Genomic DNA, 55,945 nt, shown 5'->3' with positions numbered 1-55,945 from the left:
GAAGATCGAGTCGTTCATCGACACGGCACGGGATCACCTCGCCGCCGAGAACCCCGCGTTCTTCGATCAGACCTTCCCCAGCAGCGAGCGGTGGCGACTTTACGAGAATTTCCGGGATGACGCCTGTTTCTTCGATATCGAGACGACCGGGCTGGACGAACAGCGCGACATCGTCACGACCGTTAGTTACCATCAGGCCGGCGAGACGACGACGCTCGTTCGTGGCGACGACCTCACGGCCGACAGAATACAGGCGATGGTCGACGACGCCAGCCTGCTGGTCAGCTTCAACGGGATTCGGTTCGACCAGCCGTTTCTGGAGACCTCCTTCGGCGTCGATGTCGACGTCCCGCACCTCGATCTGATGTACCCCTGCAAAACCGTCGGGCTCGACGGTGGACTCAAACAGGTCGAACGCGATATCGGGGTTGAGCGCGACCGCCCCGACATCTCGGGACGGGACGCCGTCCGGCTGTGGCGCGAACACGAATCCGGTGTCGATGGCGCGCTGGACACTCTCATTTCCTACAACCGCGAGGACGCGGTCAACCTCAAAACGCTGGCTGACGAGGTGACGACAACGCTTCACGAGCAAGTTTTCGAACAAGCCCGCCAGCAGTCACTCGAGTAGGTGCGAGTTAGGAATCCGCAGTCGAATCGGGGTCGTCACCGTCGTTTTCGAGTTCGATATCGTCGCTCTCGGCGTCGGTGATGATGACCCCGCCGTCGTCAGTGTCGCTGGGGTCGCCGGCCGCGTTGTCGTCGTCATGGTCAGCATCATCAGGAGCAGCGTCGCCAGCGAGGTAATGGCTGCCGACCGTTTTCGCCGTCTCGCTATCGGGCTTGGATTCCTCATCATCAGTTTCAGCGTCCGGCTCAGTGTCCGATTCGCTGTCAGGGTCATTACTACCACCGACGGTGTAGGCGGCACCGACCGGATCAGTGGCGGTGTCAGTGGGCTGCTCGTCGGTATCCGCTGGTTCGGTAGCGTCGTCCTCGACTGCAGCCGCTTCGCCTGCGTCGCTGCCGGTCGTGTACGACATCTTCAGTCCGGAATCCGTCTCGGCTGCGTCGGCTGCGTCCGGTTCTTCGGTGTCGGCGGCCGCTGAGTCACCGTTGTCAGCAGCGTCGCTATCCTCAGCTGCCTCCTCGTCGGCGTCGTCGCTCGCGTCGTCCTCCCTCGTATCATCCTCAGTTCGACGGATCAGCTTCATCTCGCCGCGGGCCCGGAGCGTCCCATCGACTTCCGCGCCCTCGTTGACGACAAGATCCTCGCAGGCGACATCGCCGCGGATGTGGGAGCCAGCAGCGAGGGTGATCGTTCCGCCACGGGTTGTGACGTCGCCGATGACAACCGTGTTCTCGCCGACCTCGATGTCGTCGCGGGCGCGCAGGCTGCCGAAAACCGTCGTATTCTCGCCGATGGCGATGGATTCGGCGCGGATGTTGCCGTGGAGCCGGCAGTCGTCGCCGATCTGGGCCGGCGTCGAGACGCGCCAGGCGTCGTCGGAGATCTCGGCCCCGCGGGGGACGACAAGCGGTGATCGCTCCTCGATGCCTTCGCCGGCGAGCGCGGAGGCGAACTCGTCGGCCTTGTCTGTATCGCCCACCCGGAGGAACTGCGAGAGGACGATGAAGTAGAAGACGAGGACAGGCACTGGGTTCCGGGTGACGATCCAGCCGTTGGCCTCGAAGCCTTCCTCGATGGTCACATCATCGCCGATATCGAGATCGCCGGAGACGAGGAGTTGGCCGTTGATCTCGACGCGCTCGCCGATGTAGGCATCCTCGCCGGCGAGCACACTCCCGTCGACCGCACACCACATGTCGAGGCGGCAGTCGCCGTCGGCCTCGATCTGCCGGCCGAAGTCGACACGTTCGCCAGCTGCGATCGTTCGACCCCGCAGCCCGAAATCCACGGTGCTGTTGCTCCCGATAAGGATGTCGCCGTCGGTGACGACATCGTGTTCCTCGACGGTCGTCCCGTCGGGGATCTGAAGCTCATCGAGCGGGTTCTGCGGGGGTTCACAGGCCGATCCAACACGCCGCGGCTATTAAACCGTCCGCAAGACGGGTGGCTGACACGTCGGTGTCGGGCTGACAACCCATCGCCGACAGCCTCGTGTCGTTTTTACTGCTTGGGGGCAACCGTTCAGGTATGACCGCGCTTTCGTTCGATGAAACCGGCGTCGACGTTGTCTACAACGGCACCGAGTTCCGCCTTGAGAAGGAACTCATCGAGGACGCGATCCAGAAATCCTATCCCGATATCACCGACCATGAGGTGCTCCAGATCGTCGAGGAGGCCCCAGATTTGTCGGGTGAGCCCCAGCAGATCAGCGATATTCTCTACGAGTAATCGCCGTTCAGCAACAACGCAGACCGAAAGACAGTTTCCAGCCGTCCGTGAACGGGAGGTATGCTCTCTCTGGCGCTCGCGGGGAAACCCAACGCGGGCAAATCGACGTTCTACACGGCGGCGACACGCGCCGATGTCGATGTCGCCAACTACCCCTTCACCACCATCGACGCCAACCGCGGCGTCGCCACGGTGCGCACCGACTGCCCCTGTCTCGAACTTGATGAGCGGTGCGACAACGACCGCTGCCACGACGGAATCCGCTACGTCCCCATCGAACTCTACGACGTGGCCGGCCTCGTTCCCGGTGCCCACGAGGGCCGCGGCCTCGGCAATCAGTTCCTCGATGAGTTGACGAATGCGGATGCGATCCTCAACGTGCTGGACGCCTCCGGCAGCACCGACGAGGAAGGCGAACCCGTTGAAGCCGGGAGCCACGACCCCGTTGAGGATGTCGAGTTCATCGAACAGGAGATGAATCAGTGGCTGACCGGGATCATCGACCGCAACTGGGAGTCGGTCGAACGCAAATCCCGCTCGCCTGATTTCGATATCAACGACGCCCTCACGGACCTCCTGACCGGCTTCGGTGCGACGACCGCTGACGTGGCGGCCTGTCTGCGAGACCTCGACTATCCCGACGATCCGATCCAGTGGGACGACGACGACACCGAAGCCCTCGCTGCGGCAGTCCGTTCGCGGACGAAACCGATCATCCTCGTCGCCAACAAAGCCGATATCGCCGACGAGGAGACCCTCGAACGATTGCAAGACGTCGCTGAGATCGTTATCCCCGCGACGGCCGACGGCGAACTCGCGCTCCGCCGGGCGTCCGAGGCCGGCGTCGTCGACTACAACCCTGGCGACGACGACTTCGAGATCGTCGGCGACATCAGCGACGAGCAGGCCGCGGGGCTTGAACAGATCCGCGACGTGATGACCGAACACGGCGGGACCGGCGTCCAGACCGCGCTCAACGCGGCTGTCTACGATCTCCTGGATCACATCACAGCCTACCCTGTTGAAAACGAGACAAAGTGGGTTGACGGACAGGGTAACGTCCTCCCTGATGCCTTCCTCCTGCCGGAGGGGTCGACGCCGACTGATCTCGCAGCTAAGATCCACTCGGATATCGCTGAAGGGTATCTCCACGCGGTCAACGGGAAAACAAACCGCCGGATCTCAGATAGCTACGAGCTCGAAGACGGCGATGTGATCAAGATCGTTAGCACGGCGAGTTGAGATCGATCGGCGTGGGCGGCTGCCGCGTTACAATTCGTGGTCGGCGTATATCTCGTCCATCTTTGCGGCCATCACGAAGTCGGCTTTGCGGAGGCCATCGATCTCGTGAGTGAATAGTTCGACACCAACTTCACCCCACGTCAGGCTGAGATCCGGGTGGTGCCACTCATCCTCGGCGAGTTCGCCAACAGCGTAGGTGAACTCCAAAGCATCCCGGAAATTATCGAACTCGTAGGTCGCCTCCAGATGATGACCACCGATGACATCCCAGACGCCGGTGTCGAGTTCCGCGAGATACCGTTGGGTCTCGTCTTCATCAAACGGTTCTTGATCGTCGCTGCAGTCCTCAACCGACTCGGACGCTAGGTCTGATACCATACCCCGTGCAACGCGCCCCACGGGTTTGTATCTTGACGCTACAGCAACAGGCACCCCGAGAGCTGCTTCGGCTATCGAACCGCAGCCGCCGCCTCACCCATACTCTCGATCGCCTCTCTGAGAGCGTCCTCGTCGGTCGCATACGAGATCCGCGCCAGTCCCGCGCCCTGTTCGCCGAAGGCATCACCCGGGACGACGATCACACCCCGGTCGAGACATTCTTCGACGAAGCCGTCGGGCACGCGTGGCATAGCGTAAAACGCGCCCTGCGGGGTCGGACACTCGATGCCATGATCGGACAACCCATCAAGCAGGATATCACGGCGACGCCGGAATGAGTCGGTCATCTCGCTGACCACGTCTTGGGGGCCAGTGAGGGCGGCCTCGGCGGCGAACTGTGCGGGCGCGCTCGCACAGGCTTGGGTGTATTGGTGGACGCGCAACATCCGTTCGATCCGGTCGCTGCTGGCGGTCACCCAGCCGAGTCGCCACCCGGTCATCGAGTACAGCTTCGAGGCGGAGTTGACGACGACGACGTTGTCGCTATCGGCGTACTCCAGCGGTGAGTGGTGTTCGCCCTCGAAGACGGTGTACTCGTAGACCTCATCCGACACGCAAACCACGTCATGTTCGTCGGCGATCCGGGCGAACTCGCGGATGTCGGCCTCGTCGGCGACCGCGCCGGTCGGATTGGCCGGCGAGTTGATGACGAACGCCGCAGTATCGTCGGTGATCGCGTCCTCGACGGCCGCGGGATCAAGGGTCAGATCCTCTCGCAGCCCGACCGGCATCGGATCGCCGCCGACCAGTTTTGTGAGGGCGTCGTAGGAGACAAAGCCCGGATCCGGGATGATGACCTCCTCGCCGGCGTCGACGTGGGCAGCCAGTGCGAGGTGGAGGGCTTCGCTGCCGCCGGAGGTAGCGATCACATCGTCAGGGTCGATATCGAGGCCCTGATCGCGCTCGTATTTCGCGGTGATAGCGTCCCGGAGTGCTGGCCGACCCTTGTTTTCGGTGTAGTCGTCGGCCTTGCCGGCTTCGATGGCGTCGACGGCGGCTTGCCGGGCATGTTCCGGGGTTGGGAAATCCGGCTGGCCCAATCCGAGGTTGATCGCGTCGTCGCCGGCGGCCTCAAACACATCTCGAATCCCACTGATCGAAATCCGTTCCACACGGTCAGCAAATCGGCTCATACCCACACACGGGGCGACCGCGCCCATAGCCTTTCGCACTCGGCGGCGGTGATCGAAACGCTCAGGCATTGCTCGGCCGTACCGTCGGTATGGAACGTTCCGGACTGCGGTATGTCGCCGGCATCCTTGCGCTTGCGGTCGCGGCGATCCACGTCTACTGGGGGTTCCCGCGGCTGGTGTTGTATCTCCAAGCCGGTCGGGCTCCCGACCCGCGACCGTTTCTCTTCGTTGGCTCGGCGGTGTTGATCTTTCTTGGCATCGCTCGCGTCCTTGACGGACGCAACGAGCGGGCGATCTATCTGGCCGGGATCGCGCTCATGGGCACCTACATCATCGGCTACGGGCTGTGGCACACCGGCCTCGAACACGGCGGCTTTTGGCCGTGGGGCCCCGAGCCAATCAGCCACAGCGAGCCCGCCTGGCAGGTACTTCTCGATCACATGCGGGCAGACGAACTCGGCGTTGTCTCAAAGATACTGGAGGCGACGCTTGCAGCCGTCTTAGCCCTGTTGTACCGAGTTGCCAGTGACGAAACGACCGCTGGTGACGATATTCCAGCGATCATTCGGGAGTAACGTTTTCCGTCCGGTTTCCGTTCGCTCGGACGTGAGCCGACTTCGCGCGATTATCGATCGCCTCTATGCTCTGGAGACGAACCTGCTTGAAGACTTAGCCGTCTCAGCCATCCTGTTTATCGGCATCTCGCTGCTGTGGGCGCAAGCGCCCGCAGCGTGGCCACAATTCATCTACTATATCGCGCTGGCTGTCGGGCTGTTTGGCTATTTCCGGTTCGTGAGCCCACCAGAGAACATCGATCGCAAAACGTAGTCGCTCCCGATCAGCAGACCGGCTTAGGGTTGACGCCCATCGCTTCCAGCGATTCGGTGTACTCGTCGTACGCTGCCTGAATCGCCTCGCTTGCGGCCTCGTGGGCACGCTCGCGATCGTCGTCCGTTGTACAGATTGCGTCGACAAGGTCGGCTGCCGCCTCGATCTGTGCGTCAACGTCGTCGCCGAGCCCCCGGAAGAGACTGGCTGTCTGCGGGTCGGCTTGGCCGGTAAAGTAGCCGGTGTACTGCTCTTTTGATTTCTTTGCGACCAGACAGCGCCCGACGAGCCCGCCGACGCGTTCGACTGTGTCATCGAAGGCCCGCAGCACTGACTGAACCGCCGGCGTCTCGCTGTCGGCTGCCTGCGGCGGATCGTCGAGTTCGCCGACGACTGTCTCGTAGTGGTCGGCCTCCTCGTCGGCAACAGTCGCAAAGAGCTCGGCCGCCTCGGCGTGTTCCTCGTCGTCAGCCCACGCGGCAAAGGTCTCGCTGGCGGCATCCTCCGCGATGGCGGCTGCGTGGAGTACCTGTTCGGTCTCAAGCTCGCCATTCGTCTCGGCATAGAGGGATTTTGAGGAGCCAAGCCGTGAGAGTGCCGTTTGGTTAGCCTCACTCACACTGTCGACGAAGTCGCTGGCTGTCATACGCGCTGTTAGACAACGAGGGGTCTTGAGTCCTATCGGTTGGGCTGCGTCGCTGAGGGCTGTCGTTCTATCGTCGCGAAAAAATCAATCGAGTCGGAAATACAGTGCGCGGTCGTCACTGCCGGTTCGTCAGCTACGGTGTTTAGTCGTCAGCTTCGCCCGTCTTCGCGGGTCGGCGATGCCTCCCCGCTCCGATTCGAGGCTTCCACCTTCGCTTCGCTTGCTCGCGGGCGATGCCCGCTCGCTCAAACCGAGACTCTTCCGTTGGTCGAGTCTCGCGTCAGTCGTCAGCCTCGCCCGTCTCGATCGGCGCGCCAACGAGGTTGCCCCACTCGGTCCAGGAGCCATCGTAGTTGATGGCGTCCTCGTAGCCGAGCAGTTCGTGCAGCGCGAACCACGCAACCGACGAGCGCTCGCCGATCCGGCAGTAGGCGACGGTCGTCTCGTCGCCGCTGATGCCTTTCTCAGCGTAAAGCTCCTCGATCTCGTCGGCGTCTTTGAACGTCCCGTCGTCGTTGGTGACGGCTGCCCACGAGATGTTCTGAGCACCGGGGATGTGGCCGCCGCGTTGGGCGGTCTCCTGTAGGCCGGTCGGGGCGAGAATCTCACCCGTGAACTCCTCGGGGGAGCGAACGTCGACGAGCGGTAGGCCACGGTCGATGGCGTTCTCGACATCGTCGCGGTAGGCCCGGATCGACTCCCGCGGGCCGGAGGCGTTGTACTCCTGCGCAGCAAACGACGGCACCTCGTCGGTCGTGGTATAGCCGTTCTCGATCCAATATTCGCGGCCGCCGTCGAGGAGCTTAACGTCGTCGTGACCGTAGTATTTGAACTGCCAGTAGGTGTAGGCCGCAAACCAGTTGGCGTTGTCACCGTAGAGGACGACCGTTGAGTCCTCGGTGATGCCGTGGGCACCCAGCAGGTTCTCGAAGTCCTCCTTCGTGAGGATGTCGCGGGTGGTCTGATCCTGCAGATCCTCTTCCCAGTTGAAACCGATGGCACCGGGGGCGTGGCTCTCCTCGTAGGCCTCGGTGTCGACATCGACTTCGACAAGTCGGTGGTCGGGGTCGTCGCTCTGGAAGGCGTCGAGATTGTCCTCGACCCAGTCGGCCGTGACAAGCACGTCTTTCGCGTAGTCTGATGACATACACAGCCTCCTATACCCCCTATCCGTATAGACCTACACCCAACGGTGGTTTCGACCGGTCCTAAACGATCCCGGATATTTTTGCAGGCATCGACCCCAGCTGTCGACAGCAGCCGTCGCTGGGGTCGCCGCAGTCCACGCCGCCCGGCTGGTGGCCCACGGTGACTCCACAAAAACAAGCAAGTATATCCGCTATCCGCGAACACCGGCGGCCATCGACCGCGGCGAACGCTTGAATGACCCGGGTGACAAACAGCGTGTATGCCCGAGACACCGCTGGTCGATCCTGCGTGGCTTGCCGACCACCGGGACGACCCGTCAGTCCATATCGTCGACGTTCGTGACTCGTGGGAGTACGACTCGATCGGCCACCTTCCCGGGGCAGTAAACATCCCCTTCGACAGCTACCGCGACGCTGACAGCAGCGACCCGGGCACACTCCCCGGTGCCGACGCCTTCGCCCGACTACTCGGCGAGGCCGGCATCGGCCCGGATGATACCATCGTCGCCTACGATGACACTCACGGCGTGTTTGCCGCCCGACTTCTCGTGACCGCGCTCGCCTATGGCCACGAGAATGTCGCCTTGCTTGACGGCGATTTCAGTTCCTGGCAGCGAGCCTTTGAGACCACAACCGAGTCGCCGACGGTCGAGTCCGTCACCTACGCGATCGATGGCCTCGCAGCAACGGCACCGATTGTTGATCGAACGGCTGTTGCGGCGGCGATCGATGATGAGACGGTGACGGTGCTTGACACCCGCGACGAAGCCGAGTACGAGGAACAACATATCCCGGGGGCGATCCGCATCGACTGGCGGGAGTTCGTCGACGACGAGAGCCGCGGCGTCAGGTCGGCCGCCGAGATTGAGAGCCTGCTGACCGATCGCGGGATCAGCACCGACCGCAACCAGCGGATTATCCTCTACTGCAATACATCCCGTCGCCTCAGCCACACCTTTGTCGTACTTCGCTCACTCGGCTTTACCGATGTCGTCATCTACGAGGGGAGTATGACCGACTGGACGGCTGCCGGCGGCGCGACTGAATCGCTCGTCTGACCGCGGCGATCATCGCCACGACTCGCCGACACCGTTTACGCGGTTGACGCCGAACCCATCGATATGTCTGATCAACCCGCTGACGACCCACCCAAGACAGCCGATCCAGCTGTCATCGAGTATCTCGTTGTCACTATTGAGGATGTAGTGACGGCGCTGGAAGCGACACTGGGCACCGGCCGTGAAACAGTGCTGCGGGTCACCCCACCGTTCAGTGGCCGCATGCGCGCTCGGCTCCACGTCGCCGGCACCGCAGGCTCCTACGACGGCCCCGATCCGATCCTTGTCGATCCCCGCGTCTTTGTCGACCCGCTACCGGAGTATCCGACCGCTGCGGATACCGCTGCTGAGTTGGACTCCCCAGCGGCAGTCAACACGGAGCACCATCAGGAAACCCACGCGGAGCGATTGGCTGACTGGCGTGACTCCGTTCGTGGCTCGATCGCTGACGAGGCGACGATCGAAACCGCGGACGGCGCGATCACCGTCGCGGTACGCGCACTTGGGTCGGCGGCTGACACTGACGACGGGGCGGCCGACTGAGTGGCACGAGCTATCGACACACGCCTCACAACATAGCCGCGCCGCTCTGGGCGTGAAAAATACGAAACCCCATTCGTCGACCGCTACAACCGCTGTAGGTTCGTCGCGCGGGGGCCTTTGTCTGCCTGTTCGATGTCGAATTCAACCTCTTGGCCCTCTTCGAGATCAGGGCCACCGACATCTTCCATGTGGAAGAACACGTCGTCGTCCGACTCCTCTGTTTCGATGAATCCGTAACCGCCTGTGTCGTTGAAGAACGCAACCGTACCTTGTGCCATTCGCAACTACTCCATGTGAATGAATGTCGTTCAGATACAAATATGTAAGGGTCACTCCGAATCGTAGGGTTCGCCCGCGGCGGTACCGCTGTCGCGGCAATCTCGTGGACGACCGGCGGTCGCTGTCACACGGATTTAAATAGCTGAGCGGTGAATCCGAGGGTATGTCGGAGGACGACCCACTCAGCAGGCCGAGCGGACGGGAGTTCGGGTTCGGGCCGATCATGGTGGCACTCCTGTTGCTCATCGCTGTCGGTATCGCTGGCGTCGTCGGCCTCATTTTTCTCGCCCCTGATCTCGTCGAGGTTTCGCCGGGTGGAACCGTTATTGCGCACCAGTTCTGATCGCTTCCTCGGCGGCCGCCAAGGCGTCGCTGCCAACAAACTGATCGACAATGGTTTGCAGTGTTTCCGACTCTGAGCCTTGCAGTTCCTCGGCGTGTGCAGTCATGTTCGGAACGGCGCGAATGATGTTGTCGACGATCGGGATCGCTGCCGTCTGGGCTGACCGGGAGAGGGGATTCAGGTCGATGACGATCTCAGTTTTACCGAGATCGGCGAGTGCCTCGGCGCGGTCGCCGTCCTCCAGTGGCACGACAACCACGTCGGCCGCGCCGATCCCGTCGGCATCGACCTTCGCGCGCTCGTGGCTCAGGTTCGGGATACGGCCGTCGGCTGTGAGTCCTTTCACCTCGTCAGCACCGTGCTCGCGGAGGTGAGCGGCGATGGCCTCCATTCGTTTCTCGGTGCGATTGAACAGGTTGACCTCGATGTCGGCGTCGACGGCGGCGGCAAGCGCGACGATTTCCGGGGCGACCAACGCAGCGACGTTGCCGTTGACCGAGAGCACCGGGTGGTCGGCCAGCAACAACTGGGCAGCTGCGGCACGTTCGGCCCTATCCGCACTCGGAATCGTTTGCTCACCCAACAGATAGTCGAAGGCCTCGCCGCGGCCTTGGGCGATCAGCCCCTGTTTGCTTGTGATCCCCTTCTCGACGCCTGCCTCGATTCGGTGCCGCGTCAGCAACGACGCATACCGCGGGTGATCCTCCGGTAGATCGATCTCGCTCATTGTCGGGTCTTCGACTCCGGCGGCAAAACGTTCGCTCTTCGGGGTCGACAGCCGACCGTGAGCCGGCATCGCTCACCGCTGCTCAGAGTTTGTCGGCTGCCTGGGCCTGCTCGGATCGCCGCTGTGACTGCGCCAGCCGTCGTTTACTCGCCCGCTCAATCTCGTTGGGCAGCGAGTCGCTGGCTTCCGCCAGCCGGGTGGTGGCTCGCTCAAGCCGGTCTTCGACGTTGGCGAGGCTTTGGTCGGCCTGCCCGCGGTCGCCGGCCGTGGCCCGCTCGGCGGCCCGGCGGGCGGCGTCGGCGATGGCATCGAGGGCCCGTCGCAGGCCACGGATCGCGTTTTCCGATCCCTCCAGCGTCTCGTTGCGGCCACCCGCGCCGCCGGAACCATTCGTTTCGTCATCACCATCGTCAGCGGTCTCCTCGACGGCTGCGATGGCGGCACTCGTTTCTTCGGCCACGTCGGCGAGATACGTTGCCAGCGAAGCCTTGCCGGTCTGGGGATTGTTGAGTCGAACTCGCTCGTCGGCGTCCGTGGCGGCTTGATTGATGCGGATCGCGCCGATCTCGTCGGCGCTATCCCTGACTTCGGTCGTGTAGGCGCCGCCGCGGTGGACGTAGACGGCGTCCGGCCCCGACAGCGGCGCGTCGTAGAGCCGCCCGGCGAAGTCATCCTCGACGGCGAGATCGGTGAGCTCGCTGTCGGTGTCGGCGGGATCGACTTCGAGTTTCGTTGCGTTCTCGCGAGCAACAAGCGGAATCGAGCCCTCGACGCCCGCCGGTGTCGTTTCCGCCTCCTCCTCGACGCCGACTGTCTCGCTGTGGGGCTCCACACCGGCTCCGTTGACGGTCAGCCGGTGGTCGCCCGCGGGTACGTCGTCGACGACGGCGACGCCGTTGAACGTCGGGACAGCTGCTGGATCGCTCTCCAGCAGCGCGACCCCTTCGATCCCGAGGTCGGCGGTTGTGAGCCCCTCATCCTCGGGAGCGTCGTCGTTGCTGACAGCCTGTGAAAGGCTGGCGACGACGGTTGACGCCGAAGCCGGCGCGCCGATGGCGTCGTATCGCTCGGCCAGCGTCGCGCGGTGGTTTCGATCCGAGATATCCGCGGCCGGATCGTTGTACCGGGGTTGCCCCCACGGCACGCCCGTCGTCGTGATGTGGCCGGCAAAGGCGTCTTCGGCGAACTGCGGCACCGCAAACTCGAAGCTCAACTGCGGGCCGGTGAACGCCGTGATGTGCTCGATCTGCCGGGTCGAGACGAGATCGTACTCGGCGTCGATGCTGGCCTCGTTGTCAATTTGGTTGGGTTCGTCTCGGCCCGCGTATTGGAAGACTGAGCCCGTGGCTCTGGCGGGGAGTTCACTCGGTGGCGAGGCAAGCTCCTGAAACGAGCTCACGGTCAACGAATCAGGGAGCAGGTCGCCGCGCTCGACAGCGGGCAGTCGGTCGTGCTCGTAGAGCGGCGCGCCCTCATACTCCGGGACGAGATACGGGAGTCGCGACCCCTCATCGCGGGGCAACCCGTAGGCGATTGGGAGATTGATGACGTCCTCGATGGTATCGATCGCACTGTTGGTGATGTCCGCGAGCGCGCCGTCGATCGACAGCCGTTGGAACCGATCGGCGAGGTCGTTGACTGACAGCGCGCTGGAATGTGATCCCAACTCCGAGAGGATCCGGGGCTGGGCGTCTGGATCGGGATCGAGGAACTCGTTGTTCGGAACCTTCCGGGAGTGTGAGCTGGCGACGTAGAGTTGTGGTTCGTCGGTGTCGGTGTCGACGAACACGTGGAGAACTTCCCAATCATGCCAGTGGAAGTTGGTCGTGAACTGGTCGAACGCCGAATAGTACCAAAATTGGACAACCGACAGCGGCGAATCTTCATACGAGACCCCGTGGTAGAACAGTGTCGGCTCCGGTGGCGATGCTAACTCGTTCGACGCCGCCGTATAGTCGTTGAGCGCGTCGAATCCGTCGACAACCGTTTCGCCGTCCTGTTCGGATTCGAACGCCCTGGGATCGGTCGGAAACCATCTTTCGGCATCATCGAAGTACAGCGTCGGGGCATACTCTTCGGCGAGTTCCTGGGTTCGCTCCTCGCTTAGCGTCGTGGTGCTGCGATCCGGCGCGGGCTCAGTGGCCGAACAGCCGGCGAGCGACGCCGTCCCGGCAATGCCAAGCGATGTGAGGAGACTGCGACGGTCAAGGGTCAGCGGTGGTGAGGGCATCGCTCACCAAACACATCCCGGAGCTCCGATTGGGGAAAAAGTCATGTGTTTGTTTCAGCGAGCGGACGAATAGGTCTTCTGGCGGACGAACGCCACAAAATAGTATCAACTCATTCGCTTCGCGGTCGCGTTGTCGTCACCGCTCATCGATGAGTCGAGCCCCGGCGGCGTCGACCCGGCACTGGTGGGCGTCGTAGCCGGCCGCCGAGAGTCCCTCGCCGGTCGCAAAGACGGTGTTGCCGAGCATCGCCATTGCGGCACCGGTGTGGATGTCGTTGCCGGTGTCGCCGCCGACCTCATCGACGGCGTCGAGAGCCGCAGCCACCTCGTCGGTCACGAGTCCCGCCTCAGCAGCGAATTCCCGGGAGGCGGTCATAAATCGGTCGAGCGTCGGCCACTCCAACAGGTGGCTGAGTGCAGACTCACCGGCGCGGGTCAGTTCGTCGGTATCACCGGACAGCACCGTTTCAGTCGATATCTCGCCAAACGTGACGTACTCGATTTGGGGGCGAGCGGGCAGTCCGTCAAGTCGGCCGTGGCTCGGCGAGCCCGGATCAATCCGGATCGGCAGCCCGCCGCGGGCTTGGGCGACGACATCGCCGAGACCGGTGCCGGCGTCGACCTCCGCACAGTGAGCGAGTGTGATGAGTTCGTTTTCCGTCTTCCCGCAGTCGAAGACGGCGTTGGCGGCCAGCGCGGTGCCGAGGGCGAGCGCGCCGGAAACGCCGAACCCCGCGCCGAGCGGCAGCGACGTGGTGGCATCGACGGCGGCATCGACGCCAAGGCGGGTGCACACGTCGGCGACCGGTAGCATCTCGATGACCTCGCCGTTGAGTCGGAGTCCCGAGCCGGGACTGACGGTTACCTCGACGCCGTCGGTGAGCGTAATGCCGGCTCCGCGGCTCCCTGCCTGTGCGCACGTGGTGGCTGTGTGCGCGCTGAAGAAGCCGGTGATATGCCCAGGAACGAACGCCGTCGCCGAGGAGTCGTTTTCCTGTGCCATGCGTTTATGTGTGGCAGATGGGTTGCAGTGCCTCGCAGTGACCGGCGGCTGCCGCTATGGGCTCAGCCGCTGTCGATCTCGCGGGAACAACACGCCCTCACGAATATTGTCGAGGCCGAGCAGCGTCATCACGAGTCGCTCGCCGCCGAGGCCGAAGCCGGCGTGCGGCGGCATCCCGTATTTGAACATCTTCGTGTAGTAGTCGAATGCCTCGGGGTCGAGACCCTGCTGTTCGAAGCCCTCGATAAGATGGTCGTAGCGGTGTTCACGCTGGCCGCCGGAGACGAGTTCCATCCGCGGGTGCATCAGGTCGAAGCCCGTGGACAGCTGGTCGTCGTCGTCCTGATCCATGATGTAGAACGGCTTGATCTCGCTGGGCCAGTCGGTGATGAAGTAGTGTTCGCCCACGTCCTCGCCGAGGGCGACCTCGCCCTCGGTCGGCAGGTCGTCGCCCCACAGCAGCTGTTCGTCGAGTTCGCCGGTCGCGTTGATGCGCTCGATGGCCTCCTCGTAGCTGAGTCGCGGGAAGTCGCCCGTCGGGACTTCGAACTCTTCGGCGAGGCCGAGGGCGTCGAGTTCGTCTTCGCAGTTTTCCGCAACCGCTTCGTAGGCGGCGGTGACAACAGCCTCGGCGACGTCCATCGCCTCGTGGTGATCGCAAAGGCCCCCTCGAAGTCGATCGAGGTTGCCTCGTTGAGGTGTCGCGGCGTGTTGTGTTCCTCGGCGCGGAAGATCGGCCCGATCTCGAAGACGCGCTCGACGTTGGAGCCGGCGATCAGCTGTTTGAACAGCTGTGGGCTCTGGTTCATGAACGCCTCCTCGCCGAAGTAGGTGATCGGGAAGAGTTCGGTGCCGCCCTCGGTACCGGTGGCGACGATCTTCGGCGTGTTGATCTCGGTACACTCGAGCTCGCGGAAGGTCTCGCGGGCGGCGTGCTGGATTTCCGCGCGGATCGTGAAGATCGCCTGCACCTCCTCTTTGCGGAGGTCGAGCGTCCGGTTGTCGAGCCGCGTCGAGAGTTCGGCGTCAACTTTCCCGGAGGGATCAAGCGGGAGTTCGGTGTCGGCCTCGGCGACAACCTCGACCGAGTCGGGCGTGATCTCGACGCCCGTCGGCGCGCGTGGCTCCTCGTCAACGTCGCCGGTGACCGAGATGACGCTCTCGCGGGCGACGTTGAGTCCGGTCTCGACGAGGTCGTCGTCCATCTCGTCTTTTTCAAACTTGATCTGGATCTTGCCGGTTGTATCGCGCAAGATCAGAAAGGCGATGCCACCGAGGTCGCGGAGCTCGTGCACCCAGCCGGCAACTGTGGCCGTCTCGCCGGGTTCAGTATCCGCAGTGTAGGTTCGGTTTTCCATACCCGAAACTGTCGGCGGCTGCCCTTAAACTCGGCTGATTCCGACTGCGCCACCCACGGGCGCGTGTCGACCCGCGCCTCGGGGCGTTTTTACCACCGCGCGACGAACGCGAGGGCGTGTTGACGAAGGATCTCCTCCGGGTCTCCCGCCGCGGCGGTCGCTACCGCCCCGAGTTCATCGGCCGGGCCCATCGCCCGTTGGCCGCGAAACTCATCGGCACCTATCAGAGCCACGTCGCCGAAACACGAGAGACGCTCGACGAGGCTGTCGAAGCCATTGAGCGCGAGGAAGACGATTTTAAGCTCGTCCGCGGATTTGCTGCCCTCCTTGATCGGGAGGCGACCTTCGAAACTGACGCGCCGCTGCCGCCCGAACGCGCCCGCCGCGTCGCCTTCGAGGCCGCCGAAGCCGTTGGTGTTGCCAACGAGTCCGAACGCGAGCAGGCGATCACACAGGCAGCTGACGACCTCGCGGTCGACGCTGACGCCATCGAGGACTCGCTGTATGCCGACCGCGACTGCAAGCAACGGCTGGCGGGGTTCGATCCGCGGTGGGATCCCGATAGCCTCATCGAGCAGTACAATCTTTCACTGGCCCAGACCGCGCTGTTCGATGCGACCGAGGTACGACTCAAAAGCGACGATCCGCGGGCAGTGATTACGGCCGTCAAGCGGCTGGGGTTGATGTATGAGATCGAACAGCCCGACAGCGACGGCGATGACGTGACCGACGACGACAGCCCGCTGGCGGGCCAGCGAACGGTGGTCGTCACCGGCCCTGACCGCCTCTTTCGGCGCACGCGGCGGTACGGTACTGCCTTCGCTCGCTTGCTGCGGTCGGTCGCGGGCACAAACGAGTGGGTACTCACAGCGACTGTCGACGACCACGGCACCGACCGCGAGATGACGCTCCGCAGTGGCGACGTGTCGGTGCCGGGTGTCGATCCCGTTGCCGAACCGAGCTACGACAGCGGCGTCGAGCGCGATTTCGCCGCGCGATTCGAGGCACTCGACCTCGACTGGGAACTACAGCGAGAGCCGGATCTGCTCGAAACCGGATCGAGTGTGATGATCCCGGATTTCGCCTTCGACTACCGCTATGCTGACTTTCGGGTCTACTTCGAGGTCATGGGGTTTTGGACGCCGGAGTACGTCGAAAAGAAGCTCGGCCAACTGGCTGACGTCGAGGCTGTCGAACTCATCGTCGCCGTCGACGAATCGCTGGGCGTCGGCGAAGAAATCGCTGCTGAGGATCACCGTGCGATCCCCTACTCCGGCACGGTTCGTGTCAAAGACGTTGTTGACGTGCTCAGAGAGTACGAGGCTGACCTCGTTGCCGACGCGGCTGCTGACCTGCCAGCCACGATTCAGCCCGATGACGACGTGACAACGCTGGCAGCCGTCGCCGAGGCGTACGGCGTCTCGGTCGATGCAATCGACGGTCGAACGTTCCCGGATCACGATCGACTCGGGCAGTTGCTCGTCCGACCGGCCGTGTTGGCGACGGTGGCCGAGGAGCTGTCGGCCGGAATGTCGCTGTCGGAGGCCGAAGCCGTGTTGGACGACTACGAGCTGACCGACACCAGCGCGGTGCTGTCGGCGGTCGGCTACCGCGTCAAGTGGGACGGGCTCTCAGGTGGGACGCTTGCGGAGCGAGAGCCGCAGACTAGCGAGTGACACGGTTGCTTTTCCCGACGTGTCCCAAAGGAAGGCTATGGCCCTCGCACACCTGTTCGGCTCAAAGTGGACACGGCTATTCAGTATGCTTTCGGTCGTTGTCACCGGCCTGCGAGCGTTGCTCGGGGGAATCGTCGCCTCGGCGCGCTGCTGCTTGGGGTTGCATTCCTCGCGTACCGCTGGTCGCCGGTCGGCATCGCACTCACGCTGCTGTACCACCGCTACGGCGATCAGATCACACGGCGGGCACTCGATGGCGACGCCTAATCCGTCGACAGCGGCGACAACGATTCCTGATTCCCTTTCGGTACGGTCGAGCGCAACTCGCCGTAGACGTACAGCCCAACACCGATGGGTTCGCGTTCGCCGCCGACTCCGTGGGCCGCGATGAGATAGCCCCAGTCGCCGTCCCAATCGAGTTCCTGATCCTCGCCGCGGGCGAACGTCGCCGCGGCTTCGCCGTCGATCTCGATGACGTTTTTCGTCGCGTGGCCGCCGAACCGCTGGATCGCGCTTTGGGTCGGCTTCCAGTGTTCCTGCCGTGTGCGCAACACGGTCATGCCGAGCCCCTCGACGCGGATCGGACTCGGCGCGTCGGCGGCGAAGATCCAGATCTTGCCTTTGCCCTTCTCCCAGAAAGAGAAGTCCTCGAAGACAGCGGGGTCGATGTCGAACCGTTCGGCGAAGAAGTCGATGACTTCCTCGCGTGAGGCGCGCCCCTCGACCTCGCGGTCGGCCGCCGTCGCCGGCAAGCGGCCGAACTGCTGGCCGACATTTTCTTGGGCGTCGCTCATGCCGTCACCTCCAGTTTCGCACAGTAGAAGCCGCCGGTGTCGTTGAGATGCGGGTAGATCCGGTGGGTTTGTTCGACACTCGAATCGTAGCTGTCGCCCTCCCACTCGGTGACACCGGAGACTGAATCAAGCGGGCAGTCAAAGTCGACGACCTCGCAGTCCTCGGTCTCCAGCACGTGATCGACAACGGCCTCGTTTTCTTCGGGTGCGAACGTACACGTCGAGTAGACGACCGTCCCGCCTGGCTTGGTCGCCTGTACGGCCCGCGAGAGGATACCTTTCTGGACGGCGGCGACGCTGTGAACGTGCTCCAGCGTCCACTCCTCCAGTGTCGTCGGGTTCTTGCGAATCGTTCCTTCACACGAGCAGGGCGCATCGACGATAGCGCGGTCGAACTCGTCGAAATCGAAGGGCTTGAGCGAGAAGTTTCGGCCGTCCTGTTTGGTGACGACGAGGTTCGTGACCCCCAGCCGTTCGGCGTTGTGCCGCAGCGAGGAGAGCCGCCCGAGGTTGTTGTCGTTGCCGACGACGACCCCGCGGTCGTCCATCATCGCCGATAGCTGGGTCGTTTTGCTACCTGGCGCGGCACAGCTATCCCAGATTTTTTCGCCGGGTTGTGGATCGAGTGCGAGTGCGGGCACCGCCGAAACCTCCTCTTGGCCGTGGAGCCAGCCGTGGAAATACGGCCAGTTTGTCCCCGGGCTGGCCTCGGGCAGCCGGAGAAGCTGGTCGTGCCACCCAACAGACTCGTATTCGATGCCTTCGTCGTCAAGGACGCGACGAGCGCGCTCTGGAGCAGTTTTGATCGTGTTGACGCGGACGACAGCGGGCAGCGGTCGCTCGCAGGCCGCAAAAAACGCCGCTTCGTCGTCGACGAGCGGGGCGTACCGCTCTAAGGGATTCATGGCGTCCGTTTCGCGGCCGCTGGTTTGTCGGTTTCGCTCCGTGTGACCCGTCTGGTGGCCCGCCCACCAGCGACACCAACGATTAGGTGGATCGCTGCTGTCGACCCTATATGGCTCGTATCGAGCACCAGCTGGATGAGGTTGCACTCGACAACCCGACGCTCATCGAAGGCTTTCCTGGCGTCGGGTTAGTCGGCAAGATCATCGTCGACCACCTGATCGAGCAGTTGGGGATGGAGCACTATGCAAACGTCCACTGCGAGGGGATTCCGCGGGTGGCGACCTACCAACCCGACAGCAGCGAGTTGGTGACGCCGGTCAGACTCTACGTCGACAGCGACCGCGAACTGATCGCCCTCCAGAGTGACGTGCCGATCAACCCGAATGCCGCCACCGCCTTCGCCGACTGCGTGACCGGCTGGTTCGAAACCGAGGACGTGTTGCCCATCTACGTCTCCGGGCTGCCGCGACAGCCTGACGAGCAGGCCGAACCACCAGCCCTCTACGGCGTTGGAACCGGCGGCGGCTCAGAACAATTGGCGGCAGCAGGCATCGATACGCCCGCAGAGATGGGTATGGTTTCGGGGCCGACCGGCGCGCTGCTGTCGCATGCCCTCGACAACGACACGACTGCAGTAGGGTACATCGTCGAATCCGACCCGCAGTTTCCTGATCCAGACGCCGCAAAAGCCGTGCTCGAACGCGGCATCGAGCCGATCGTCGATCGCGATATCGATACGAGTGAGCTCACAGACAAAGCTGCGGAGATCGAACAGGCTCGCAAACAACTGCTGAAGCGGATGCAGCAGGCCACAGAGGAAAGTAGCCGCGCCGAGCCGATCCGGATGTACCAGTAGGCTTCTGAACCCTTAAGCCGCCGAAGGGCCTCTTCCCGTGTATGAGTGAAGACGCAGCAGCGGTCGAGGAATCAGATCCCGAGACGGACGCTGCAGCCGACGAGCCGACCGACGACGACAGCGAGACCATCGAAGCTCTGCCCGCAGACGAACTCGTCGACCGCATCATCGACAGCGACGAGACACTCACCGAGCCGGCAACGGAACTTCGATCCCGGATCGAGGCGTTGGAAAATGAGGTCGCCGAAAAGAACAACGAGATCGACGAACTCACCGAGAAGCTCTCTCGTGCACGAGCCGACTTCAAGAACTACAAGAAACGAACCAAGCAACAACAGGAGGAGATGAAGGCGCGGGCGACCGAAGAGTTGGTCGAACGGCTGACTGATGTCCGGGACAACCTCGTTCGCGCACTCGATCAAGACGACGACGCCGACATCCGCCCCGGCGTTGAGTCGACGCTGGAATCCTTCGATCGGGCACTTGAAGACGAAAATGTCGCGTTCATCTCGCCGGCGGCCGGCGACGAGGTCGACCCTGAACGCCACGAGGTCATGCAGCGCGTCGACAGCGACCAGCCCGCAGGCACCATCGTCGACATCTACCAAGAGGGCTACGAGATGGCCGACAAGGTGCTCCAGCCGGCGCGAGTGACGGTCAGCACCGACGAGTAAGACCCCCACCGACGCTGCTGTGAGACCGAGACTGGTGCGTTTGCGGTTTATTTAAACACACCGACTGTCTCACCTCCTCTATCGGCCTAATCGCAAGACAGCGGCGATATTGTTGGTTCGCTTGTGTCGGCGTGTCAGTAACCTTTAACCGATCCAAGGCGGTAATTCAGGGCAAGATGGCCAGTGAGAAAATTCTCGGTATTGACCTTGGCACCACGAACAGCGCGTTTGCAGTGATGGAGGGTGGCGACCCGGAGATCATCGTCAACGGCGAGGGCGACCGGACGACCCCATCGGTCGTCGCCTTCGACGACGACGGCGAGCGACTGATCGGCAAGCCAGCGAAAAATCAGGCCGTTCAGAACCCCGACAAGACGATCCAGTCGATCAAACGCCACATGGGCGAAGAGGACTACGAGGTTGAGATCGACGACGAGAGCTATACGCCCGAACAGATCTCGGCGATGATCCTCCAGAAGATCAAACGCGACGCCGAGGAGTATCTCGGCCACGACGTCGAGAAAGCCGTTATCACCGTGCCGGCGTACTTCAACGACCGGCAGCGACAGGCGACGAAAAACGCCGGCGAGATCGCCGGCTTCGAGGTCGAACGCATCGTCAACGAGCCGACCGCGGCGTCGATGGCCTACGGGCTTGACGATGAATCCGACCAGACTGTTCTTGTCTACGACCTTGGTGGCGGCACGTTCGATGTCTCTGTGCTGGAACTCGGCGGCGGCGTCTACGACGTGGTTGCCACGAACGGTGACAACGACCTCGGTGGCGACGACTGGGATGAGGCGATCATCGACCACCTCGCCGACGAGTTCGAAGACGACCATGGGATCGACCTCCGCGACGATCGGCAGGCTCTCCAGCGACTCAAGGAAGCCGCCGAGGAGGCGAAGATCGAACTCTCCTCGCGGAAGGAAGCCAACATCAACCTCCCGTTCATCACGGCGACCGACTCCGGTCCTGTCCACCTCGAAACGTCGATCACGCGGGCAACGTTCGAGAACATCACCAAAGAGCTGATCGAGCGAACGGTTGAGCCGACCGAGCAGGCTCTGGACGACGCCGACAAATCGAAAGGCGACATCGACGAGGTCATTCTCGTCGGCGGATCGACCCGGATGCCGCAGGTGGCTGACCAGGTCGAAGAACTCGTCGGTCAGGAGCCCAAGAAAAACGTCAACCCCGACGAAGCCGTCGCGCTCGGCGCGGCGATTCAGGGCGGCGTCCTCGCCGGCGATGTCGACGACATCGTCCTGCTCGATGTGACGCCGCTGAGCCTCGGGATCGAGGTCAAGGGTGGCATCTTCGAGCGACTGATCGAAAAGAACACGACGATCCCGACCGACGCCTCGAAGGTCTTCACCACGGCGGCGGACAACCAGACCTCAGTCCAGGTTCGCGTCTTCCAAGGCGAACGCGAGATCGCCGAGGAGAACGAACTGCTCGGGGAGTTCATGCTGTCTGGGATCCCACCAGCGCCCGCAGGAACGCCGCAGATCGAAGTTGAGTTCTCGATCGACGCCGACGGCATCGTCAACGTCTCCGCCGAGGATCAGGGCTCGGGCAACGCCGAGTCGATCACCATCGAAGGCGGCGCCGGCCTCTCCGACGAGGAAGTCGAACGGATGCAGGAAGAAGCCGAGCAACACGCCGAGGAGGATCAGCAACGTCGCGAGCGGATCGAAGCCCGCAACGAGGCCGAGGGCGCGGTTCAGCGCGCCGAATCCCTGCTTGAGGAGAACGAAGAGCAGGTCGACGACGATCTTGAGGCCGATATTCAGGATGCGATCGAGGATGTCGAAGCAGTCCTCGAAGACGACGACGCCGAAACCGAGGAGCTGCAAGAGGTCACGGAAAACCTCTCGGAGGAACTCCAGGAGATCGGCAAACAGATGTACCAACAGCAGGCCCAGCAGGCTCAGGCCGGCCCCGGCGGCGCGGGCGGCCCTGAAGGCGGCTTCGGGCCCGATGGTGCCGGCGCAGGCGGTGCTGCTGGTGCTGACGGCGAGGGCGACGAGTACGTTGACGCTGACTTCGAAGACGCCGACGAAGACGACGAGAAAGACGAGTAAGCCCTCGCGCGCTGTCTGACTGTTACTGAGCTATTTCTTTCTGATTGTTGCTGCTGATTCAATCCTAAACACTGGGATAGTCGGCGTCGGCGATGACGCTGTCAGTTGTGATGATCGCATCCGTCCCTCGGGCACGATGACTGGCGACGATCAAGCCGTCGTGAATGCTAAACTCGCTTTCCACCTGCGCGTACTCGATGAGTGCCGCGTTGTCGACTGGGGCAACCGACACAGGGCCGTCCTCGACCAGTGCCCGTCTGGCGTCGTCCGGTGTGCCCGCGAGTGAAACACCCCGGATCGATTTGTCGTGGTCGACCGAATACAGCACTTCGGCGAGTGCTGTGCTCGGGGGCTGTATCACGGCTTCCCCGGCTTCAGCCTCGGCGAACACCCGGTCGGCAGCGTGAGGCAGCGCATCAACAAGATACACCAGCATCGAAACGGCGTCGGCTGTATACGACTCCATCTACTCCTCCTCGTAGTTTCGATCCCGGCGGGTTCGCAATCGGGTCGCCAGCTCCGATGCGATCTCGTCTCGCGTCTCCTGGGGGTATCGTCAGGAACGAGCATGCCGCGACCACTCCCCTGCGTTCGTTTTTTCACGACGATTCCGTCGTCTGTATCCACCCACACCACCTCGTCGCCGGGTTCCAGATCGTATTTCTCACGGAGGGGCTTGGGATCGTCGCTTGGCCCTTGTCCGTGACACGCGTTGACTTGCTCATGTAGGTAATACCATCTGTAATATCTCAAATCGTATGGAGAATTCTGTCCGTACTGTGGCCCAACATAGCACAGATTTCAGTCGCCAGTCGCATCGAATCAGTTCAAGCGTTCACTGTGTCGGAAAGCGTTAATGACATCCAGTGACAACAAGGGACGCAAATGCCCTATCACGTCGATGAACTCCGACGAGATGAGCCGTTCCCGGTCAGTCCGGAGACGAACGAACACGCCGCACTGCGATTCCTCGTCGCCAACCACGACTATGGTTTTTCACCATCAGAAATCGCCACCGAGACCGAGATCAGCAAGAGCAGTGCCTCGAAAACAATGAGCCGGCTTCATGAAAAGGGACTCGTCAATCGCTCTCAGGGAGCATACTATATCGATCCGGAACGGGTCGAATCGCTCAAACGCCGACTGGAGTCGCTGGATGCTGCTGTCGACCTCTTCGATGACGCGCCGGACGATGCCTACGCCGACGCGGGCTGGGAGGACGAACTCCCGGAACTCGATCCAAGCGAGGGATCCGCCAGCGGCGACACTGGTGGTATCGACGCCGAAACACTCGTTGCGAACTGTGAGGTCAACACCGAGGAGTAATTCGTGTCCTACAGTCATGGGGCGGTCGTATCAATCCCCGATCCGTACGACCGCCGACCATCGCGTCCCGCGGTCGTTATCTCCGACGAACAGTGCCCGGATTACGGGCGTCGCTACACCGTCGCCGCCCTCACCAGCAGCGACCGCTACGGCGACCACCCGTACGCCGTCGCCATCGACGCCGACGATCCAGAAACGGGTGAACTCCTGACTCGATCATATCTCGAACCGTGGGCAACCCATCGGATTGCTCACGAGGACATTCGAGCGATGCACGCCCGCTTGCCGCGGCGACGATGAAGCGGATCGCTACGGCCTACGCCGAAATGATCCTGCGCGGGTGAGCCGATTCCGTATCGGGCCAGCGAGTGTTATCGCTCCGCAGTCGGTTCCATTGTCGTCAGTGCTTCGAGGAGCGTCACAGCCGGTTCCTTCGCCAGCGGTTCGTTGCCGTTGCCACACTGCGGTGACTGCACGCAGGCCGGACAGCCATCGGCACAGTCACAGTCGTCAATTAGCCGAGCGGTACGGGTCATTAATTCCTCGACGATCTCGAAGCCGGCTTCGGTGAGGCCGACGCCACCGGGGTAGCCGTCGTAGATGAAGACGGTCGCCCGCTCGGTGTGGGGGTGGTGTGGGATCGACAGCCCGCCGATGTCGCCGCGGTCGCAGAGCAGCATGAACGGGAACAGCGAGATCATGCCGTGTTCGGCGGCGTGAATGCCGCCATTAAATTCCCAGTCTGAGTGGGTCTCCCGGAGGTCGCGTTCGACGGCCGGCGGGACGGTGAAATAGAGGGCTTTCGTTCGCAACGTCGTTTCCGGCAACTCCAGCGTTTCCTCGCCGATGACCTCGCCGGTGCGGCGATCCTTGCGTTGAAATCCGGTGATGCGCTCGGTGACGGTGGCATCGGCGAAGTGGACGGTCGCCTCGGGGACAGCCTCTGTATCCGCCTCAGCGTCACCCGTCGCGTACGGCAGTGACTTTTCGGTGAGATCGTCGTTGACAACGACCGATTTCTCCGCAAGGACTTGCGTGTAGTAGTCGGCCCACGAGGGTTGGAGTTCGGCGACATCGCGGTCGAGATCCAATTTACTTACCTCGTAGGTCTGGCCCTGCTGGTGGTAGATCGCACCGCGGTGGGCGTCCCGGAGGGCATCATCGAAGCCCAGCGTGGCGATCACGTCGTTGCTGCGAGCGTCAAGGAGGTCGATCTCGCGGTCGCCGATCGTTCGGAGGTTCATGGTGTGCTGTGGGCTGCCGTTGCCGTCGTGCAGCCAGCGAATGCCATCCTTCGTCTCACGGCGATCCAACCGACCCTCGTCGACTAACTCGCTGACAGCGTCAGGAAAGTCCGCGCCAAAGTGTGTCTCGTCGGCGGTCGACAGCCAGTTTTCAGCCGCGGCGCAGGCAACGTGATCCGCCAGCAACTCACGGTTGTCGGGATCGACGATGGCCTGCTCGGGGTCGGCCTCGAAAAACTCCTCGGGGTGTGTCATCAGATACTGGTCGAGTTGATCCTCCCCGCCGACGAACGCGACGAGGGCGGGATCGGTGCCACGACCGGCGCGGCCGGCCTGTTGGGAGGCCGACATTCGGGTACCCGGATAGCCGTCGAGGATGACAGCGTCGAGGCCGCCGATGTCGACGCCGAGTTCGAGGGCGTTCGTACTCCAGATGCCTCGCAAATCGCCGGACTGGAGGTCGCCTTCGATCGCCCGGCGGGTGTCATGGTTGAGTGCGGCCTGATAGGCGCGGATCTTGCCGGCGAGGTCGCGCTCGCCGCGATTGTGGAGTTCGTCGCTGCTCTCGGTGGCGTACTGCTCGGCGGCCTGCCGAGCGCGAGTGAACGCCAACGTCTGGTAGCCGCGGGCGACGAGGTCGACGAACAGCGATTTCGATTCGGTGTGACTCGACCGCCGACGGCCGCTGCCGTGACCGCGCTGGGCATCTTCGTACTCGGGCGGGTTCCACAGCAGCCAGTGTCGCGGGCCGCGCGCGCTGGTATCGTCGTCAACGAGGGCGAACGACGACTCGTCGCGGCCGGTGATCCGGGCGGCGTGTTCGACTGGGTTGCCGATCGTCGCCGAACAGCAGACGAACTGTGGATCGCTGTCGTATCGCTCACAGATGCGGTTCAGTCGGCGGAGCACGAGAGCGACCTGCGTGCCAAAAACGCCGCGATAGCCGTGAATTTCGTCGATGACAACGGTTTCCAGCGACGAGAAAAACCACTCCCACAGGCGGTTGGCATAGGGCAGCAGCGCGAAATGAAGCATATCCGGGTTTGATAGCAGGACTGTTGGCCGGCGGTCGCGGACATCTCGCTTTTCGCTATCGGAGAGGCGGCCGGTGTACTGATCGACCGACACCCGGCTGCCGAAGCCGAGGTCGTGAGCGAGTTCTGAGAGTGTTTCGTCCTGATCAGCGATCAGCGCGTTCTGGGGGCCGAGATACAGCGTTCGCCCGCCGTGATCCATCGCGCGCTCGAATGCCGGCACGGTGTAGGCGAGACTCTTGCCGCTGGCGGTTTCGGTGGCGATGACGGCGTTGTCGCCGTCGCGGACGGCGTTGATAGCGGCGGCTTGATGCTCATAGAGCTGGTCGATCCCGCGGTCGGCAAGGGCTGATTCGAGCCGGGATTCGAGGTCGATATCGGCGAACTCGGCGTCGCGGGCTGGGAGGGTTCGGTGGGCGACGATCTGGCCATCGTAGTGGGGGCGTGTTCGCAGCCAGTCGACGAGCTCGTTCACACCCGTCGTTCGGTTCCAGCGATGCTAACGGTTGTGGTGGGTGGTCGCTGTGTAGGCGGATCGACAGCCAGTGAAGTCGCCAAACCGATTAATTCACAACGGCGCACGGAAACGTTGAGATATGTACGAGACGGTGCTGTTCCCGACCGACGGTAGTGAGGCGGCCAGCGAAGCCGCATCTCACGCGATCGATCTGGCGGACAAACATGACGCTGCCATGCATATTCTCTACGTCGTCGACCACGAGCGCGTGAGCCAGATGGCTCCCAAACTTGGCAGTGACCACATCAAAGGAACACTCCAGGAAGAGGGCGAACGCATCACCGATGAGGTTGCTGACGCTGCGAGTTCGGCAGGCCTCAATACGGTTGTGAGCATCCGTGAGGGCGCGCCCGGCGAGACTATCACGAACTACGCCGACGATATCGACGCCGATACGATCGTGATGGGTACCAACGGCCGAACGGGGATGGATCGGCTGCTGATGGGCAGTGTCGCCGAACGCGTGATCCAAAACACGGAGCTGCCGGTCATGACAGTCAAGCGAGCCGAGGACTGAGGCGGCTGGTCGGCGTGTGCGCACACAACGATAAGGGATTTATGAGGCTGTCTCCTTCCGACTGATATGACCGGCTCCCCCGTCGCGTGGCTCCGCGACGAACTGTTCACGATGGGGCCACTCTCGGATGCGTTGATCTGGGTCGTCGTGCTCCTCTTTGCGGCCGCCGGCATCACCGAGTGGTACGGCCGCCGCTCGGGAACGGATCTCATGCAGCAGGCACGGGTGACCGCGACAACCGCATGGGTGGGCTTTGGGCTCTTTTGGCTCAACTCGGTGCCATTCTGGTGGTTTGAACACCAGAGTTTCGTCGAGGCATTCCTGGCGTTGATTGGTGGCCCAGCCTGCTTCTATGCGGCTTACGAGCTCTACACCGGGCGGACGACGCTGTTCGTCCTCTCGCGAGCGATCGCCGTCATGGGCTTCATCTACCTCCCATTTGAGACGATTCCGGCAATTACGGTCGGTGGCCTCGCGCTACCGGCCCCCGGCAGTATCTCATCGAGATCACGACTGTCATCACCGGCTGGATCATCTCGGCGGCCGGCTACTCGCCGGCCCTCGTCGAGAGCCCGGAAGGATTCATGGCAACCTACCAGTGGACGCTGAGCGACGGCCACATCTACAACGTCTATATCGTCTTGGCCTGTACCGGCCTCGGCAGTATCGCCGTGTTCAGCGGCCTCATCGCGGCTGTGAGAGCCCCGCTCCGCCGAAAGCTCCGCGCGCTGGCGGTCGCCGTGCCGATCATCTTCGTGCTCAACGTGTTCCGCACCGCCTTCATCTCGATCGCCGCCGGCAACCAGTTGATGCACTGGTTTCCTGATGCGGTGTTGTTCCTGTTCGGGGAGACAAACCCCTATCGCGTGTCGTTCCTTGTCTCCGATCGCATCATCAGCCAACTCGGCGCGGTCGTCGCGCTCATGGCGATCACCTATCTCGTGGCTCGACAGCTTCCGGAGTTGTTGACCGTTCTGGAGGATGTCCTCTACCTCCTCACCGGTGAAGATCACGACCTGCAGGCTGCCTTGGAGCTACCGCGCGAGCCGGTTGCTGAACAGCCCGGTGCCCAACAGAGCGACTGACCTATCGATCTGACTCGGTTGGAAGAAGCGATTCTGGTGCGCCGGCAAGCGATTCCAGCGCGTCGGCCTCAACGTGGTGCAGCTCACCCGGAATGACGAGTAGGTGCAGCGGGTCGCCAAAAGACCGCTCGGCCAGCGCCGACAGCCGGTCGGCGGCAACGACAGGCTCCGGACTCCCAGCACGAGCGACGACAACAGCGAGTTCGTCTTCCCAGTCGTTTGCCAACAATCCGGCGGCGTGGTCGGCGGTCATGTAGGGATCGTCGGTGTCGAGGGCTGAGAGCTCGCGGTGGCTGTCAACCTTGATGTCGAGATAGACCAGCGTATGCAGCCCACGCTCGCGGTTGGCATCGATTGCGTCGATAACGCTTGGAGGCACGTCGCCCGATTCGTGCAGCCCAGGAAACGGGAGCGTGACGGCCTTGCCGAAGCGGTAGTTTTGCAGCCCAGTCAACCCGCTGGCGGCGGTTTCGGCGGTGACACCATGGATCACGCGGGTGTCGATCCCGCGGTCGGCCGCTCGCACCCGGAGGTCGGCGTGGGTCGTCGAGATCATCGTATCACCGGCGGTGAGAAAGACGGCGTCGCCGTTCTCGGCAGCCTGCAAGATCGGTTCCGGATCCTGTTCGACGCCAGCGCGATCCCGAACCTCGATCTCGATCCCGTGGTGGGCTTCGAGATCGTCGACATCGGCTCCAAGCAGGCGGCTGGTGTAGAACTCCGCAAACACGCGGTCGGCCGCCTGAAGTGCGGCTTCGCCCTCGCGGGTGATCGACCCCTCGTCGTAGAGCCCTAACCCAATGAACGTCAGCATACCCCGACAGAGCGTGGCGAGGTGAATAAACGCCCTGTTCGGTCGCGCAGTGTGGGGTTCACTGCTCAAAACACAACAACGATCACAACGAATGCGAGGAGAATCGTCCCGGTCAACAGCAGTTGCGCAAGTGCCGAGCCCAACACGCCGGCGGCAGTGTAGATCGATCGCCGGGCGGCCGTCTCCATATCGGCTCCCTCGGTGAGCTCTAACAAAAAGACAGTGCCGATGACGCCGACGATGATGCCCAGCGGGCCGAGCACGAACAGCAAAACGAAGCCAACAACGGCCGCGATAAGCGCGGTTCGGTTCGAAGAGCCGCTCAGCTTTGCCGCCACCGGGCCGCCGACGTGGTCGACGACGACCGTGCCAATCGCCGCCAGTGTCAGCCCACCGATGGCCAGCGGGCCGAGCGGATCGCTGCCGAACAGCGCGTACGCCCAGATTCCGGCCAGCGAAAAGAGCCCAGAGGGAACCGCTGGGAGGACGCTTCCGACTATCCCAGCGACCAACAGCCCGACGGCGACAACGAGAACCACCTCAACCATATCACCACTGGGCTGTCGAATGCGAAAAGGGATGCGGCCGGGTGGCTATCGGTGCTCCCGTTCGCTGTACCTTGCGCTTAGTCCTCGTACGTCGCGCGCTCCTCGGCGATGATGTCGCCGCCGGCTTCATCATCGACAGCCTCACAGAACTGCCTCGCAATTGTCCCGAAAGCACGTTTGCATTGCCGCTCAGAGACAAATCCGAGTTCGTCGGCGACGGTCGCCCACGGCGCGCACTGTAATACTTTCCGCACGAGCAGCCGCTCGGCTCGCGGCGACAACTCGGCGATCGGGCTGATGAGATGGGCCATCGCAAGCTGCTGAAACACATGCGGAGCCGCCTCATAGGTTCCTGGCCCGTAAGCGACGCCCGCGAGAACACGCCAGCCGCGGTCGTCAAGATCGAGTGTGCCCAGTTGGGTGTCATCAGCCGACACCGATACCGCACGCAACACACCACGGATCACGTCCGGCGAAACACCCGAAAGCGTGTCGGCTAACTGTCCCGCGATCCGCTCGCGGAACCATCGGCTATGGCGGGCAGTGAGGTCGGTGCCCGCCGTCGAACACGGCCGCAGCATGAGCGCGGAGTGTTCCCCACTTGTTTGGTTTCGCGTCACTGAGAAATGGACGGGTCGATACCCGTTTACGCGCCAAAACGACAGCAGACGCGGCGTTGCACCGAAGCCAACGCCGACCCAGTCGACGGCGTCACCGAACTCGTTGTGACACCGCGAGAGGAGTTCCGAACCCAATCCACGCGACCGGGCGGCGTGGTGGGTGGCGATCCGCATCACGCGATAGCCGACTGGCCCCGCCGCCGTCGGATCCCGCAGTTGGCTTGTCAGGACGTCCGGCAGCATATTCCCCTGGACGCGCTGGCCGCGGTAGATCTCCGCTTGCTGCTCGCTGCTGAGTCCCCCTTCGCGGGCGAGCAGCGCGACCGACACCGGATGGCCGTCGGCCAGCAACGCGCGCAGTTTGAGGTTCGGCGCGTCGAGCAGGCGAACGATGTCGTCGGGCTCAGTCTTGTAGTGGGCGGCGACCAACAACCCGACAACTGACCGGAACAGACTCTCGTCGTCGACGAGGTCGTCAGCTGTAAGTGTGCGATAGGACACCGTCTCGGGTGTTGCGTCGGCGACGAGCTGGTCGGCCGGCGGCTCCGCATCAAGCAGGAGCGTCCACGCAGCCACGCCTCGATTGGGTCGCCCTGCCCGTAGCGGATCGGTTCACGGAGTTCGATATCGGTCACATCGTGGGAGGACACAGCCAGTCGATCGCGGAACCGAACCGCAAACCCACGGCCCGATCCCTCGTAGCCGTGGACTGTCGTACAGAAGCCGACAGCCGGTGCGTCAAGCAAGCGTTCCAGCAATCGAACCGGGAGCGCGGCCGCCTCGTCGACGATCACCACGTCGGGCTCACTTGGGAGGTCGGCGGCGTCTGGCGGCGATGCAAACCGGATGCGACCGCCGGCTGTCGTCGCCAACGGCGGCTCGATTTCGTCAGTGTCGCTGTCAGCCGACTCGGCGGCAGCCGGATGATCGAGTGTCGCCAGCAACTTTGTGGCTCGCTCGAAGAGTTCGGCCGCGTTGTCGAAGTCGGGTGCCGTCACGAGGACATCCCGGCCATCAGCCGCCAACGCGGCGGCGGCCAGCCCGGCCGCACTCGACTTGCCACGGCCGCGGTCGGCTTCGACGACGACAGCGTTGCCCGGGCTCGACAATGCTGACAGGCCAGCAACCGCGCGAGCCTGATCGCCGGTTCGACAGGCTTCGTATGCGGCGTCGGGAAACGGGGTGTCGGTATATTTGCGTGGGTCAGATGGGGGTGTCGACTGTGACCGACTGATCAGGCCGTCGCGCTTGATCGTGATTTCGTCCGGGGTGTCGTCGTTCGTTGCCGCCGTCGATGGCGGCAGTCGCACGATCGCCACACCCGGATGTTGGCGTAGTGTTGTGACTAGCCGTCGCCGAAAGTGGTTGCCAACATCGTCGCGCGAAAATGGCGGAACGGCCACCTGATCGACCAGCGCGGTGAGTTGATTTGGAATCGCCTCCAGTGGCGGGAGCACCAACACGAGGAGTCCGCCGCCGTCGACCGCGCCGGTGACCTGACCGAGGGTGTTGGCCGAAAAGCCCTCGTGGCAATCAAGCACAACGATCTTGCGGGTTGTTCCGAGCAGCTCGTCGGCGTGATCAGGGTGTAGTCGGTGGTATCTGAACCCCTGCTGGGTCGTCACGAGACTCACCGCCTCGTCGTCGACGCCGGCCGCCGCAATCGCGGTGTAGGCGGCGTCGATGCCGGCCTCACGGTCGCCGGTGAGCGCGAGCAGCCGTCGCTCATTGGCGGCGTGGGCGTTCTCTCGGAGGCTGGCGACGAGACCCCGCAGATCCATACTCTGGCTTGCAGCAGCGTCGGCAAGGCTCTTTCCGTCTATGCGTCGTCGCCCGTTCGATCCGCGTCGCCATCGCTGGCTGTGTCGCCGCCAAATCGGTCTGGTTCGTCGTACCGGTCTAACAGTGCTTGGCGGTGTTCCAGTTGCTCCGTCGCCTGGCGGAGGACACCCAGCAGCGTGTGAATCTCTCTCCTGTCGGATGGGCACGCCCGATCAGCCGGCGCATGAGTCGCTGGGTTTTCTCGCGTTTTCGGTCGTTGTAGCGTTGGGCGTCGAGAAACTCGGCAAAATAGTCGTACAAGCGCTCGATGTCGGCTTCCGCGGCGCGCTCGTGTTCGCGGTCAGGCAGTTGGGTCTCGTCGACAGTGAGATCACGGAGTTCATAGAGGACGATCGTGGCGGCCTGTCCAAGATTGAGGACAGGGTAGTCGTCGCTGGCAGGGATCGAGCAGATCTGATCCAACTGCTCGATCTCCTCGTTGTAGAGTCCCCGCCCCTCGCGGCCGAAGACGATGGCTGTCCGGCTATCAACCGTCTGCAGCGTCTCGGCCAACTCGGCGGGTGTGGTGTAGGGGAATCGGCGGTGACGACGACTATCCTCGCCGGTGATCGCGGTACAGCCGACGGTGTGATAGGTGGTAACTACTTCCTCGAAAGAAATCTCCTCGGCATTCGGTAACACGTCCTCGCGGGCGTGACCGGCGAAGCCGTAGGCCTCGCCGTCAGGATCCAACGGCGGTGGATCGACCAGTTTGAGATCCGAGAGCCCGAAGTTCTTCATCGCTCGGGCGATGGTGCCGACGTTGCCCGGCGTTTCCGCGCCGACAACGACGACAATCGGTTCGTGGCCGCTCATTCGTCGGCGGTCGGGTAGTCCATGTCGGTCTCGTCGATAACCCCGTCAGCGAGCGCGTCGTTGGCGGCTTCGGCTGTCTCGTCGTCGACGTACTCCCGCAGGTCGATCCGTTCCGGCTCATACCCCTCCGACAGCATTGCGTTGAGCTCTTGGGCGTCCGGTGGATCAGGCAGCCCCTCGGGATCAGTCTCGACGTGTTCGACCGCCTCGAACTCCTCGGGGCGCGGCCGCCATTGTCGAACCACTCCTCGAAGGCATCATCGAAATCGGCGGTGCCGCGGTACTCGCTGCCACCCTCACTCTGGTACCAGTACAGAAAGTCTGCCTCGTGGTCGGTACAGAGGACAACCTCGTCGTTCGGTTCGCCGTAGACGACCGCCGCCTGTCTGGCGCGGTGAATCTCCTCTTCGCCGTGGATCAGCCGGCAGGCGTCACACGGCTTCTCGACCAGCGAGACGAGACGAAGCAGTCGCTGGCGGTCGTCTTTGGGGATCTCTTCAAGCTGTTTGAACATCCCATCGTCGTTGAAGATGTCAGCCTCCGCAAATCGCCAGCCGCGAAGCCCGACGTTGACCTTGCCCATAGCAGCCCTACCGGCGGGGCGAATAAAAACCGACTGGCTCCGCCGCCGCGGTAAATCTCCATCGGTAGCGGCACGACCGGACGGTCTATACTTCCCGCAACCGTGTCTGTGGTATGCGAACTGTCGATGCCGCCGGCCTGCGGATCGGTGACGACCACCCGCCCCGGATCATGGGCGTGTTGAACGTCAGCAGCGAATCACCCTATAAACCGAGCGTGTTCAACAGCCCGAGCGAGGCGGCCGAGTACGTCGACCGCGAGTTGATCGACGAAGGGGCGGATATCGTCGATATCGGCCTCGAATCGGCCAACAAGAAATTTGAGGTGCTCTCCGCGGAGGGCGAACTTGATCGCCTTGAGACCGCGCTGGAAACCATCGAGAGCGTCTCCGGGGATGCCGTCTTCTCGATCGAAACACGCTACCACGAGGTTGCCGAGGCAGCCCTCGACGGCGGCTTTGATATGGTCAACGACATTTGCGGCTTCGCCGACCCGAAGCTGCCCGAGATCTGCGAAGAGTACGACGTTGCAGTCGCGAAAATGGCCTCGCCGCCGGATCTCGAAGCTCCCGGTGCGATCGAGGATGTCGACGACATCTACGACGCACTGGAACTGAACGGCCTGACCGACAAAACGATCATCGACCCCGCCTTCGGCGGCTGGAGCGAAGACAAAACCATCGAGGACGACCGTGAGACGTTCCGCCGGCTGCGAGAGTTCCGCGGCTACGGCCACCCGATTTTGGTGTCGATTAACCGGAAGAACTTCCTTCGATCCGTGGCCGGCCGTGAGACCGAAGGAGCCCTCCCGGTCTCGCTGGCGGCGACGGCGATGGCGGTCGAACGCGGGGCGCACGTCATCCGAACCCACGACGTGGCCGAAACGCGGGATGCCGCGCTGATCGGCAACGAATTCAGTCGAGATCGGCTTCGGGAAACAATCGACGGAGTCGCCGTCGAGGAAGCTGGATATCACAACACAGCGAGAGGCTGAGCGACATCTCGACCGGTACGATACAACAGACACGGCTGCCGACGACAGTGTGACCAGAACGTTCGAACTCACTGGGCTGCACCCCGACAGTCGGGAGCAGTTGCTCAATACTGTTGGTGAGACGCCGGTGACCGCTGTCAGCGGTGCGTCTGACAACGGACTGGTATTGATTGGCACACCAGCCGGGTTCAAATCGCTTACACGCCGGATTACGGGCGACTCATCCCGGCTAGCCGCGACCATGGAATGTATCAGCGAACGGTGCTGTTAAGAGAAAACTTATGCCGGATGATGCTAAACGACAAGATGGACGCCGGAACGGCATTTGGGTAGGGGTACTTGATGCCACTCCGGCCCATACAATATCTCAGCTGACGAGCATCCCGCTTGTCAGCGGATTTTTATTACACCGATGAGCGACAGCCTCGCGTTTACCGAGTGGGAGCCGATCTACGAGGCGATCCTCGCGGATTTCGGCTTCAACCGGGTGGCAGACGAGCGTGCCCGTGACGTTGCCGCCGGAGTTGCCACGCCGTTTGACACCGATCGCCTCGCCGCGTTCGATGGTGCGACCGTCGCCATCGTCGGTGCCGCGCCGTCGCTGACGGCCGAACTCGCTGCGTTCGATCCCGACAGCGTCGACGCCATCGTTGCCGCCTCGACCGCGGTCGACGTACTGGCCGACGCCGACATCGCGGTCGATCTGATGGTTACCGATCTCGACAAAAACACGGCGACAGCGCGCGAGCTTACCCACCAGGGGACGCCGGTGGCGGCCCACGCCCACGGCGACAATATTCCGGCTGTTCGAGAGTGGCTACCGCAGTTCGACAGCCAGCACACACTGGTGACGACGCAGGCGGCTCCAACCGACGCTGTCGCAAACGTCGGCGGGTTTACCGACGGCGACCGCGCGGCGTTTTTCGCCGACGCCTTCGGTGCTGACGAACTTCGGTTTCTCGGCTGGGAGTTCGACGATCCGGCCGTCGGGCCAATGAAGACTCGCAAACTGCAGTGGGCTGAACATCTGCTGTACTGGCTGGAACGTCGCCGCGACGACCGCTTCGACGTGCTTGAGGGCCGCCGTGACGCGCTGACAACTGATCTGACGACGCTGTCGACGAGCCCCTGATCTGGCGACTCCGCAACTTTCCTTACCCGACCGCCCGTGGTGTGGGTATGCAACTCCACTGGCACCGTCGGGATCTCCGCGGGGCCGACAACCGCGCGCTGGCGGCGGCAGCCGAGGCGGTCGACAACGATGCGACCGACGGCGTCGTCTCGCTGTTCGTCTTCGACGATGACGTTCTCGACTGTGCTGGCCCGCCGCGTGTCGCCTACCTGCTGGACGCCCTCGCCAAACTCCGTGAGTGGTACCGCGACCGCGGCGGCGACCTGCTGATTCGCCACGGTGACCCCGAATCTGTCGTTGTCGATGTCGCTAACGCTGTTGCCGCCGACCGCGTGGTCTGGAACAAGGATTATTCAGGATTAACGCGCGAACGCGACGCCGCTGTTCGGCAAGCTCTCGCCGACGCCGATATCGCCCGCGAGTCTTTCCACGACGCGATCTGCCACGAACCAGGGTCGATCACCACCAACGACGGCGATCCGTACTCGGTGTTTACCTACTTCGGACGGAAGTGGCACGACCGCGAGAAAGACGATCCGTATCCGGCTCCTGACGCCGATAGCCTCCTCGACAGCGACGCAGTCGGCGTCGATGCCGGCTCACTGCCGACGCTGGCCGATCTCGGCTTCGATGAACCGGAGGCAGATCTGCTGCCGGCTGGCACCACGGCCGCCCGCAAGCGACTCGAACGGTTCTGCGAGGACGGAATTTACCGTTACGAGAGCGACCGCGATTACCCGACACGGAACTCGACCTCGCGGCTCTCGGCTGATCTGAAATACGGAACCATCGGGATTCGAGAGGTCTACTGGGCCAGCGAGGAGGCAAAAGCTGACGCCACCGACGACGAGCGCGAAGAGATCGAGGAGTTCCAATCACAACTCGCGTGGCGGGCGTTCTATACGCACGTCCTGTGGTTCAACCCCGAGGTCGTTTCGCAGAACTACAAGACGTACGAAAACGAAATCGAGTGGGAAAACGACCCTGATCTTCTGTCCGCGTGGCAGGATGGCGAAACCGGCTACCCCATCGTTGACGCCGGGATGCGGCAGCTCCGTGCGGAGGGGTTCATGCACAACCGCGTGCGGATGATCGTCGCCTCCTTTCTCACCAAGGATCTCCTGATCGACTGGCGCGAGGGCTACGACTGGTTCCGCACAAAACTGGTCGATCACGACACCGCCAATGACAACGGCGGCTGGCAGTGGGCGGCCTCGACCGGCACCGACGCCCAGCCGTACTTTCGTATCTTTAACCCGATGACACAGGGCGAACGCTACGATCCTGACGGCGAGTACATCACCGAATACGTCCCCGAGTTGGAGGGTGTCGATCCCGAGATCATCCACTCGTGGCACGAAGTATCACCGCTACAGCGACGAAACGCCGCCCCAGAGTATCCCGCACCGATTGTCGATCACAGCGAGCGACGCGAGCAGGCGTTGGCGATGTTTGAAGCCGCTCGCGGCGAGGACTGAGTTAGCGCTCCACGTGTCTGTCACGAGACTTCATATGTGATGCCGAAGTGACGGGAGATATGCCGACCGATAACAAACCGACAGACACTGAAAACAAGGCTCCGTGGCTGCGGTTCGGTGAGCAGCGCGAAGCCACCTTTCTCGACTCGGTTGCCCCGGCACTTGGACTGGCTGCCCGCGAAAATCCGGCCAAAGCGGACGATCCAACCGCGCTCGATCTGCTTGTCGAAGGAGAGCCGGCCGACCTCAAAACGCAGGAAACGCCGTTTTTCACCGCCGAAAGGAAGTATGGGCTCCCGCCGCAACATGTCGTGACGTTCAACGCAAACGATTACCAGCGGTACAAACAGACGGGAAATCCCGAGATCCTCTTTTGGGTGCGGTGGCGGGAGGAACTGTCTGGGTGGGGCGCTGAGGTCGAGGAGATGGAGGGTGTCTGGCGAACCTCAGTTGCACAGATCGAAGCCATCGTCGAGGCGGAGCAGGCACCGCTGCATCAGTACAAGCGTCGACAGGGTGATCAGGAAAACGCGAACGCGTCGTATCTGCTAGATCTTCGTGCGATGGACTGCCTCGACTGTTTCACCGGGCCGTGTGGGTAACGGAGCCGACGCACCCTGGCAATCACCGGAGTCGGCCCAGCAGTTTGTAGTCCGTCTCCGGCGAGTAGCGACGGAACAGCAGGCTGTTGGTCAGCACCGAGACGCTGGAGATCGCCATCGCACCCGCGGCTAAGACGGGCTGAAGCAGACCCAGCGACGCCAGCGGGATCATCGCCGTGTTGTAGCCGAGTGCCCACACGAGATTTTGCTTGATCTTCTGGAGCGTCGCCGCCGAGATGCGGATCGCCTTCACCACATCCTGCGGGTCGTCACGCATGAGCGTCACGTCGGCGGCTTCGATGGCAACATCAGTACCGGAGCCGATAGCGGTGCCGACGTAGGCGACCGCCAGCGCGGGCGCGTCGTTGACGCCGTCGCCGACCATCATCGCTTTGCGACCCTCCGATTGGATCGCCTCGACTGCGTCGGATTTGTCCTCGGGAAGGACGCCAGCGCGGACGTTGTCGGGGTCGATGCCGACCTGCTCGGCGACCGCGCGGGCGGTGCGCTCGTTGTCGCCGGTGATCATCATCACGTCGATCCCGCGGGCCTGGAGCGCGCTCACAGCCTCTTTCGCGCTCGGTTTGACCGTGTCGGCGTCGGCGACGATGCCGGCGAGGTCGCCGTCGATAGCGACGAGCATCGCGGTTTTGCCCTCGCTTTCGAGGCGTTCCATCGTCTCAGCTGCGGGTTCGGTGTCGACCCCGTTGCCCGACAGGAGTTTGCGGTTGCCGACCAGCACTTCTCGATCCTCCACAGTCGCACGGATCCCCTGTCCGGGGACGTTCTCAAAGTCTTCGGGATCACTGAGTTCGATCCCGCGCTCTTCGGCACCCTCGACGATAGCACGCGCGAGTGGGTGTTCGCTGCCGCGCTCGGCACTCGCAGCGAGTCGGAGCACGTCGTCCTCTTCGCGCGTCTCGCGTTCAGTGAGTTGCCCGCCGTCTGGCGTGGGATCTTCGCCTGCTGGCGTGCCCCCATCGGTGACCGCGTTGCCGTCGCTGTCGAAGGCGACCACGTCGGTCAACTCCATTTCGCCCTCGGTGAGCGTGCCGGTTTTATCGAAGACGACCGTGTCGACGTCTTTCGCGCGTTCGAGGATGTCGCCACCCTTGAACAGGACGCCGTTTTGGGCGCCGATTGTCGTGCCGACCATCGTCGCTGCGGGCGTCGCCAGTCCGAGCGCGCAGGGACAGGCGATGAGGACGGCGGAGGCGAAGACGATGACCGCGAACTCGAAGACCGAGACTGTCCCGCCGACGACTGTCGAGCCGCCGGCGACCGGATCCCACAGCGGGAGCCATGCAACGAAATTAGCCAGTGTTTCGGGCAGGAAGAACCACAACAGGCCCCACAGCACGGCGTTGGCGATGACGATGGGCACGAAGTACGCCGAGATGCGATCGGCGACATTTTGGATATCAGGTTGGCGGGACTGCGCTTCTTTGACCGTCTGGACGATCTGCTGGAGCGCGGTGTCCGACCCAACTTTTGTCGCCTCGACGGTGAGCACGCCGTTTTCGTTGATCGTCGAGCCGACGACCTCGTCGCCTTCGGTCTTTTCGACCGGCACCGACTCGCCGGTCACCATCGACTCATCGACCGCGCTCTGACCGTCGACGACGACGCCGTCGGTCGGGATCTGCTCGCCCGGTCGCACCTTCATCCGGTCGCCGACTTCGACATCCTCCAGTGGGATCTCCTCCTCGCCGTCGTCGGTGATGACTGTCGCGGTGTCGGCTTCCATTTCGAGTAACTCCCGAAGTGCGTCGCCGGCTTGCCCTTTCGAGCGAGCTTCGAGATAGTTGCCGAGGGTGATGAACACGAGGATCAACGCGGCCGTATCAAAGTAGAGGCTGCCGGCGATCAGCCCGGCGAGGACGGCAATCGAGTATGTGTAGGCCGTTGTTGAGCCCAGCGCGATCAGGACATCCATGTTCGCCCGCCGGTTTTTCACGAGCGCGTCGTAGGAGTTGCTGTAGAACGGCCGGCCGAGCACAAGCTGGACGGGTGTTGCCAGCAGGAACTCGATCCAGCCGAGTTCGACCCCGAACACCGAGTCGGGAACGACCGCGCCGCCCAGCAGGAATTTGTCGGCGAGGAAGACGAGCAGCGGAGCCGACAACACAGCCCCGAAGAGGGTGAGCCGAAGCTGTTTGCGGATCTCGCCTTCGCGGGCCGCATCGCGGGCGTCGGTGTCGCCGTCGCTGTCGTCGCCGTGCTCTCGCACCGGCTCGTAGCCGGCGTTTTCGATGGCCTCGTAGAAGGCGTCGATGTCGGCGGCGGCTGGATTGTATCGAACTTGCGCTTCGTCGGTCGCGTAGTTCACATCCGCCTCGATGACGCCGGGGAGGGCTTCGAGGGCCTCCGCGTTGGTGTCGGCGCAGTTTGCACACGACATGTCGGTGATGGCGATGGTCACCGTCTCGCTAACCGCGCCGTAGCCGGCGTCGTCAATCGCGTCGTAGATTTCCGCGAGCGATACTGCTGTGGCGTCGTACTCGACGGTCGCCTCGTCGGTGGCGTAGTTGGCACTCGCGTCGTCGACGCCGTCGAGCGCGCTGAGGGTGTCCTCGATGGTTGCCGAACAGTTGGCGCAGGACATCCCCGTGATATCGAGGGTGATTGTCTGTGTGGTCATGGTATCTGGTATACGGGTTCCATACTTACTGCGTTTTCTACTTCGAGACCACGGCTTAGCCAGGCCGTAAACTTTGGAATCAAAAGCAGCTACGCGTCTGATTCGAACTGCTGGTAGCGATCCTCAAAACGACTCAGACACGAGGAACAACAGAAGTGATAGACCTCACCGCCGATCCGTGTTGTTTCACCCTCGCTGTCAACGGTGTTGCCGCACTCCGCGCAGGTCAGGGCGAACTCGACGCCGTCGATTGTGGGCGTCCATTCAACGTCGTCGACGAGGGTGACTGTGTAGTCGTCGACGGCGATTTCCTCGAAGAGTCCGGCGACCCACTCCCGGACGTTCTGGGCTTCGACGCGGGCATAAAACCGGAGGTCGCCCTCGGCGGTGACGAAGATGTGTTCGACGGCATCGGCGTCTTGGAGCTGTTCTCGCGCTGCCGACAGCGACTCGGCTGGTAGGTCGAGATCGATCAACACCGGGACGCCGGCCCGAAGCGCACCGCGGTTGACATCGATCGTGAAGGTGTTGATAATGCCGGCCTCTTGCAGTCGCGTCACGCGGTCGGAGACGGCAGGCCCCGAAAGGCCGATTTCGTCACCGATCTCGCTGAAGGGGCGGCGGGAGTCGGCGGCCAGCATCGAGAGGATTTCCATGTCGGTTTCGTCGAGATCGCGCATGGTGGCTGTACGCATGCCGGATACAATACTATTGGCCACCATCCGCTTTGGAATCCATACTGTGACCAGCGCGCAGCCTTCGAGTTGAAGCAACAATTTACAAGCCACCGCAGACCCGATATGCAGCCGGCTATGGGACAGACGATTACGGTCGACGGGATGAGCTGTGAGCACTGCGAGGAAACTGTCAAAGACGCCCTCACATCGGTGGACGGTGTGACGGCAGCGAGCGCGGATCGAGAGGCGAGCACCGCCGAGATTGAGGGCTCGGCCGCGACCGACGACCTCCTGCGGCTGTGGAGGATGCCGGCTACGAGGCGTCGCCATAACTGCTCGCATCCGCGTGGTTTTCGGCCACTCCATCGGATCGAATAGTTGCTAACCTAACACCAACGCGGAATTACTTTTGATTACACACGCTTTCCTGAGGTGCCGAAACCGTTTGTTTCAGTGGCCAAATCGTGGGAATTGCTACCATACAACTCCTCAAGCTTTAACAGCGTGCCACCAGTACCGATGAGTGGAGGAATTACCTATGAGCTACGAACTCGACCCCCTTCCGTATGAGTATGACGCCCTTGAGCCGCACATTAGCGAACAAGTCCTGACGTGGCATCACGACACCCACCACCAGGGCTATGTCAACGGCTGGAACTCGGCCGAAGAAACCCTCGAAGAAAATCGTGAGAACCACGACTTCGGTTCCAGCGCGGGCGCAATCCGCGATGTGACCCACAACTCTTCGGGGCATATTCTGCACGATCTCTTCTGGCAGAACATGTCGCCGGAGGGTGGCGACGAGCCAAGCGGCGACCTCGCCGACCGGATCGCCGAGGACTTCGGCTCATATGAGGCGTGGAAAGGCGAGTTCGAAGCCGCAGCCGGCAACGCCTCCGGCTGGGCACTGCTCGTCTACGACTCGTTCTCAAACCAGCTTCGCAACGTCGTGGTCGACAAACACGACCAGGGCGCGATCTGGGGCGGTCACCCGATTCTCGCACTCGACGTCTGGGAGCACTCCTACTACTACGATTACGGTCCGGCCCGCGGCGACTTCGTTGATGCGTTCTTTAACGTCGTCGACTGGGAGGAACCGAGTGCACGGTACGAACAGGCCGTCGAGCTCTTCGAGTAATTCGGGCGTTCACGTTATTTTTTGCGACGCTGACTGCACAGCGGCAGGACTCGCCCATCAGCGACAGCTAATCCGTGCTGTTTTCGGGGTCGGCACTGCTATAAGTTGGTATGCCACGCCCGAAGGACGCCTTCGACGACCTGTATCCCTGTGACTTCTACACGCCCGAGGAACTGCTCGACGACGGGATGATGTACTCCGTCTACGAGATCGCCCGCCTCCTGCAGGGGCTTGAAACCGACGCTGAGATCGACGAAGGCGTCGAGGATGTCCTCCTCGATTGGGCCATCCCATGGATCATGCGCAACTCCGAGGAACTGGTCATCGCCGAGCCACCAAACGAGGAGGAACCAGGCTACTACGGCTTGAAAAACGACGGTGCCGACAGTGCCGACGACGCCGACAACGACGACACCGCCGCCAGCGACGACTAACCGATGAAACTACTCGTCGCTGGCGACGCCCGCGTTGACGCCGGCAAAACAACGTTCGCCGCCGGCCTGCTCGCGGCTCTTGACGGCGCGGTCGGCTTCAAACCCCGCGCCGGCAACGACTACTGGTACGACCACGACGACGCTGCGGCTGCCCTCAGTGACGGCCGCCTCTACGGCAAGGATGTTGCCACGCTGGCGGCCGCTGGCGACACCGACCTCCCGGAAGAACAGCTGAATCCCGTCCACCGCCTCTGGCGACCGACACCTGGTCGAACCGGGATGCTCGGCGAAGCCGGCCGGACGTTTCTCGTCGACCGCGTGACGACGCCGGATGGGCCGTCATTCGTCGTCAACGGTGTTGCCGAACGCGAGGGACTGCTCCCCGACCACGTTGCTGCGTCGCTGCCGCTGGACGACGCGCTCCGCGTCGAAAGCGTCGATCGGTTCAACGACGTGATGTCCGAGCGGTATCTCCCGGCCTTCGAGCGTGTGGCCGACCGGATCGCTGAGACGACACCCGGGGTCGTCGAATCCTACGCCGACATCGCCCTGCCGGTCGACGGAATTGACTTCGATGCGGTCGCTGTCGTCGCCCCGACACGCGTGCGGCTCTATGATGGGTCGCGGTATCTGAAAGCCGACGAGGTCGCCAGTGGAAGCAGTCGAGAGGGCCAACTGGAGGAGCGTGTCAACCGCGTCGTCGAGATGATCGAGCCGGTGTCGACACACACGCTACAGCCACTCGGCAGCGATGAGCGCGGCGATCCCACCCGTGTCGCCGATGCCTACGCGGACGTCTACGAAGCACTCCTGGACGTGGCTCTCAGCGAGGAGCCGGCTGACAGCGACCGGTAGCGCAATACACTTGTAGCCGGCTCCGGTGGATCTACCAAGCCGCAATGCAGCAGTATCTCGATCTCGTCGCCGACACGCTCGCCGGCGGCGGGCACAAGCCAAACCGCACCGGCGTTGACACCATCGCCTCCTTCAGTCAACAGTACACCATCGATCTGCAGGAGGGGTTCCCACTGTTGACGACAAAAGATCTCTCCGGCTTTCGCTGGAACTCGCTGATCCACGAGTTCAAGTGGTATCTCTCCGGCGAGGAACACATCCGCAACCTCCGGGAAGAGACCGGCATCTGGGACGCGTGGGCCGACGAGCAGGGTCGGCTTGACACCGCCTACGGCCGCTTCTGGCGGCGGTTTCCGGTTCCCGACGAAGGTCTCGACGGCGAGGCGTGGCCCGACGACGACCACCGCTGGCGGAACGACGACGGCACCTTTGACCAGATTCAGTACGTCGTCGACACCCTGAAGGAGTCGCCAAACTCCCGCCGACTCGTTGTCTCAGCGTGGCACCCCGCTAACGCCGCGGTGAGCACGCTGCCGCCCTGCCATTACACCTTCGTGTTCAACGTCCAAGGCGACAAACTCAACTGCCATCTCACCCAGCGATCCGGCGATATCGCGCTGGGCGTCCCGTTTAACATCGCCGCCTACTCGCTGCTCACCCACGCCGTCGCCCAAGAAACTGGCTTCGAGGTCGGCGAGTTCGGCCACACCGTCGTCGATGCCCACATCTACTGCGGTACCGACGACCGCGGCGACTGGTACGCCGACAACCTCGACCGCATGCAGGATCGACTGGCCGCTGTCGACGACCCTGAGGAGTACCGCACCGTCCGCGACTGGCTCGAAACCGAAGCCCCCGACGAAACAGAAGACACCGATGGCTACGATCACGTCCCCGGACTCCTTACGCAACTGTCGCGTGAGCCACGCGAGCGGCCGCGCATCGAAATCGCCGACAAACCGCTCGACGAACTTGCGTTCGACGATATCGAACTAACTGACTACGATCCGGCCGACGGGATCAGCTTCGCGGTCGCGGAGTAACGATGGCCGAGGAGACACCTGCTGCCGACAACGACGACCCACCCATCGCTTTGATCGCCGCCGTCGCTGCCAACGGCGTCATCGGCGATGACGGCGAGATGCCGTGGCAGCTCCCTGCCGACCTCCAGCACTTCAAGGAGACAACGATGGGCAACCCGGTGATCATGGGTCGACGAACCTACGAGTCCATCGCCGCCCGGATCGACGGCCCACTCCCGGGGCGGCACAATATCGTGTTGAGTCGAAGCGAGCCCGACCTCGATGAGGGCGTCGTTGTCGCCGATTCGATCGATGCTGCTGTCGCCGAAGCCGAAGCTGTCTGTGCACTTGCCGACGGTGCCGAACGGATCTTCGTGATCGGTGGGGCGACCGTCTACGAACAGTTCCTTGCTCGGGCCGACGAACTGGTGTTGACTGAACTCGCCGACGCCTACGAGGGCGACACCGAGTTTCCCGAGTGGGACGACAGTGAATGGGTTGCGGTCGACCGCGATGACCGCGAAGACTTCGCGTTTGTCACGTATCGCCGACAGTAGGCGACCCAGTCAGTCTTCAGTTCTGGTCGTTGTTCCGATCGGTTCGCTATCGCCGATCGAGCCGTTAGCAAACGGAATGCCGTTGGCGACGCCGGCCGGTCGCTGATCCTCAATCTCATCCCACTCGTCGGCGTCAGCAGCCGGGAATGAAAGCGTCACGACCGTTCCGCGCGGGGAGTTTGAGCTGATCGACAGCGAACCGTCCATCCCGTCGACGATCCATTTGACCAACCAGAGGCCGAGGCCACTAATGTGTTCTAAGGGGGTCTCAGCCTCGTTGGTGATCGCCCGGCGCTCGCCTTCGGGGATGCCGGGCCCGTTGTCGCGGATCTCGACTTGCACGCGGTTGGTCTCGTGGCGGCGGTCGACCTCGACTTCGATCTCCGGACAGCTGTTGTCGTTGTGGACGATGGAGTTATCTAGCACGTTCCGAATCGCGGTTCGGATGAGCGTGTTACCGATAATCGATGTTTCGTCGATCCGCGAGCGGATGATAACGCTGGGATACTCGTCGTGGACGGCACTGATCTCCTCGCGGACGATCTGGGCGATGTTGATCTGGCGGAGCTGTCGGTCGACACCGTGGAGCTGTTGGTCGATCGTCCGCACCTTATCGCCGAGATTGACCAACGACAGTGCCTTCTGGCGGATCGTCTTGGCGTGGCCTGTCACCTGGTCATCGTCGGCCTGCAGCAACATATCGGCGTGGCCGACCACGACGTTCATGTCGTTGCGGAGGTCGTGGCGGAGGATGCGGTTCATCACCTGTCGGCGTTGTTCAAACTGGTGGCGGTCGGTCACATCGCGGGCGGTAACGATCAGCCCGTCGATGGCCGGCAGCGAGCCGTTTTCCCGCACCGCAACCTCAAACATCCGCCAGCCGTCGCCAGCCGTTTCCAACCGGCAGTGGTGGATGCTCGCATCACCAGTTTCGTCGGCGACTTCCAGCGCCGTCTCAAGGGTCGAGCGATCGTCCGGATGGACGACATCGAGAAGGTTCTTTGAGACGGAGATCTCACTCGGCGATTTGGTTGTGGTCTCCGGTGGGCCACTGACGTACCGGACGGTGCCATCCGATCGAGCAACGACGACCGTATCCGAGGTGTACCCCATCGCGGTCTTAAACTGCGATTCGATCCGGCGTTGGGCGCTGATCTCCTCGAATAACAGCAACCGGTCGGCTGCGGCCGTCGCCATCGATTTGGCCTTGACAACAAAACAGCGGTCGAGATCACCCTGCGGGATGACCAGTTCCACACCGCCGGTATGTGGCTGTAACGCTGGCTCGGTGTCGACCTCCCCTGGGTTGGGCGCTGGGGCTACCGTTGTCTCTGAAAGCGACTCGCCGGGCGATAGCTGCGCTAAATACTCACCGAGCGGCAAGGCCTCGCTGGCGCGAACGCCGATGTCGTTGTCTCCAAGGCCAAGCTCGTTGCGAACCGTTTCGTTCGCCCGCTGAATCCGATCGTCGTCGTCGAGAACGACCACGCCGGCGTCGATCGCCGAGAGGATCGCCGTCGTCAACTCATCGTCGGTGTGTTCCTCCGTCTGGCTCATCCGCTATCACATCCGCTGGGATGCCAGGCGAACACCGATGAGAGAGCGGCCGGCGTGAGGAACATGGATCGGGTTGCTCTGTTGAGAACAGATACCACATGAACATATATAATACACTCGGTCGCAGGTATGAGCTGATGGACTGTTGACAGCCGTTCAAATCGCCGACCGATCACCGGCTGTCGGCGTCGTCAGTGCGGTCCGAATCGCCGACCACACCCACGAGCCGGGTGTTTATATCCGCTCGCGTCATCACCTCCGATAGTGTCCCTCCGCCGATTCGTTCGCGGCCAACCCAGTTGGTCGGCGATCGAAACCGTCGTTCGCTCGGTCGTCGAGCGATACGACCGCGCGCCGGCCCACGTGCGGTTTCTGGAAGCCGACAACTGGCTGTCGACGCCGGTCGTCATCGACGACGCGCTGTTTGTCAAGGTGATCAGCCAGCAGAACACCCTCGTCCACGCGCTGTTTACGACCGGGCGAAATCTTGGCGCGGTCGCCAGCGGCACCGCCGGCTTCTTTGAATCCTTCCAGTCGCCCGCCGAGATGGCACAACACGAACTGGAGGCCACCCAAGAGATGCGTGAGTTGGGGCTCAACACCCCGGAACCGATCGAGGCCTTCGAAGCTGAAGGCTACGGGGTCGTTGTCTTTGAGTATCTCCCCGAGTTCCGGCCGCTGGATTCACTCGACCCCGAGACCGAGTCCTGGGTCGCCGAAGAGTTATTTGCCGCGCTCCGAACGCTACACGACGCCGGGTTAGCCCACGGCGATCTCCGGGCCGAAAACGTGCTGTTGCTTGATGAGGAACTCTACTTTATTGATGCGACAAGCGTCGACGGCGACGCCCAGGATGGGATTCGGTCATATGATCTCGCCTGCGCGCTGGCCGCGCTTGAACCGATTCTTGGCGCACGTGCGGCGGTCGCGGCCGCCGAACCCTCGTACGCAATGAGTGACCTGCTTTCGGCTGCGGACTTTCTACATTTTGTCCAACTCCGCCCGGATCACGACTTTGCGGCCGCCGGGCTCAGAAGCGAGATCGAACATCGGGCCACAGCAGAATAGCTCACCCTCGGAGTAAGTTCATCACTTCGTCGGCCACAGCGGGCTCAACGGCCACAAGATACCGATCGCCGGCCGTTAGCATCGTCTCCGGACGAGCAACCTGATCACCCTCGCCATCGGAGATAATGAGCGTTCCATCGGGGAACCGCACCTCGGATAACTGCTTGCCGGCCGCGGGGGCGTCGTCGCCAACGCGAATCAGCATGATATCGAGTGTTGCAGTGACATCCGCGAGCGTCTGGACATCGCTGCCGATGATCTCGTTGGCAGCAGTTCGTGCGCCGGCTCGCTCCGGGAAGACGAGGGCGTCGACAAAGCGCGTGTAGGATTCGCCGGCCGCTCGATCGATGCGAGCGATCGTGCGGATCGACGGCGACAGCTCCGCAGCGGCCAAACAAACCGCGAGATTCAGCCCGGTCTCACCGGTGAGGGCAGCGATCACATCGGCGTCTTCGATCCCTGCCTGTTCGATGATGTTCGGGTTTGTCGCATCGCCGGCGATGACGGTTGCCACCCATTCGTCGGCGATGGAGTTGATAACGGCTTCCTCGCGTTCGATAATCGTCACGTCGTGCCCGCGATCAGCCAGTATCTCGGCTGTCTGAAAGCCGACACGACCGCCGCCGGCGATGATGACATCACGCGTCGTGGTCATAGGTCAGCCTCACTGTCCGACGGCATTGTCTTGTCGGTCTCTGCGTCGGGCTCAGACTCGCTTCCAACCCGCTTCAATCCGAGATAGGCAACACCGCCGAGTGCGATCCAGCCGACGCTGAGAACGATCGCCAGCGGATCGGTTCGGAACAGATACTCGACAAGGACGACGGTCAACAGTAGATTCAACGCAATTCCGATCAGCGGCGGGGCCGGATAAAACGGCATCTTGTAGGGCCGATTCATCGCCGGACGCTCACGTCGGAGCCGAATCACGGCGACATTGACGATCACGAACGACAACAGGAAGAACAGACTCGACATGTTGCCCGCACTCTGGGTCGGCAACGCGACCGACCCAAGCATGACGACCGCGCTGGCGAGGATGGCAACGAACGGCGTCCCGTAGCGATGGTGTAGCCGACCGAACGAGGGCAGCAGTTGGCCCTCCCGCCCCATCGAGAAGGCGACCCGCGAAGAGGCGATGACGACCGCGTTGAGCGCGGTCAACGTCGAGAAAACCGCCCCAAAGACGATCAGCGCGCCGCCGTTTTGGATGATCGGAAGGCCGGTCGGCATGAACGAGGTGGCTGCCGTTGCGATCCCGGCCTCGCCGGCATTGGCCAAGCCGTCGGCCCCGAGGGTGCCGACAGCAACGGTTACCACCGCGAGATAGACGATCACGGTCGCGATCAGACTCAGGAAGATCGCCTTCGGGATGTTCTCGCGTGGATTTTTGACTTCCTCCGTAACCGTGGTGATGAGATCATACCCCTCGAAGGCGATGAATGTCAGCCCCATGGCCGGTAAGATTGCGGCCGCACCAGCGTTCGACGGGAAGAGGGGCTGAAACTCCGCGCCCGAAAACATCGGCGAGCTCAGCCCGAACAGGACGAACACCACGAGAATGCTCACCTTGATAATCGTGAAGATCGTTTCGGCACTCCCGCTTGCAGCCGTCGAGACGGCGTTGAGCGCGACCAACGCGAGGACGGCGACAAACGCCAGCAAAAACGCGAGTGGAACCGACAGATCGATCAGTGGGATGGCGATCGCACCGACCTCTCCTGGTGGGGCGACGAGCCCATAGACGTGCAGCAACTCCAGAAAGTTCGGCGCAAAGCCCAGCGCGTAGAGCGCGCCGGCGATCATATAGGCGAACCATAACATCCAGCCCATGATGAACGACGCGAAGTCGTCGAAGATCTCTCGGACGAAGGCGTAGCCGCCACCGCTTTTCGGGATCGATGCGGCGAGTTCGGCATACGACAGCCCGGTAAACGCTGTGACCGCGCCGTTGAGCGCGAAGACGATGATCGCGGCGGGGCCGGCAATCTCGGCAGCCAACCCCGTCAGCACAAAGATCCCGGCTCCGATCATCGCCCCCATGCCGATCATCGTCGCATCAAGCAGGCCGAGTTCGGCATTCGGCGAGCGGTTTTGGTTGCTCACTGCGCCCAACTCCTGTCGGATGAGACTGTAACGAGGGGCACCGTACGGGCTACTGGCGGCGAGTTCCAAAAGAAGCTATCGGTGCTCGCCCGAAAGTTGGACGATTTGACACGCTCGGTTACTCGGCTGTCGATGGCACCGCATCCAGCTCAGCGAGAGCGGCGTCGATCACCGCCGCTTCAACGAGGGCCCGCGTTTCGGTCATCGGATTGTCGGCGTCGGCCAACACTTCGCGGCTGCGCTCCAACAGGCGGGTTTCCATCTCCGCGTGGTCGACGGCTTCCTTCGTCTCGGTGAGCATGGCCTCAAAATCCTCTCGGAGGTCGAAGGAGGCGTAGGCAACATTGCACCGCGACAGTGGGTGATGATCCATCTCCAAGGCGAGATCACGAACCAACTCCCAGTCGTCGGCACAAAACTGGAGGGTCACCGGGGTGACGATATCCTGCCAGGCGATCGGCCCGCTGTTTTCCATCAGCGTCACCGCCCGCGGGGGACTTCGATCCGCCGGTCGGTTTTTGCGCTCCCACAGAGACAACACGGGGTGTCGGTGCGCCCGGTAAACATACCCGTTGTAGGGGGGCGAGAGATATGGAAGTTCCGGCGCGACCGCTACTGCTCAGCAACCGAGAGATGCTGGTGCCACGATGGATCGACATCAGGGACAACGATCTCCATCGGCAACCCAGCCTCATCGGTCGGTGGCTCGGGCGGCAGCGACGTGAGTGCATGCTGGCCGGCGGCAACCAACACCAGCGCGTCGATGATGTCGTCGCGGGCGAGATGTTTGCGGTAGTGCTCGTCAAGGGCGGTCTCATAACAGTCGCGCCAGCCATCGAGTTCGGAATCAAGGACGCCGAACCGCGCGGCTCGTCCGCTCGCTGTCGATTTTGGCTGAGCGATCGGGTACCAATCGTTGAGTGCGGCGAAACAGCATTCGGGGTGGCTTTCGCGAATGTCGGGGGTGGGGTGCGCCTCGCGGAGCACCGTATCCACCGCGGCAATCTTTGGGGTAATGTTCCACGCCTGCTTGGAGAGCCCAGAGCCAAGCCGCTCGCGCTGCAGCGTGTTCGCGTGGTCGTACTCAGCCGCGTCGCCCTCGCGTTGCACGTAGTCGACGACTGCCCGACATGGAACCGGAAACACGGAACTACTGCGTGCCCCAAGTCGCTGTCGAGCCACGCTATCGCAGGCTCGTGGCTCGCTGTCGGGAAGCCCGATCGGCATGTCGATAAGGAACGTGTCAGCAGCAGCGTGGTCGTCGACAACGGCTTCAATCGACCAATATCGTCCGCTGTGGAGGGTTTCGCCGCCATCGGTTGTCCACACCGCAATCCAACCGCCGGCACAGCCATCGACACCGACCACAGATCCAGTCACACAGCGTGTTACCGGCCCCGAACGCAAGGCAATACCGGTTGGGAACGATCGTCTGCCACCCGCCGAAGAGTACTTTCCCGTCAGCGACGAAGATCGGGGCGATGTCCTACACCAAAGTCGACTATGCGGATGTCGAGCCGGTCGGTGGTGGCCTCCACTTCCTGCGTGAGCCGCTGGACTGCGACCAGCTTGGGATCTCCGTGCTCGATTGTGAGCCGAACTGGAGCGGCAAGCCGCACAATCATGCCGACGAGCAACAGGAGGAAGTGTACATCCTTGTCGAGGGTACAGCGACGATCACCGTCGACGGCGACGATATTCCACTAGCGGCTGGCGAGGCGATCCGTGTCGACGCCGACAGCGACCGGCAGATCCACACCGGCGACGCGCCCAGCCAGTTTGTTATCGCTGGCGCGCCGTAGCGATGGCGACGCGTGATGGCGCGCCCGACGCCTTCGGATCGCCCTACAGACTGTTGTCGACGGCGATCACGCCGCGGCCGATCGGCTGGATCTCGACGACCAGTCCCGACGGCGTCGACAATCTCGCACCCTACAGCTTCTGTAACGTCGTCGCCGTCGACCCGCCGGTCGTCATGTTCGCGCCGGTCGGCCGCGACGACCTGAAGAACACCCCACAGAACGTCGCCGACACCGAGGAATTCGTTATCAACACTGTCACGCACGACATCGTCGAGGAAATGAACGCCACGAGTGCGACACTCCCGGCCGACGAAAGCGAATTCGACCACGTCGATATCGAGCGCGCAGAATCGGTCGTCGTCGACCCGCCACGCGTCGCGGCCGCGAGCGTCGCCCTGGAGTGTGAACTCTACGATTGGATCGAGGTCGGCGACAGCGTGCTGATCCTCGGTGAGGTTGTTCACGCCCATGTCGACGAGGCGGTTCTTACCGACGAGAAAATCGATATCGACGATCTCGATACAGTCGGGCGGCTCGCTGGCAACTACTACGCCTCGACACGAGATCGGTTCGAATTAGAGCGCCCGCCGTAGTTGCAGGAGTTCGGTGGGCCTCGACAACTCGTGCCTGCTGGCTATTATCACTGATAGCCAAGGCCGTGTGTTTTTGTACGCTGCGGTGGCACAAGAGGTATGATCGAGGTGTCGGGGCTGCGGAAGACCTACGGCGATTTCGCCGCCGTCGTTGGCAGCGAGTTCGAGATCGACCGCGGGGAGATCTTCGGCGTCGTCGGCCCGAACGGCGCGGGCAAGACGACGACGCTGAAGATGCTGGCCGGGCTGATCGAACCAACCGCCGGAACGGCAACCGTCGCGGGCTACGACGCCGGCGACCCCGAAATGCGGCACCAACTCGGCTTTCTGCCGGAGGAATCGCCGCTGTATGAGGATATGACGGCGCGATCGTATCTCCGATTTTTTGCTGATCTCTACGACGTGCCCCGCGAGGTGGCAAGCGAGCGCATTGAGTCGACGCTCGATCGACTGGATCTGGAATACCGTGACCGCCGACTGGGCGATGTTTCGAAGGGGATGAAACGCAAGGTCGCCATCGCCCGCTCGTTGGTCAACGATCCCGACGTGCTCATCTACGATGAACCCGCCAGCGGGCTCGACCCGTTGACGACAAACTCGGTGTTGGAGTTCACCGAAGAACTCCGCGAGGACGACAAGACGGTCATCTTCAGCGCGCACAATCTCTACCACGTCGAAAGCGTCTGTGACCGCGTCGTGATCATGAACGAGGGCCGGATCATCGCCCGCGGCTCGGTCGCTGACATCCGCGAACAGTACGGCGAAACGACCTACCACGTCTACAGCGACACCGCACTCGATGCCACCGACCCAACCGCTGACGGTCGTCACCGGGCGGTCGTCGAAACGATGGCTGCGGTCGAAGAGATCCAGGCCGCCGCGACGGACGCAGGTGGCAGTGTCACCGATATTCGCACCGACGAGCCAAGCTTAGAGTCGATCTTTTTGGAGCTGACCGGCCAACAGATGCCGAGTCCACGCACAGCCACGGACACCGAGCCAGCCAGTGGGCCCACGACTGACCAACACGAGGTGGAGGACGCGCCGTGACGCGGGTCGATCGCCTGCGAACACGGCTCACGACCGCCGGGCGTCGACTCCGCCGGATCGCCCGGATCGCCCGCTGGGAACTCGGCCAGTCGACGAGCAGCTATAATCGGCGCACCCTCGCCGTGATCGCCGTTCTCGTTGTCGTCGTTGCCAGCGTCGGCACCTCGGCTGTCGCCCTCGGCGTCGCCTCACCGTCGCCGAACACCGACATCTACCGGGTTGGCGTCGCCGACAACAGCCCCTACAACGCGGTGATCGACGACCACGCCAGCCTGACCGCCCGCCCGCCGGATCGAACCGCGTTGGCAACCGGCGAGATCGACCTCCTGATCGGCGGGGTTCGACAACCAGCCGCTGGCCCCGGCCCGCGCTCGCCAACGCTCCTCGTTGAGCCGGCCGACGGTGAGAAAGGTGATGCCGCACTCACCGCGTTCCGCTCGGCGGTGCAGTCCTACAACGACCGAGCGATGGCACTGGAACCGAATCAAACCGCCGCCTATCCGGTTATCGTCGAGCTACAGTACATCCCACAATCGACGCTCGGCCCGGCCGCCCCAACGAACGCGGGCAATCTGACCGATGATGATGCATCCGCAGACGATGCTGACGACGGTGATGGAACCGACACTGACGCCAACGACACCGACACCAATGGAACGACCAGCGACGCCGATGGTGGAACAGCCGATGGAGGCGGTGACAACACGACAGGCACCGATCGCACCGGCAGCGACGCGCCGCCCGTTGCCGACGGTGGTGGCGGCTCGCTACTCGATCGCGCGCTGTTCGGCGGCGGCACCAGCGGCTCGCCGGCGGAAATCCAGCCACCCTTCCCCTTTGGCTCGCTGCTACTGGCGTTTCTGTTCCTCGTGCCGATGAACTTCGTCATTCAATCCTACGGGAGCAGCATCCTCAACGAGCGAATCAGTCGTCGGGGGAGCTTTTATTGGTCGCACCCGTCGAGCGGCTGGACATCGTCGCCGGCAAAACCCTGCCGTACGCGGCTATCGCCGTCGCGGTCACAGCGGTTATCGCCGCGGCGATCGGCGGGAGCCTGCTGTCGGTGGCGGCGGTCGTCCCGATCGCGATGACCTTCTTGGCGGCGACGTTCCTCGGCGCGATGTTCGCTCGATCGTTCAAGGAACTCACGTTTGTGACGATCACGATCACTGTCTTCCTCACGAGCTACGTGTTCATCCCCTCGATCTTCACAAACGTGACGCCGATCGCGTTGATCTCGCCGCTGACGCTTGTGGTCATGGAGCTACAGGGTGAGGCCGTCACCCTCGGGAGCTACCTGTTTTCGACCGGCCCGTTCTATACGAGTGCCGGCGTGTTGTTCCTGCTCGGAACCGGCGTCTACCGAGAAGAGGATATGTTTTCACAAAAATCGGTACCGCTGAAGTTCCTCGACGCGCTTGATGCGCGATTGAGTGGGATTCGATCGGTTGGCGTGCTGACCGCGCTGTTTTTGCCGTTTGTGTTTATTGCTGAGCTGTTGGCGATCGCCGTCTTGTTCGTGTTGCCGATCGAGGTGTCGATCCCGCTGATGCTCGTGGTGATCGCCGCCGTCGAGGAGGTTGCGAAAAGCGTTCACGTGTTTGCCGGCTTTGAGAGTGATCGGTTCGATCGATCGGTGCGAACCGCACTGCTGTTGGGGATCGCCTCCGGGATCGGCTTTTTCGTCGCCGAGAAGTTCACCGCCGTTGCCCAGTTGGTCGGCCTCCCGAATCTCCAACTCGGCGAAGCCGCCCTGCAGCCCGCCGGCATCGGGGTTACGCCCTCGACATCGCTGCTGTTGTTGGCTGGCCCACTGGTGTTGCATACGGTGACCGCCGGTGTCGCCGCGCTTGGCGCGCGGAAGAATCTGCGGTGGTATCTGGTGTCGCTGGTCGCCGCAACGGCGATTCACGCGGCGTACAACTTCGGGGTGGTGACCCTCTATGGGTGATCGAGACTGGCTGCGCGCTCGGTGGCACGCCGTCGCCGACCGCGTAAGCGACCCGCGACTGACGATCGCCGGCCGCGAGCTGCGGGTGTTGGGCCGCGAGAAGACGATCATCCTCGCGGTCGTCATCCAACTGTTTGTCGCCGCGTTCTCGGGCTTTCTCGTTGTCGGCCTTGTCTCGTTGTACGACCCTGGCAGCGTTGATGGCTATCAGATCGACGCCGCCGTCACCGGCGAGGCTACCAACGAGATGCTGGCGGCGATTGAAGAGCGACCGGCCATCGAGGGCACGCGGTATGCGACGACCAGCGAGGCTTACGCCGACTTCCAGGATGGCGCGGTGAACGCGGTGTTTCAGACGACCCGCAGCGACGGCCGTATCGAGGTGGTGATGACCGCCCCGGAGGGCAGCATTGAGACCACCTTGGTTGTCTCAGAGGGCCAAGAAGCCTTGCGCGCTCTTGAGCGAAACCTTCGCACCGAACGCGCTGCCTCGCTGTCGAATCCACCCTTGCCGCTGCCGCCTGACACCGGCGGCAACCCCTACTACGATTTCACCTACACGATCCTACTACCGCTGTTGGTGTTCCTCCCGGTGTTTATCAGCGGCTCGATCACCGTCGACTCGCTGACCGCCGAAAGCGAACAGGGCACGCTTGAACTGTTGCGTGTCGCGCCGGTAACGATGGTCGATATCGTCGACGGCAAGTCGGCGGCGATGATTGCTATCGCTCCCCTGCAAGCGGTTGCGTGGCTGGGGCTGCTTTCGCTGAATGGTGTCGCCGTCGCCAACGTTGGCTGGCTGGCCACGCTTGTGACCGCGGTGACCGCGATCGTTGTCGCGCTGTCGGTGGCCGTCTCGCTGTTAGCTCCCGACCGGCGATCCGCACAACTGCTGTTTTCGGTTGCGGTGTTGCTGTTTTTCGCCGGGGCGACGCTGTTGCCCGGTGGGCCAGCCAACACCGCGGCACGGCTGGCGATCGACAGCGCGACGCTGTCGACGCGGCTGGCCGTTCTCGTCTACGGGATCGTCGGTGTTG

At 62.8% G+C, this 55,945-nt stretch carries 51 protein-coding genes and 9 pseudogenes (2 of these 60 running past the window's edge); 33 read left to right on the top strand and 27 right to left on the bottom strand.

The features are described from left to right. Positions 1 to 631, top strand: the 3' portion of a protein-coding gene (locus ACFQJB_RS06000) for a ribonuclease H-like domain-containing protein (RefSeq protein ID WP_379725064.1). 128 nt of this gene lie to the left of the window's left edge; 631 of the gene's 759 nt are visible here — the last part of the coding sequence; its start codon lies off the left edge, out of view; the stop codon is at positions 629 to 631. A gap of 7 nt (positions 632 to 638) precedes the next feature. Here the strand turns inward: ACFQJB_RS06000 and ACFQJB_RS05995 are convergent, their stop codons facing one another. Further along, entirely contained in the window at positions 639 to 1,919 is a 1,281-nt protein-coding gene (locus tag ACFQJB_RS05995) for a polymer-forming cytoskeletal protein (RefSeq protein WP_379725061.1), read from the bottom strand. 239 nt (positions 1,920 to 2,158) lie between these two features. Here ACFQJB_RS05995 and ACFQJB_RS05990 point away from each other — a divergent pair, with 239 nt between their 5' ends. After that, complete coding sequence (locus ACFQJB_RS05990) at positions 2,159 to 2,359, top strand: DUF5800 family protein (RefSeq protein ID WP_120100001.1); 201 nt, start codon at positions 2,159 to 2,161, stop codon at positions 2,357 to 2,359. 60 nt (positions 2,360 to 2,419) lie between these two features. Further along, positions 2,420 to 3,601: a redox-regulated ATPase YchF gene (locus ACFQJB_RS05985; protein WP_379725057.1), complete on the top strand. Its 1,182-nt coding sequence runs from the start codon at positions 2,420 to 2,422 to the stop codon at positions 3,599 to 3,601. A 27-nt stretch (positions 3,602 to 3,628) separates the two neighbouring features. On the opposite strand, the gene ACFQJB_RS05980 is transcribed toward ACFQJB_RS05985, so the two are convergent. Both ACFQJB_RS05980 and ACFQJB_RS05975 read right to left on the bottom strand, forming a co-directional pair. Then, complete coding sequence (locus ACFQJB_RS05980) at positions 3,629 to 3,979, bottom strand: 4a-hydroxytetrahydrobiopterin dehydratase (protein ID WP_379725054.1); 351 nt, start codon at positions 3,977 to 3,979, stop codon at positions 3,629 to 3,631. 71 nt (positions 3,980 to 4,050) lie between these two features. Next, positions 4,051 to 5,172 carry a pyridoxal phosphate-dependent aminotransferase gene (locus ACFQJB_RS05975; RefSeq protein WP_379725051.1) on the bottom strand — a complete coding sequence of 374 codons (1,122 nt, stop codon included), beginning with the start codon at positions 5,170 to 5,172 and terminating at the stop codon, positions 4,051 to 4,053. An 89-nt stretch (positions 5,173 to 5,261) separates the two neighbouring features. Here ACFQJB_RS05975 and ACFQJB_RS05970 point away from each other — a divergent pair, with 89 nt between their 5' ends. Both ACFQJB_RS05970 and ACFQJB_RS05965 read left to right on the top strand, forming a co-directional pair. After that, positions 5,262 to 5,747: a hypothetical protein gene (locus ACFQJB_RS05970; RefSeq protein WP_379725049.1), complete on the top strand. Its 486-nt coding sequence runs from the start codon at positions 5,262 to 5,264 to the stop codon at positions 5,745 to 5,747. A gap of 31 nt (positions 5,748 to 5,778) precedes the next feature. Further along, entirely contained in the window at positions 5,779 to 6,000 is a 222-nt protein-coding gene (locus ACFQJB_RS05965) for a hypothetical protein (RefSeq protein WP_379725046.1), read from the top strand. Between the two features lie 10 nt (positions 6,001 to 6,010). Here ACFQJB_RS05965 and ACFQJB_RS05960 read toward each other — a convergent pair whose 3' ends face one another. Together ACFQJB_RS05960 and ACFQJB_RS05955 are read right to left on the bottom strand one after the other, a co-directional pair. Then, positions 6,011 to 6,646, bottom strand: a complete 636-nt coding sequence (locus tag ACFQJB_RS05960; RefSeq protein WP_379725043.1) for a rubrerythrin family protein — start codon at positions 6,644 to 6,646, stop codon at positions 6,011 to 6,013. Between the two features lie 280 nt (positions 6,647 to 6,926). Further along, a complete protein-coding gene (locus ACFQJB_RS05955) occupies positions 6,927 to 7,793 on the bottom strand; it encodes a sulfurtransferase (protein ID WP_379725040.1) in 867 nt (288 codons plus the stop codon). A 261-nt stretch (positions 7,794 to 8,054) separates the two neighbouring features. Between ACFQJB_RS05955 and ACFQJB_RS05950 the strand changes: the two genes are divergently transcribed. Together ACFQJB_RS05950 and ACFQJB_RS05945 are read left to right on the top strand one after the other, a co-directional pair. Beyond that, on the top strand, positions 8,055 to 8,852 hold the full coding sequence (locus ACFQJB_RS05950) for a sulfurtransferase (protein WP_379725037.1): 798 nt from the start codon (positions 8,055 to 8,057) through the stop codon (positions 8,850 to 8,852). Positions 8,853 to 8,915: 63 nt separating this feature from the next. Beyond that, complete coding sequence (locus tag ACFQJB_RS05945; RefSeq protein ID WP_379725034.1) at positions 8,916 to 9,395, top strand: hypothetical protein; 480 nt, start codon at positions 8,916 to 8,918, stop codon at positions 9,393 to 9,395. A gap of 83 nt (positions 9,396 to 9,478) precedes the next feature. Here the strand turns inward: ACFQJB_RS05945 and ACFQJB_RS05940 are convergent, their stop codons facing one another. Then, a complete protein-coding gene (locus ACFQJB_RS05940; RefSeq protein ID WP_120100026.1) occupies positions 9,479 to 9,673 on the bottom strand; it encodes a cold-shock protein in 195 nt (64 codons plus the stop codon). Positions 9,674 to 9,837: 164 nt separating this feature from the next. Between ACFQJB_RS05940 and ACFQJB_RS05935 the strand changes: the two genes are divergently transcribed. Continuing rightward, complete coding sequence (locus ACFQJB_RS05935; protein ID WP_120100028.1) at positions 9,838 to 10,017, top strand: hypothetical protein; 180 nt, start codon at positions 9,838 to 9,840, stop codon at positions 10,015 to 10,017. Here the strand turns inward: ACFQJB_RS05935 and ACFQJB_RS05930 are convergent. The 4 genes and pseudogenes from ACFQJB_RS05930 to aspS all read right to left on the bottom strand — a co-directional run bounded on the left by ACFQJB_RS05930 (position 9,998) and on the right by aspS (position 15,335). Beyond that, entirely contained in the window at positions 9,998 to 10,744 is a 747-nt protein-coding gene (locus ACFQJB_RS05930) for a 4-phosphopantoate--beta-alanine ligase (RefSeq protein WP_379725029.1), read from the bottom strand. The genes ACFQJB_RS05935 and ACFQJB_RS05930 overlap by 20 nt on opposite strands. A gap of 82 nt (positions 10,745 to 10,826) precedes the next feature. Further along, positions 10,827 to 12,974: a hypothetical protein gene (locus ACFQJB_RS05925; RefSeq protein WP_379725026.1), complete on the bottom strand. Its 2,148-nt coding sequence runs from the start codon at positions 12,972 to 12,974 to the stop codon at positions 10,827 to 10,829. Positions 12,975 to 13,110: 136 nt separating this feature from the next. Next, entirely contained in the window at positions 13,111 to 13,977 is an 867-nt protein-coding gene (locus tag ACFQJB_RS05920; RefSeq protein ID WP_379725023.1) for a pantoate kinase, read from the bottom strand. Between the two features lie 54 nt (positions 13,978 to 14,031). Further along, positions 14,032 to 15,335 (bottom strand): annotated as a pseudogene (gene aspS, locus ACFQJB_RS05915) (aspartate--tRNA(Asn) ligase). Positions 15,336 to 15,451: 116 nt separating this feature from the next. Between aspS and ACFQJB_RS05910 the strand changes: the two are divergent. After that, complete coding sequence (locus ACFQJB_RS05910) at positions 15,452 to 17,011, top strand: DUF790 family protein (RefSeq protein WP_379725020.1); 1,560 nt, start codon at positions 15,452 to 15,454, stop codon at positions 17,009 to 17,011. A 66-nt stretch (positions 17,012 to 17,077) separates the two neighbouring features. Continuing rightward, positions 17,078 to 17,278 (top strand): hypothetical protein, encoded by a 201-nt coding sequence (locus ACFQJB_RS05905; protein ID WP_379725017.1) that lies wholly within the window; start codon positions 17,078 to 17,080, stop codon positions 17,276 to 17,278. On the opposite strand, the gene ACFQJB_RS05900 is transcribed toward ACFQJB_RS05905, so the two are convergent. Both ACFQJB_RS05900 and ACFQJB_RS05895 read right to left on the bottom strand, forming a co-directional pair. After that, entirely contained in the window at positions 17,275 to 17,805 is a 531-nt protein-coding gene (locus tag ACFQJB_RS05900; RefSeq protein ID WP_379725014.1) for a DUF7122 family protein, read from the bottom strand. The genes ACFQJB_RS05905 and ACFQJB_RS05900 overlap by 4 nt on opposite strands. Continuing rightward, positions 17,802 to 18,710, bottom strand: a complete 909-nt coding sequence (locus ACFQJB_RS05895; RefSeq protein ID WP_379725012.1) for an RsmB/NOP family class I SAM-dependent RNA methyltransferase — start codon at positions 18,708 to 18,710, stop codon at positions 17,802 to 17,804. Before ACFQJB_RS05895 ends, ACFQJB_RS05900 begins: the two co-directional genes overlap by 4 nt. Positions 18,711 to 18,820: 110 nt before the next feature. Between ACFQJB_RS05895 and ACFQJB_RS05890 the strand changes: the two genes are divergently transcribed. The 3 genes from ACFQJB_RS05890 to dnaK all read left to right on the top strand — a co-directional run bounded on the left by ACFQJB_RS05890 (position 18,821) and on the right by dnaK (position 22,328). Next, positions 18,821 to 19,567: a proteasome assembly chaperone family protein gene (locus ACFQJB_RS05890; RefSeq protein WP_379725009.1), complete on the top strand. Its 747-nt coding sequence runs from the start codon at positions 18,821 to 18,823 to the stop codon at positions 19,565 to 19,567. Positions 19,568 to 19,608: 41 nt separating this feature from the next. Continuing rightward, positions 19,609 to 20,241, top strand: coding sequence for a nucleotide exchange factor GrpE (gene grpE, locus ACFQJB_RS05885; RefSeq protein ID WP_379725006.1), 633 nt, complete (start codon positions 19,609 to 19,611; stop codon positions 20,239 to 20,241). 176 nt (positions 20,242 to 20,417) lie between these two features. Then, positions 20,418 to 22,328, top strand: coding sequence for a molecular chaperone DnaK (dnaK, locus tag ACFQJB_RS05880; protein ID WP_379725003.1), 1,911 nt, complete (start codon positions 20,418 to 20,420; stop codon positions 22,326 to 22,328). 64 nt (positions 22,329 to 22,392) lie between these two features. Here the strand turns inward: dnaK and ACFQJB_RS05875 are convergent, their stop codons facing one another. Then, on the bottom strand, positions 22,393 to 22,794 hold the full coding sequence (locus tag ACFQJB_RS05875; protein WP_379725000.1) for a hypothetical protein: 402 nt from the start codon (positions 22,792 to 22,794) through the stop codon (positions 22,393 to 22,395). Continuing rightward, positions 22,795 to 23,053: pseudogene (locus ACFQJB_RS05870) on the bottom strand (AbrB/MazE/SpoVT family DNA-binding domain-containing protein). A 160-nt stretch (positions 23,054 to 23,213) separates the two neighbouring features. Here ACFQJB_RS05870 and ACFQJB_RS05865 point away from each other — a divergent pair. Beyond that, on the top strand, positions 23,214 to 23,654 hold the full coding sequence (locus ACFQJB_RS05865) for a MarR family transcriptional regulator (protein WP_379724997.1): 441 nt from the start codon (positions 23,214 to 23,216) through the stop codon (positions 23,652 to 23,654). Between the two features lie 3 nt (positions 23,655 to 23,657). Beyond that, positions 23,658 to 23,954, top strand: a complete 297-nt coding sequence (locus ACFQJB_RS05860; RefSeq protein WP_379724994.1) for a type II toxin-antitoxin system PemK/MazF family toxin — start codon at positions 23,658 to 23,660, stop codon at positions 23,952 to 23,954. A gap of 71 nt (positions 23,955 to 24,025) precedes the next feature. Here the strand turns inward: ACFQJB_RS05860 and ACFQJB_RS05855 are convergent, their stop codons facing one another. Further along, a complete protein-coding gene (locus ACFQJB_RS05855; RefSeq protein ID WP_379724991.1) occupies positions 24,026 to 26,407 on the bottom strand; it encodes a DEAD/DEAH box helicase in 2,382 nt (793 codons plus the stop codon). A gap of 121 nt (positions 26,408 to 26,528) precedes the next feature. Here ACFQJB_RS05855 and ACFQJB_RS05850 point away from each other — a divergent pair, with 121 nt between their 5' ends. Together ACFQJB_RS05850 and artA are read left to right on the top strand one after the other, a co-directional pair. Beyond that, the gene (locus tag ACFQJB_RS05850) at positions 26,529 to 26,966 is read left to right on the top strand and encodes a universal stress protein (protein WP_120100062.1); all 438 of its coding nucleotides are present in this window, start codon (positions 26,529 to 26,531) and stop codon (positions 26,964 to 26,966) included. A gap of 111 nt (positions 26,967 to 27,077) precedes the next feature. Further along, positions 27,078 to 28,051 (top strand): annotated as a pseudogene (gene artA / locus ACFQJB_RS05845) (archaeosortase A). A gap of 1 nt (position 28,052) precedes the next feature. On the opposite strand, the gene dph5 reads toward artA, so the two are convergent. The 5 genes and pseudogenes from dph5 to ACFQJB_RS05820 form a co-directional block, all read right to left on the bottom strand. Beyond that, positions 28,053 to 28,865: a diphthine synthase gene (gene dph5 / locus ACFQJB_RS05840; protein ID WP_379724988.1), complete on the bottom strand. Its 813-nt coding sequence runs from the start codon at positions 28,863 to 28,865 to the stop codon at positions 28,053 to 28,055. Positions 28,866 to 28,930: 65 nt separating this feature from the next. Then, positions 28,931 to 29,413 carry a DUF456 domain-containing protein gene (locus ACFQJB_RS05835; RefSeq protein WP_379724985.1) on the bottom strand — a complete coding sequence of 161 codons (483 nt, stop codon included), beginning with the start codon at positions 29,411 to 29,413 and terminating at the stop codon, positions 28,931 to 28,933. A 77-nt stretch (positions 29,414 to 29,490) separates the two neighbouring features. Then, a pseudogene (tmcA, locus tag ACFQJB_RS05830) lies at positions 29,491 to 31,814 on the bottom strand (tRNA(Met) cytidine acetyltransferase TmcA). A 38-nt stretch (positions 31,815 to 31,852) separates the two neighbouring features. Then, positions 31,853 to 32,670, bottom strand: a pseudogene (locus ACFQJB_RS05825) (RNA methyltransferase). Beyond that, positions 32,667 to 33,253 (bottom strand): annotated as a pseudogene (locus ACFQJB_RS05820) (hypothetical protein). The pseudogenes ACFQJB_RS05825 and ACFQJB_RS05820 overlap by 4 nt, the downstream one beginning before the upstream one ends. Positions 33,254 to 33,366: 113 nt before the next feature. On the opposite strand from ACFQJB_RS05820, the pseudogene ACFQJB_RS05815 reads away from it, so the two are divergent. From ACFQJB_RS05815 to ACFQJB_RS05800, 4 genes and pseudogenes are all read left to right on the top strand, one after another. Continuing rightward, positions 33,367 to 34,516: pseudogene (locus ACFQJB_RS05815) on the top strand (dihydropteroate synthase). 141 nt (positions 34,517 to 34,657) lie between these two features. Then, complete coding sequence (locus ACFQJB_RS05810) at positions 34,658 to 35,377, top strand: 6-hydroxymethylpterin diphosphokinase MptE-like protein (protein ID WP_379724982.1); 720 nt, start codon at positions 34,658 to 34,660, stop codon at positions 35,375 to 35,377. A gap of 47 nt (positions 35,378 to 35,424) precedes the next feature. After that, positions 35,425 to 36,855 carry a cryptochrome/photolyase family protein gene (locus ACFQJB_RS05805; RefSeq protein WP_379724979.1) on the top strand — a complete coding sequence of 477 codons (1,431 nt, stop codon included), beginning with the start codon at positions 35,425 to 35,427 and terminating at the stop codon, positions 36,853 to 36,855. Between the two features lie 59 nt (positions 36,856 to 36,914). Next, positions 36,915 to 37,457 carry a hypothetical protein gene (locus ACFQJB_RS05800; protein ID WP_379724976.1) on the top strand — a complete coding sequence of 181 codons (543 nt, stop codon included), beginning with the start codon at positions 36,915 to 36,917 and terminating at the stop codon, positions 37,455 to 37,457. Positions 37,458 to 37,479: 22 nt separating this feature from the next. On the opposite strand, the gene ACFQJB_RS05795 is transcribed toward ACFQJB_RS05800, so the two are convergent. Together ACFQJB_RS05795 and ACFQJB_RS05790 are read right to left on the bottom strand one after the other, a co-directional pair. Then, positions 37,480 to 40,098, bottom strand: coding sequence for a heavy metal translocating P-type ATPase (locus ACFQJB_RS05795; protein WP_379724973.1), 2,619 nt, complete (start codon positions 40,096 to 40,098; stop codon positions 37,480 to 37,482). An 89-nt stretch (positions 40,099 to 40,187) separates the two neighbouring features. After that, positions 40,188 to 40,778, bottom strand: a complete 591-nt coding sequence (locus tag ACFQJB_RS05790) for an AsnC family transcriptional regulator (protein ID WP_379724970.1) — start codon at positions 40,776 to 40,778, stop codon at positions 40,188 to 40,190. Between the two features lie 132 nt (positions 40,779 to 40,910). On the opposite strand from ACFQJB_RS05790, the gene ACFQJB_RS05785 reads away from it, so the two are divergent. The 6 genes from ACFQJB_RS05785 (at position 40,911) to ACFQJB_RS05760 (ending at position 44,781) form a co-directional block, all read left to right on the top strand. Then, positions 40,911 to 41,153 carry a heavy-metal-associated domain-containing protein gene (locus ACFQJB_RS05785; RefSeq protein ID WP_379724967.1) on the top strand — a complete coding sequence of 81 codons (243 nt, stop codon included), beginning with the start codon at positions 40,911 to 40,913 and terminating at the stop codon, positions 41,151 to 41,153. A gap of 160 nt (positions 41,154 to 41,313) precedes the next feature. Further along, positions 41,314 to 41,913 (top strand): superoxide dismutase, encoded by a 600-nt coding sequence (sod, locus tag ACFQJB_RS05780; protein WP_120100097.1) that lies wholly within the window; start codon positions 41,314 to 41,316, stop codon positions 41,911 to 41,913. Between the two features lie 110 nt (positions 41,914 to 42,023). Beyond that, positions 42,024 to 42,347 carry a DUF5827 family protein gene (locus ACFQJB_RS05775; RefSeq protein WP_379724963.1) on the top strand — a complete coding sequence of 108 codons (324 nt, stop codon included), beginning with the start codon at positions 42,024 to 42,026 and terminating at the stop codon, positions 42,345 to 42,347. A gap of 3 nt (positions 42,348 to 42,350) precedes the next feature. Beyond that, complete coding sequence (locus ACFQJB_RS05770) at positions 42,351 to 43,202, top strand: ATPase (protein ID WP_379724960.1); 852 nt, start codon at positions 42,351 to 42,353, stop codon at positions 43,200 to 43,202. Between the two features lie 44 nt (positions 43,203 to 43,246). Then, the gene (gene thyA, locus ACFQJB_RS05765) at positions 43,247 to 44,245 is read left to right on the top strand and encodes a thymidylate synthase (protein WP_379724957.1); all 999 of its coding nucleotides are present in this window, start codon (positions 43,247 to 43,249) and stop codon (positions 44,243 to 44,245) included. 2 nt (positions 44,246 to 44,247) lie between these two features. Beyond that, on the top strand, positions 44,248 to 44,781 hold the full coding sequence (locus ACFQJB_RS05760) for a dihydrofolate reductase (RefSeq protein WP_379724954.1): 534 nt from the start codon (positions 44,248 to 44,250) through the stop codon (positions 44,779 to 44,781). A gap of 9 nt (positions 44,782 to 44,790) precedes the next feature. On the opposite strand, the gene ACFQJB_RS05755 is transcribed toward ACFQJB_RS05760, so the two are convergent. Beyond that, entirely contained in the window at positions 44,791 to 46,338 is a 1,548-nt protein-coding gene (locus ACFQJB_RS05755) for a sensor histidine kinase (RefSeq protein ID WP_379724951.1), read from the bottom strand. A 264-nt stretch (positions 46,339 to 46,602) separates the two neighbouring features. Here ACFQJB_RS05755 and ACFQJB_RS05750 point away from each other — a divergent pair, with 264 nt between their 5' ends. Next, positions 46,603 to 47,406: an RIO1 family regulatory kinase/ATPase gene (locus tag ACFQJB_RS05750; RefSeq protein ID WP_379724948.1), complete on the top strand. Its 804-nt coding sequence runs from the start codon at positions 46,603 to 46,605 to the stop codon at positions 47,404 to 47,406. A gap of 1 nt (position 47,407) precedes the next feature. On the opposite strand, the gene ACFQJB_RS05745 is transcribed toward ACFQJB_RS05750, so the two are convergent. From ACFQJB_RS05745 to ACFQJB_RS05730, 4 genes and pseudogenes are all read right to left on the bottom strand, one after another. Next, entirely contained in the window at positions 47,408 to 48,061 is a 654-nt protein-coding gene (locus tag ACFQJB_RS05745; RefSeq protein ID WP_379724945.1) for an NAD-binding protein, read from the bottom strand. After that, entirely contained in the window at positions 48,058 to 49,458 is a 1,401-nt protein-coding gene (locus ACFQJB_RS05740) for an APC family permease (protein WP_379727972.1), read from the bottom strand. The genes ACFQJB_RS05745 and ACFQJB_RS05740 overlap by 4 nt, the downstream gene beginning before the upstream one ends. Before the next feature lie 172 nt (positions 49,459 to 49,630). Then, positions 49,631 to 50,079, bottom strand: a pseudogene (locus ACFQJB_RS05735) (hypothetical protein). A 45-nt stretch (positions 50,080 to 50,124) separates the two neighbouring features. Then, the gene (locus ACFQJB_RS05730; RefSeq protein WP_379724942.1) at positions 50,125 to 50,892 is read right to left on the bottom strand and encodes a DUF429 domain-containing protein; all 768 of its coding nucleotides are present in this window, start codon (positions 50,890 to 50,892) and stop codon (positions 50,125 to 50,127) included. 101 nt (positions 50,893 to 50,993) lie between these two features. On the opposite strand from ACFQJB_RS05730, the gene ACFQJB_RS05725 reads away from it, so the two are divergent. From ACFQJB_RS05725 to ACFQJB_RS05705, 5 genes and pseudogenes are all read left to right on the top strand, one after another. Continuing rightward, complete coding sequence (locus tag ACFQJB_RS05725) at positions 50,994 to 51,314, top strand: cupin domain-containing protein (RefSeq protein WP_379724939.1); 321 nt, start codon at positions 50,994 to 50,996, stop codon at positions 51,312 to 51,314. Positions 51,315 to 51,316: 2 nt separating this feature from the next. After that, complete coding sequence (locus ACFQJB_RS05720; RefSeq protein WP_379724936.1) at positions 51,317 to 51,907, top strand: flavin reductase family protein; 591 nt, start codon at positions 51,317 to 51,319, stop codon at positions 51,905 to 51,907. Positions 51,908 to 52,006: 99 nt separating this feature from the next. Beyond that, on the top strand, positions 52,007 to 52,957 hold the full coding sequence (locus ACFQJB_RS05715; RefSeq protein ID WP_379724933.1) for an ATP-binding cassette domain-containing protein: 951 nt from the start codon (positions 52,007 to 52,009) through the stop codon (positions 52,955 to 52,957). A 14-nt stretch (positions 52,958 to 52,971) separates the two neighbouring features. Continuing rightward, a pseudogene (locus ACFQJB_RS05710) lies at positions 52,972 to 54,908 on the top strand (PrsW family intramembrane metalloprotease). Then, a protein-coding gene (locus ACFQJB_RS05705; RefSeq protein ID WP_379724930.1) for an ABC transporter permease crosses the window boundary here: on the top strand, positions 54,901 to 55,945 show its 5' portion. Its footprint extends 56 nt past the window's final position; only the first 1,045 of its 1,101 coding nucleotides appear in the window; it begins with the start codon at positions 54,901 to 54,903; the stop codon falls past the right edge of the window. The pseudogene ACFQJB_RS05710 and the gene ACFQJB_RS05705 overlap by 8 nt, the downstream one beginning before the upstream one ends.

The organism is Halonotius sp. GCM10025705, assembly GCF_042662885.1.
In the GTDB taxonomy this organism is placed as follows: domain Archaea; phylum Halobacteriota; class Halobacteria; order Halobacteriales; family Haloferacaceae; genus Halonotius; species Halonotius aquaticus.
This window is presented reverse-complemented; position numbering and strand designations above follow the sequence as displayed.

Excerpts from the sequence above, each read along its gene's own strand:
- ACFQJB_RS05955 (WP_379725040.1), bottom strand. The coding sequence starts at position 7,793 with ATGTCATCAGACTACGCGAAAGACGTGCTTGTCACGGCCGACTGGGTC.
- ACFQJB_RS05920 (WP_379725023.1), bottom strand. The coding sequence starts at position 13,977 with ATGGCACAGGAAAACGACTCCTCGGCGACGGCGTTCGTTCCTGGGCAT.
- ACFQJB_RS05835 (WP_379724985.1), bottom strand. The coding sequence starts at position 29,413 with ATGGTTGAGGTGGTTCTCGTTGTCGCCGTCGGGCTGTTGGTCGCTGGG.
- ACFQJB_RS05770 (WP_379724960.1), top strand. The coding sequence starts at position 42,351 with ATGAAACTACTCGTCGCTGGCGACGCCCGCGTTGACGCCGGCAAAACA.
- dph5 (WP_379724988.1), bottom strand. The coding sequence starts at position 28,865 with ATGCTGACGTTCATTGGGTTAGGGCTCTACGACGAGGGGTCGATCACC.
- ACFQJB_RS05795 (WP_379724973.1), bottom strand. The coding sequence starts at position 40,098 with ATGACCACACAGACAATCACCCTCGATATCACGGGGATGTCCTGCGCC.
- ACFQJB_RS05740 (WP_379727972.1), bottom strand. The coding sequence starts at position 49,458 with ATGATCGGCATGGGGGCGATGATCGGAGCCGGGATCTTTGTGCTGACG.
- ACFQJB_RS05950 (WP_379725037.1), top strand. The coding sequence starts at position 8,055 with ATGCCCGAGACACCGCTGGTCGATCCTGCGTGGCTTGCCGACCACCGG.
- ACFQJB_RS05985 (WP_379725057.1), top strand. The coding sequence starts at position 2,420 with ATGCTCTCTCTGGCGCTCGCGGGGAAACCCAACGCGGGCAAATCGACG.
- ACFQJB_RS05715 (WP_379724933.1), top strand. The coding sequence starts at position 52,007 with ATGATCGAGGTGTCGGGGCTGCGGAAGACCTACGGCGATTTCGCCGCC.
- ACFQJB_RS05975 (WP_379725051.1), bottom strand. The coding sequence starts at position 5,172 with ATGAGCCGATTTGCTGACCGTGTGGAACGGATTTCGATCAGTGGGATT.
- ACFQJB_RS05800 (WP_379724976.1), top strand. The coding sequence starts at position 36,915 with ATGCCGACCGATAACAAACCGACAGACACTGAAAACAAGGCTCCGTGG.
- ACFQJB_RS05805 (WP_379724979.1), top strand. The coding sequence starts at position 35,425 with ATGCAACTCCACTGGCACCGTCGGGATCTCCGCGGGGCCGACAACCGC.
- ACFQJB_RS05785 (WP_379724967.1), top strand. The coding sequence starts at position 40,911 with ATGGGACAGACGATTACGGTCGACGGGATGAGCTGTGAGCACTGCGAG.
- ACFQJB_RS05865 (WP_379724997.1), top strand. The coding sequence starts at position 23,214 with ATGCCCTATCACGTCGATGAACTCCGACGAGATGAGCCGTTCCCGGTC.
- ACFQJB_RS05745 (WP_379724945.1), bottom strand. The coding sequence starts at position 48,061 with ATGACCACGACGCGTGATGTCATCATCGCCGGCGGCGGTCGTGTCGGC.
- ACFQJB_RS05775 (WP_379724963.1), top strand. The coding sequence starts at position 42,024 with ATGCCACGCCCGAAGGACGCCTTCGACGACCTGTATCCCTGTGACTTC.
- ACFQJB_RS05790 (WP_379724970.1), bottom strand. The coding sequence starts at position 40,778 with ATGCGCGATCTCGACGAAACCGACATGGAAATCCTCTCGATGCTGGCC.
- ACFQJB_RS05960 (WP_379725043.1), bottom strand. The coding sequence starts at position 6,646 with ATGACAGCCAGCGACTTCGTCGACAGTGTGAGTGAGGCTAACCAAACG.
- ACFQJB_RS05895 (WP_379725012.1), bottom strand. The coding sequence starts at position 18,710 with ATGAATCCCTTAGAGCGGTACGCCCCGCTCGTCGACGACGAAGCGGCG.
- ACFQJB_RS05890 (WP_379725009.1), top strand. The coding sequence starts at position 18,821 with ATGGCTCGTATCGAGCACCAGCTGGATGAGGTTGCACTCGACAACCCG.
- ACFQJB_RS05980 (WP_379725054.1), bottom strand. The coding sequence starts at position 3,979 with ATGGTATCAGACCTAGCGTCCGAGTCGGTTGAGGACTGCAGCGACGAT.
- ACFQJB_RS05935 (WP_120100028.1), top strand. The coding sequence starts at position 9,838 with ATGTCGGAGGACGACCCACTCAGCAGGCCGAGCGGACGGGAGTTCGGG.
- ACFQJB_RS05925 (WP_379725026.1), bottom strand. The coding sequence starts at position 12,974 with ATGCCCTCACCACCGCTGACCCTTGACCGTCGCAGTCTCCTCACATCG.
- ACFQJB_RS05725 (WP_379724939.1), top strand. The coding sequence starts at position 50,994 with ATGTCCTACACCAAAGTCGACTATGCGGATGTCGAGCCGGTCGGTGGT.
- ACFQJB_RS05945 (WP_379725034.1), top strand. The coding sequence starts at position 8,916 with ATGTCTGATCAACCCGCTGACGACCCACCCAAGACAGCCGATCCAGCT.
- dnaK (WP_379725003.1), top strand. The coding sequence starts at position 20,418 with ATGGCCAGTGAGAAAATTCTCGGTATTGACCTTGGCACCACGAACAGC.
- thyA (WP_379724957.1), top strand. The coding sequence starts at position 43,247 with ATGCAGCAGTATCTCGATCTCGTCGCCGACACGCTCGCCGGCGGCGGG.
- ACFQJB_RS05900 (WP_379725014.1), bottom strand. The coding sequence starts at position 17,805 with ATGAGCGACGCCCAAGAAAATGTCGGCCAGCAGTTCGGCCGCTTGCCG.
- ACFQJB_RS05990 (WP_120100001.1), top strand. The coding sequence starts at position 2,159 with ATGACCGCGCTTTCGTTCGATGAAACCGGCGTCGACGTTGTCTACAAC.
- ACFQJB_RS05850 (WP_120100062.1), top strand. The coding sequence starts at position 26,529 with ATGTACGAGACGGTGCTGTTCCCGACCGACGGTAGTGAGGCGGCCAGC.
- ACFQJB_RS05930 (WP_379725029.1), bottom strand. The coding sequence starts at position 10,744 with ATGAGCGAGATCGATCTACCGGAGGATCACCCGCGGTATGCGTCGTTG.
- ACFQJB_RS05760 (WP_379724954.1), top strand. The coding sequence starts at position 44,248 with ATGGCCGAGGAGACACCTGCTGCCGACAACGACGACCCACCCATCGCT.
- ACFQJB_RS05875 (WP_379725000.1), bottom strand. The coding sequence starts at position 22,794 with ATGGAGTCGTATACAGCCGACGCCGTTTCGATGCTGGTGTATCTTGTT.
- grpE (WP_379725006.1), top strand. The coding sequence starts at position 19,609 with ATGAGTGAAGACGCAGCAGCGGTCGAGGAATCAGATCCCGAGACGGAC.
- ACFQJB_RS05940 (WP_120100026.1), bottom strand. The coding sequence starts at position 9,673 with ATGGCACAAGGTACGGTTGCGTTCTTCAACGACACAGGCGGTTACGGA.
- ACFQJB_RS05720 (WP_379724936.1), top strand. The coding sequence starts at position 51,317 with ATGGCGACGCGTGATGGCGCGCCCGACGCCTTCGGATCGCCCTACAGA.
- ACFQJB_RS05970 (WP_379725049.1), top strand. The coding sequence starts at position 5,262 with ATGGAACGTTCCGGACTGCGGTATGTCGCCGGCATCCTTGCGCTTGCG.
- ACFQJB_RS05810 (WP_379724982.1), top strand. The coding sequence starts at position 34,658 with ATGAGCGACAGCCTCGCGTTTACCGAGTGGGAGCCGATCTACGAGGCG.
- sod (WP_120100097.1), top strand. The coding sequence starts at position 41,314 with ATGAGCTACGAACTCGACCCCCTTCCGTATGAGTATGACGCCCTTGAG.
- ACFQJB_RS05755 (WP_379724951.1), bottom strand. The coding sequence starts at position 46,338 with ATGAGCCAGACGGAGGAACACACCGACGATGAGTTGACGACGGCGATC.